Below are 57,671 nucleotides of genomic sequence, written 5' to 3' on the forward strand. Positions count from 1 at the left end.
TGTGCCGATGATCTCCTACCTCGACGCCACCATCGCCCCGCTGTCACCCGCCGTCGTCGCGGAGTGGAACGGGTTGAACGGCAAGATCTACAGCGAACTCGGCGCCGCCCATCAAGTCGGCATGTGGATCAACCGGTTCGGCAACGGCACGTCGGTGACGCTGGCGTTCCCGAACAATCCGATCGCGCGCGAGTCGGTCACCCGCTACGTCGACGCGATGAAGTCGGTGTTCGTCCGGGTCGCCGAGGGCCGTGGCGAGCTGGCGGCGTCGCCCGAACTGGTCGACGTCACCCAGAAGTTGTCCTGATCGCGCGGTAGGCGGACGGCTCGATGACTGAGGCGGTACAAGCGCGGCCGGACAACCGGCTCTCGTTCACCGACCAGCTGCTGTTTCTCGGCCAGTGCGCCACCGGCCAGGAACTCGTCATGCAGTGCGTGTGGATCTACGAGCACCCCATCGACATGGACGGGCTGCGGCGGTTCCACGAGAATTTCGGTTTCGGGTTGTACGGCCGACTGATCGAACGCTCGCCGCTGCCATTCGGCAGGCATCGGTGGGTGTCCTCGCCCGGACCCGCCGCCGACCTCGATATCGCCGAAACCCCGCGCCCCCGAGCCGAACTCAGCGACTGGATCGACGAACGCGCGCAGCTGCCCATCGATTCCGAGAACGGGCCCAGCTGGCATCTCGGGGTGCTGCCGATGACCGACGGTTCCACGGCGGTCTCCATGGTGGCCTCGCATCTGCTGGCCGACGGCCTCGGCGGGCTGCTGACGATCGTCGACGGGATCCAAGGAAATCGGCGCGATTTCGGCTATCCGCCGCCGCGGTCACGCACACCGTTGCGGGCCGCGGTCACCGATCTCAAAGAGACGGCACGCGGACTACCCGAGGTGGCGCGCACGTTGGCGAAGGCCGCTAAGCAAGCGGTGCGCCGGCGTCACGAGATCAGCGGATCGAACAAGGCGCCCGTCGCGACGAATCGCCCTGGCATGGACGAACACGTCGTCGTGCCTTCGGTCACCATCTACCTCGACCTCGCCGACTGGGACGCCCGTGCGCAGGCGCTCAACGGGTCGAGTCACTCGTTGATCGCCGGGTTCGCCGCGAAACTGGCCGAACGCCTTGAGCGGTACCGCGCCGACGGCGCCGTCACCCTGCATTTGCCGATCAGCACCCGAACCGAAAACGACACGCGGGCCAACGCGGCGGCCATCGCCACCGCCGTCATCGATCCCGCCTCGGTGACCACCGACCTGTCGGCGGCCCGACGCGAGATCAAACAGGCGCTCACGACGCTGCGCGAAGAGCCCGACGAGACCCTTGAGCTTCTTCCGCTGACCCCGTACATCCCCAAGCGCGCCGTCAAACGCGGCTCCGACGTGGTGTTCAGCTTCGCCGACATGCCCGTATCCTGTTCCATCCTCGGCGATGTCGATTCCATCGTCGCGCGCGCCGACGGTACCGAAGCCGAGTACGTCATGCTTCGCGGGGTGGACCGGCACGTGCCGCGCGGATACCTCGAGCACCGCGGCGGCCTGTTGACCGTGCTGGCCGGACGCATCTGCGGCAAGGTGTCGATCACCGTGGTCGCCTACCAGGCCGGTGAGGAGAACTCCAAGGCGCGACTGCGTGAGCTGGCCGCCAAGGTGCTGGCCGAGTTTGAGCTCACCGGCACGATCGAGTAACAACTGAGCATGGCCATCCAAGCTAATCCGAAGTGGCAACGGTTGAGACGTCGTGCCGCCGAAACCGAAGGTGCGCTGGATAATCAACTCACCTTCATGGATCAGGCCGGCTTTCAGCTGCTGCGCGCGACGGGCCGCGGTCAGCTCATGCAGATGCTGTGGATCTATGAGCACCCGGTCGACATGGACGGGTTGCGGCGCTTCCACCGCAACTTCGGCTACGGGGTGGCCGGCCGCCGGATCGAGCGCTCGACGCTGCCGTTCGGCAGGCACCGGTGGATCTCTGCACTGGGGCCCGCGGCGGCCCTCGACATCGACCAACCGCGCCCTCGTACCGAGGTCAGCGATTGGTTCGACGAACGTGCCCAACTGCCGGTCGATCCCGAATGGGGTCCCGGCTGGCACATGGGGGTGTTGCCGATGACCGACGGCTCCACCGCGGTCACCCTGGTGGGTTCGCACCATCTCGGCGACGGCGTCGCGGCGCTGCTGTCGGTGGTCGAGGCGGTCCACGGCGTGCGACGTGACTTCGGCTTTCCACCGCCACAGTCGCGCAAGCGTTTTCGCGGTGCCCTGGCTGATCTCGGCCAGACTGTCAAAGGCGTACCCGAGGCGGCCCGGACAACGGTGACCGCCGCGAAGCTCGGTCTGCAGAGCCGTGGCGAGGCGGCGGCGAAGGTGCCCACGCCACCGGTCGCCGGGACGTCCGATCCCGAGGCCCGCGTCGTGGTGCCCGCTGTCAGCGCGCTGGTGGATTTGGCGCAGTGGGACGCGCAAGCGGAGTTGCTCAACGGAACAAGCTATTCGCTGGTGGCCGGTTTCGCTGCCCGGTTGGGTGAACACATGGGGCGCAAGAGCTCCGACGGCGCCGTGACGTTGGTGATGGCCCTCAACGGACGTACCGGGCTGGAGGACACCCGGGCCAACGCGATGCTTTTCGCATCCGCCGACATCGACCCGGCCCCGGTGACGACGGATCTCTCCGCTGCGCGCAGCACCGTGCGACAGGCGCTGCAGGCGGCCAGAGATGAGCCCGACGCCGCGCTGCAGCTGCTTCCGTTGGTGCCGTTCGTGCCGCGACGCGCTCTCAGGCGAGTGGTCGAACAGTTTCTGGGATCCGGTGCGGACCTTCCGGTTTCATGTTCCAACCTCGGCGATGTGCACCCATCGGTGGCCTGTCCCGACGGCACCGAAGCGGAGTACACCATGCTCCGCGGTGCGGACCAGAACGTGCGTCGAGCCGATCTCGAGCGGGCCGGCGGTCAGCTCGTGGTGGTGGCCGGCCGCATCAGCGGCAGGATTTCCATCGACGTCATCGGCTATCGGGTCGGTGCCGAGAACTCCAAACAGAGGTTGCGTGAGTTGGTGGCGAGCACTCTGGCCGAGTTCGGGCTCAGCGGTGAAATCATCTAGTTCTTGACCAAGCAGTACAGCCGGTAAGACAGGTCGCCCCGTTCGACCTCTTCGTACAGCGGGGAGCCCTTGGTGACGGCGACGTCACGGCCGAACCTGCGCAACAGCTTCGGCGCATGCCGGTTGATCAGCTCCTGGTAGCGCGGCGAGTTCATTTCGAGCCCGCGCAGCACCTGCTTGTTGATCTCCTCTTCCGACACCAGCTGCAGCGACGAATCCCTAAGTGCGGCTTCCCATTCCGGAATACCGGCCCGATCACGGAGATCGGCGTAGAGGAAGTGCCCGCCTGGCGCGAGCACCCTGACGACTTCGGCCAAGAACCGACGGTAGTTGGGGTAGAGGTGCGCCGCTTCGACGTTGATGACCGCGTCGAAGCTCTCGTCGGGAAACGGCAGGTTCTCGGCATCGCCCTGCACGAACGACAATCCGGGCAGTTGGTGCCTGCGCTTACAGAACTCGATGCCCGCCGGGTTGAGATCCAGACCGGTGTAGGACGCCGGGCGCATGGTGCGCGTGATGTAGGAGGCGGCGCCGCCGTGACCGCAACTGACCTCCAGCACCCGTTTGCCTTCAAGATCGGTCTGCGCCGCCACCCGGTGGTAGAGCTGAATGCAGAGCCGGTCGGGCTCGTCCGAGGGGTCCAGCGGCAGATTCATCGGCGGATCTTCCTCATATCCCCAGTTGAGGAAGAGGACTTCGTCGGTACCGAGCCGCCGGGTCACCAGGCTGTACCCGTACTTACCGATGACCTTCCCGAGGTGTCGGTGCGAGAAGTTGACGACCTTGGTGACCACCGGTCGGTAAATTTGCTCAATCATCGGCTCCAGTATTTCAGGCGCACGACATAATGTCTGCGGCAGGTGCGAAGTGCGCACGGGTCGGAGAGAATCGGAGAGAAGAGGTGACGTGAGGTTCGGCGATGCCCAACCCGAGTCGAGATCCGGCCTCCCCGCCAGCGGTGACCCCACGGTCGACAACACGTTGGCCTACATGGACCAGGCGTCATATCTGTGGGTACGGGTCAGCGGCCACGTCCACGGTATCCAGTGCACGTGGGTGTATCCACGCGACGTCGACCTCGACGGATTGCGCCGGCTGCGCGACAACCTCGCCTACGGCCTGTTGGGACGCCGGGTCGAGCCGTCCCCGTTTCCGTTCGGACGACACCGCTGGGTGGCGTGCCACGAGGCGCCGGAGATCGACATCGCCGAACCGGCCCGCGCGCGTACCGCGGTCGCGGAGTGGGTCGACGAACGCGCACAGGTGCCAGTCGACCCGGAGTTCGGTCCGGGTTGGCACCTCGGGGTCCTTCCGATCGAGAACTATGGCGGGGCGGTCAGTTTGGTGGCCTCCCACACCGTGGTCGACGGGCTCGGCCTGTGTCTTGCGGTCGCGGACGCGGCCAAGGGGGTACGGCACGACTTCGGTTATCCACCGCCGGGTTCTCGCGCCAGAAGGCAAGCCTGGACGGAGGATGCCCGCCGGGCCGCACGCGACCTACCGCGAGTCGCCCGCGCGCTCGGCGCCACGGTGAAGCTGGGGGTTCGCGACCTGCCCGACCTCGTCAAGCAGAGGCCCGCGCGGCCCCGTCGCAGCCGCGAGCCCGACCGGCCGGCAGTGGTGCCCACCGCGACCGTCTACATCGATCTGGCCGACTGGGACGCCTGCGCCGAGCGGCTGCACGGCACGAGCAACGCGCTCATCGCCGGGTTCGCGGCGCAGCTGGGACGGCGATTCGGGCGGGTGCGCGCCGCAGACAACTTCGTCACCTTGTCGTATCCGGTCAACGACCGCACCGAAAACGACTTGCGCGCCAACGCGATCAAGGGCATCGACTTCGCCGTCGATCCCGGCCCGGTGACGTCGGACCTTCGCGACATGCGCAACACGATCAAGCAGGCGCTCGTCGAGGGGATGGGCAAGTTCAAGGACTTCGAGCGCGTCTTCCCGCTGGTTCCGATGGTCCCCACAGGGTTGGTGAAGAAGGTGCCGCTGGGCGCGATGAACTCCGCTGACCTGCAGGTCGGCTGCTCGAACCTCGGTGAACTCGACCCTGCGGTGGCCTATGCCGACGGCACCGAAGCCGAGACCGTCTCGTTTCGGATGGTGGAGCAGAACCTGACGACAAAAAGCCCCGAACTCGCCGGGGGCGAGCTCAATTTGGGAACCGGGAGAATCAACGGCAAGCTCTTCCTCAATATCCGCGCCTACCAGCCGGGCGGCGACAACTCGCGACAAAAACTGCGTGAACTCGTCGCTGCCACGCTTGCCGACTTCGACCTGACCGGCGTCATCGAATAGTGCGGGCTGCCTTTTCGAGCAGATCGGCTGCAGCGCAGACGCTCGCGGCGGGTTTGGTCATCTGAGTGGCCACGTCACGTGCGCGGGCGAGGTAGTTGGGCTTAAGGATGGTCCGGAGGGCGTCGAGCAGCGAATCGCGCGTTGTGCGCGAAAAGCGTAGTCCCGCACCGACTTCCAATCGCTTGACCTGAGCGGCCCACACCGGCTGATCGGCGCCCACCCACAGAATCAACGTGGGTACCCCCGCCCGCACCCCGGCGGCAGTGGTTCCCGAACCGCCGTGGTGGACGACCGCGCGACAAAGGGGAAACATCGCCGCGTGGTTGACGGCGTTCACGAGCTTGACGTGGTCACCCTGCGCGTTGAGCGTGGATTCGCTGAGCTCCCAGACGCCCGTGGCGATCAGCGCCCGCTCGCCGAGCTCGGCGCAGACGTCGGTGATCATCGCGATGGCGTCATCCGGAGACTGCACCGGCATGCTGCCGAACCCGAAATAGATCGGCGGCGTGCCCGCGGCGATCCAGGACGCCACCTCGTCGTCGGTGTCTGCCCCCAGCTCCACCGTCAACGAGCCGATCAACGGCCGGCGACCGCCCCATTCCTCGGACAGGCGTGGGAAGAACACCTCGTCGTAGGCCTGGATCTCCAGTGCCCCGCCCTCCACGATGCGTCGCGCCGCACGCACGGTCGACTTCGGCAGACCAAGATCGCGTCGTTGCGCGTCATCTGCCTCCTTCAGCGCGCGCCAGTGCGCCCACTCGGCCACCGCCCATACGGGTCGGACCAATTGGGACGGCAACGGCAGCGGAAGGGCTTGGCTGTTGGCGCGGGCCGGGAAATAATGGAAGGCCGCCAACGGGATGCCGTAATACTCGGCGACGTTGGCCGCGACCTCCTGGTACGTCGTGCCGGTGAGGATCAGATCAGCCCCCTCGGCAAGGGGCGTCAGCGTCGCGCTCATCTCGGCCCAGCCCTGGGTGATGTACTCCCTGAGCTCCCGCAGCGCGGTCAGCGGGTTCTGAATCTTCCAGTACTTGCGGAAGATGTCGGCGTCGAGCTGTTGTTGCGAGTCCACCCCGTAGGCAACCGCCGGCGGCAGGCCTGCCCTGGCGACAAACGAGACGAGGTTGGGCGGAACGGCCAGGCGCACGTCGTGTCCGCGGCGAAGCAGCTCCAGGCTGACAGCCGCGCAGGGCTCGATGTCGCCACGGGTCCCGTGGACCGCGACCACGAACCTCATCGGCGGGGCTTTCCCATGGCGGACACGCCCCGATTAGAGCACAGGGGCCGGCGGGCAGCGGCGTCCAGAGGCGCTCGAGACCGGCGTCGGCCGCCTGTGAGGCGCCCGTGCCCAGCGACTGGCGCACCAGCCACAACCGGTGATAGGAGCAGGTCAGCAGGCCCGTTGGGCAAACTTCATAGGCGGCGAACTTGGCGTCGTAGCCGTGTAGCCTTAACTAGTGTTTTCGCGCGCCAAATTCAGCGGTGCGTTGCAGGGAGGATTTTTTCCAGCCCTGGGCAAGCTGGTCGTCCGTCACCCCCTGCTGGTGATTGCTGCCTGGCTGGTCCTGGTGGGCACCCTGCTGTTGTCGGTGCCCCCGTTGCTGGAGGTGGCGGCCAGGAAGCCGCCCCCATTGTTGCCGGAGAGCTCCGAGGTGCTGGCCGCCGGCGACGCCATGCAGGACGCGTTCGACGAGGCAGGCGCGGGAAACGCCGCGATCGTCGTCCTGACGAACAAGAACGGGCTGACCAAACGAGACGAGCAGACCTACCGGACGCTGGTGGAACGGCTCAACGCCGACACCGAGCACGTGATCGGGACGCAGGACTTCATCAGCATTCCCGAACTGCGTCCGGTGATGACCAGCGAGGACAATAAGGCCTGGCAGCTGCCCGCCAGCCTGCACGGCACGATGGGCCTCGCTGACGGCCAGAAGGCCTACTCCGGGTTCCGCGAAATCGTCGACGAAGTCACCGCGGGCACCACGCTCACGCCGCACATGGTCGGCGGCGCCGCGACGCTGGAAGACCTCAACGAATACGGCGTCCGCGATCAACACGTCGTCGAGATCGCCACGGTGCTGATCGTGCTGACCATCCTGATCCTGGTCTACCGCAACGTCGTGGCGATGATCATGCCCTTGCTGATGATCGCCGTCTCGCTCGGGGTGGCCCAGGCCGCCGTGGCCGGCCTCGGTGACCTGGGACTGCTCGGGCTGGGGCCGCAGACGTTGGTGCTGATGACCGCGGTGATGATTGGCGCGGGTGTCGACTACGCCATCTTTCTGTTCACTCGCTATCACGAGTACATCCGCACCGGCTTGAGTTCAGACGAGGCGGTGATCTCCGCCCTCGGATCGATCGGAAAGGTGATCGCGGGATCCGCGGGAACCACCGCGCTCGCGTTCTACGGATTGGCCTTCACTCAGCTGGCCGTCTTCTCCACCGTCGGCCCCGCGCTGTCGGTCACCGTCATCGTGGGCTTTCTCGCGTCGATCACGCTGCTGCCCGCGATGGTCACGCTCGTCGGCCGTCGCGGCTGGGTCAAACCGCGCAAGGACCTGACCGGCCCGTGGTGGCGGCGATCCGGGCAGCACATCGTGCGCCGGCCGCTCACGCACCTGGCCGCCAGCTTGGTGATCCTGATCGCCCTGGCCGCCTGCGCGTCTTTGATCACCTACAACTACGACGACAGAAAGAACCTGCCCGCCGACGCCGAAAGCAACCTCGGCTACGACGCTTTGGCCGAGCACTTCCCGGTCAGCAGCACGGTCCCGCAGTTCCTCTTCATCCAGTCGTCCAAGAATCTGCGTAGCCCCAGGGCGCTGGCGATCATGGAGGAGATGGCGCACCGGATCAGCCAGCTGCCCGATATCGACATGGTGCGCGGCATCACCAGACCCACCGGCCAAGTCATCGAACAGGCCAAAGCCACCTATCAGGCCGGCGAAGTGGGAAGCAAACTGGGCCAGGCGTCTGATCTCATCACCGAGAACGATGCGAACCTGGACTTGCTGGCCGGCGGGTCGCACAAACTCGCCGACACGCTCGACCAACTCCGCGACAGCGTGGTCGGCGGGGTCATCACGGTGCGGCCGCTGGTGAACGCCCTGGCCGCGATGCAACAACAGTTCGGCGGATCGAAGACACTCGACGAAATCGACAAGACGGCGACGTTGGTCGAGAACATGCGTTCCCTCGGCGAGGCGATCGGCGTCAACACCACCCGGATCACCGATATCCACGCCTGGGCGACTCCCATGGTCAACGCCCTCAACGCCAACCCGGCCTGCGACGTCGATCCCGGTTGCGTCGCTTCGCGCCAGGATCTGCGCGAGCTCACCGCGCCGGAGAACGCCGCGACGGTACAACGAATCGCCGAACTCGGTCGCGAGCTCGAAGGCACCGAGGGCACCCAAACCCTTGACGAGACCCTGCGCTCCGTGAGCGAGAGCATGGAGACCGCGACCGACGCGGCCCGTCAGCTGGGGATGGACAAGCCGGGCAACGTGGCACAGCAGCTCGCCACCGTCGAACAGGGGGCGAACCTGCTCGCCGATTCGAGCCGTGCGCTCGCGATCGGCACTCAGCTTCTGGTCAACCAGACCAAGGTGATGGGCGGCGGATTGGATCAGGCTTCGGCGTTCCTGGAGGCCATGAGGCGCGATTCGGCCGACCCGCCGATGTCCGGGTTCCACATTCCGCCGCAGATTCTTACCCAGCCGGAATTCCAAAAGGCCGCATCGCTTTTCATTTCGCCGGACGGTCACTCGGCGCGTTTTCTGGTGCAGACGGCGCTGGACCCGTTCGGCACCGAAGCAATGGACCAGGTCGCGGAGGTCATCGACGCAGCCGAAAGTGCGCGACCCAACACGATTCTGGCCGACGCCGATATCTCGATGGTGGGATTCTCCTCCGTGCAGAACGAGATCCGCGGTTACTACAGCGGCGACGTCAAGCTGATCATGATCTTCACCCTCGTCGTCGTGTTCGTGGTCCTGATCCTGTTGCTGCGTTCCCTCATCGCGCCGCTCTACCTCGTCGGAACGGTCGTGTTGTCCTACCTGTCGGCACTTGGGATCGGGGTGGTGTTCTTCCAGTTCATCCTCGGACAGGACATGGCATGGAGCGTGCCGGGAATGACGTTCCTGGTCTTGGTGGCGGTCGGGGCCGACTACAACCTTCTGCTCATTTCTCGTATTCGCGACGAGGCGCATCTCGGTATGGGGCCCGCGGTCGTGCGCACCATCGGCGCGACCGGTGGCGTGATCACCTCGGCGGGCCTGATCTTCGCGGCGTCGATGTTCGGCCTGACCTTCAGCAGCCTCGCCGCTCTCGTGCAAGTCGGCTTCGTCATCGGGGTGGGCCTGCTGCTGGACACCTTCGTCGTGCGCACCGTCACCGTGCCCGCGATCGCCGTCCTGCTCGGAAACCTCAACTGGTGGCCGTCGAAACCACCAGCCCTCGTCAAGAAGGACGACCAACAGCCCCCGCAGCCCCCGGAGGAACCACCGACCGAGGTACTCAGCACGGTTCCGGCCGAGTCGATGGCGAGACGGAGCGTCGGCGCCCGGCGCCCGACAAGGACGACGGGCCGGTTCGCCAAGCCGCATCGATCACCCGCGCGGCCGGTGGGATCGGGTGTGACGTACTGACCGGTTAACGCCTACCGGGTCTAACCGGCCTCGGCGGCGAGGCGGTATCTGCGGACGGCCAGCGGTCCGAACACCGCGGCGAGCGCAAGGAACCAGACGACGGTCAATGTCAACGGTAAGACGGGTGAGGTCCCTTCGACGAAGGCCCGCATCGAGTCGATCGCCACCGACATCGGTTGGTATTGAATCAAGGGCTGCATCCACGATGGGTACATCCCGACCGGGGCCACGCCGGAGCTGGCGAACACCAGTCCGACGGATCCTGTTGCGAGATAGGTGAACACGGCGTTGACGTTGGGTCCCGCCGAGAGGGCGAATGTCAGGATGACGGTGGAGAACACGAGGACCACGAGAACCGGCACCAGCAGGAAAGGAATCACCGCGATCCAGCCGCTGGCGAATCGAAGGCCGAGCGCGACACCGACGGCGGTGATCAGTGCGGCGGCCACCAGTGTGCGCACGGCCTCGGCGATGAGCCTGCCGACGATCACGCTGGCCCGGTGCACCGGAAAGGTCCACCAGCGGCTGAGCAGGCCGCTGGCTCGTTCGAAGGGAACGGAAAAGCCCGCGCCGAGCGCACCGAACATTCCACCGGCCAATGCGCACATCGGCACCAACGCCTGGAGGTTGTCGGTGCCGGAAATCGCCACCATCGACTCGCCGACGAGCAGGTAGTAGACGAGCAGCAGCAGCGTCGGAAGCAACAGGCTCTGAATCGGAATCGCGGGCATGTTCCGCCAGTGGTTGGCGTGCCGGCCGGCGAACAACAGGCTCTCGGTGAGCAGCGAGGACCGAGGCGACGCGCTGGGGTTCACTGTGTCCGCCGTTGCATCCGCAGCGCGATCGCACCGAACACCACGAGCAGGCCCACAGACCATGCCAGGGTGGCCGCCAGGTTGATGCCCGAAACGTTGCCGAGGGCAAGCCCGCGCAGCGTCTCGGTCACGTGCGAGACAGGCTGGTGCCGCACGAAGGGCTCGATCCAGTCCGGGAACGCCGAAACCGGCGCCATACCCGTGGAAAGCAGGACCAGGAGCAGTTGCGGAATGAGAAGAAGCTGGCTCACCGCATCCAGCGTGTAGCCGTAGGACCCCATCGCGTCCGCGCCCAGGGACAAGGCGAGTGTCAGCAGCAGCGCAACCGCGACAAACGCCGCTGCGTAAAACGCGCCGCCCATCATCCGGAACCCGAACAGATAGGCGGTGGCGATGGCCGCCGCGATGGCGAGGGCGCCGCGGAACAGGCAGTACAGCATCCGGGCCATCAGCGGGGCGGCGGCGCTGATGGCCAGCGTGTGCAGCCGGACACCGATCCCGAGCCGACGGTCTTTCGCGGCTCGCTCGGTGGTGGTCAGCGCGCCGAAGAGCATCGACTGGACGACCACGGCAGGCACGATGTACTGGGGGTAGCTCATGCCGCCGGTGTTGATCACGTTCTGCAGGGCGAAGGTGAAGCCCAGGAAGGTGACGATCGGCGTCGCCACCCCGAACAGCAGGTCATGATCGCGCAGTGAGGAAAGCACCACGCGCTCGGTCAGCACGGTGACCGCGGTCATACCGTGACACTCGACGGGGTCAGGTGCAAGAACACCTCGTCCAACGACGGCTTGCGAAGCGATATGTCCAGCAGCTCGATTTCCAGCTGTTCGATCCGGCGCAGCACCATGACCAGCGTCGCCGCACCGTCGCGGGCCGGCACCGACACGGTGTTGGCGGCCGCGTCGATCTCGGCACCCTCGATGTCGGCGACCAAGCCGAACACCCGGTTCAGATCGGCCGGGTTGAGCGGGGTCACCTCGCAGTAGCCGAAACCCATGCGGCGCTTGAGGTCCTCGGCCGTCCCGCGGGCGACGACGCGCCCGCCGTCGAGAATGACGACGGAATCGCTGAGCACGTCGGCTTCGTCGAGATACTGCGTGGTCAGCAGGACGGTGATGTTCTGAGCTTTCAACGACGCCACCAACGCCCACACGTCGCGGCGGCTGCGCGGGTCCAAACCGGTGGTGGGTTCGTCGAGGAACAGCACCCGGGGTGGAACCACCAGGGCGGCCGCGATGTCGATGCGGCGCCGCATGCCCCCCGAATAGGTGAACACCGGGCGGTCGGCGGCCTGGCGCATGTCGAACCGCTCGATCAGCTCCTCGGCGCGCTGACGCGCCTCCTGGCGACGCAGCCCGCGCAGCCGCCCGAACAGCACGAGGTTCTCGCGGCCGGTGAGCACCTGGTCCAGGGCCGCATCTTGGGCGGTCAGCCCGATGCTCTCCCGTACCTGCCCGGGCTGCCGGACGACGTCGAAGCCCGAAACCACTGCTCGACCAGCGGTTGGGCGCAGCAAAGTCGCCAGAATCTTGACGAGCGTCGTCTTGCCGGCGCCGTTATGGCCAAGCAAAGCGCAGACCGACCCCGTGGGCACGAAAAAACTGACGTCCCGCAAAGCGGACACCGACCCGTCGAAGGTCTTGGCTACGCCATCTAGCTCGATCACAGATTCACGATACCGTTGATAGAAAGGTTCTCGAACCGGAACCGGTCGACGCCATCCTCTCATCGAGCAACCAGTGACGGGCGCCGGCCACTGCGCTGTCCAGCAACCAGACCAGGGTCGGAGCCCGGTACGGTGCATCCGTCGCACTCAAACGGCGTGGTGTGCCCACGAGGTGGTGAGAACGCGTCATGGGATTCGCACCGCGAACAGCCGTCCGCGCCCGGCCCGCTGAGATAGCCTACGGTGCGATCTATCAGGGCGAATAGGCGTATAGGATCGGCGCGCGGATTGTCGGGAGGAAGATGCGAGCAGCGGTCAAGTTCTATGTTTCGAAGCCGATAAAGGACACCTTTTTCCATTGGGCGTATGACCGTTGGCGGCTGCCGTTTCGGGACAAATATCTGCCGTTTGTCGACGGTAAATGCGGATTAGAGGTAGGCGGCCCGAGCCTCGTGTTCAGCAGCAAACTGCCGGTCTATAGGCATGTGCGCTCGCTGGACGGGGTCAACTTCGCGACAGACACGATCTGGGAAGGGCGACTAGAGGCGGGGGACACGTTCGAGTTCTTCGGCGATAAGGCCGGTCGGCAGTTCATCGCCGAGGCTACCGACCTGACCGAAATCGAAACCGATCAATACGATTTCTTGCTCTCCTCGAACTGTCTTGAGCACGTCGCCAACCCCATCAAGGCACTCATCGAATGGAAGCGGGTCATCCGGCCGGGCGGCGCTTTGGTGCTCGTTTTGCCGAACAAGGTGAGCAACTTCGATCACCGGCGGCCTGTTACGAGCTTCGACCACCTACTGGACGATTTCAACAACGACGTCGGGGAGGACGATCTCACCCATCTCGACGAGATTCTGCAGCTTCACGACCTGGCGTTGGACCCGCCCGCGGGGACCCCGGCGGAGTTCAGGCAGCGGAGCCTCGAGAACGCGTCCAACAGGACGCTGCATCACCACGTGTTCGATGCCCAACTCGTCGACGACCTGCTGCGCCACCTCGATCTCGAGATCGTCGACATCACTGCGGCGCATACCGACTTCTTCGCGCTCGCCAGAAAGAAGACGGCACCATCCTTGTGAGTCTGCGCGAGGCCATCCGTTACCGATTTGACGGTGACGCACTACGTTTCATCTGCGAGACGCATCAAGAATTGCCTTCTCAACCACCACACGACCGCAGGACCCTCGTTCTGTTCGCGCATTTCGATCCGCACGGCGTCGTGGATCCTTATGTCGTCTACTACTTGCAGGCACTGCATGCGCTCGGCGCGACGATTCTGTTCGTCTCCGGATCCCCTACGCTTGCACGGGATTCAGTCGACCCTATCCGCCCGCTGTGCGCCGGCATATACACCCGCCGTACCCTCACCCTCGATTTCGGTTCCTGGCATCTCGCATGGTGCATCCTTCACGAGCGTGGCTGGTCACTCGAGCAGTTCGACCGGTTTGTCTTGGCCAACGACAGCGTCTACGGCCCGCTGTTTCCACTCCGGGAGATGTGGGAGTCGTTCAGCGGAGCCGACATGTACGGTGCAATCGAGAGCCGTGAAAGGGGCCACCACCTTCAGTCCTTCTTTCTCGCCTGGGACCTCAACTCGCGCACCCGGCCGTTTCTCGACGATTTCTGGCGCAGATTCCAGTACATCGACGACAAGTGGTGGATCATCCGGCTATACGAGGTCGGCTTGTCCAAGCGGGCCCGGAGGGCGGGCCTGTCCATGAAGGCCTATGCCTCTCTCGCTGCCATCAGAGCGTCGTATGCACGCTCGCCGGCGCATCCGTGGGCTGAGAAGCTGTCCGGGCGGCCGACGAACGCCACCCTTTTCTTCTGGGACGGTCTCATCGAGCAGCTGCGTTTCCCGTTCCTCAAAACGGTCCTCCCGCGCCACAACGTTCCGTGGCACGACTCGATGGCACAGCTGCGGGACTTCATCGAGACACACACGAGCTATCCGTACGGGCTGATCCAATCGAACGTGGACCGCCTTGCCTGTGGGCCGCCGACTTGGCGCAGGCCACCTGCCGCGCCGCGGCGCAGCAGGTGATGCTTCAGCCGCCGACCATGACGGATGTCGGGCGTTCCACCTTGCGCTTCTCGAACACAATCATGCTGTCGTAGAAGTGAACTGCGGCGACTTGATCCTTGGCGAACGGCTGGGAAGCCGCCCGCCGGTGATACCAGTGGTGCATGTCGTCGACGAGGCCTTTGGCTGTCTCGATGAAACTGCGGCGCGAACGGTATCCGCCACCAAACGAGGGCCAGTAGGCCGTGTGGAGATCCTCTACGACGTACAGTCCGCCGTCGCTGAGGAGCGGAAACAGCGTTTCGAAACTGGCCTTTATGTGTTTCATCACGTGGCTGCCGTCATCGATCACGATGTCGATGCCGCCCATCTCCTGGACCACTCCCTGGAGGAAATCCGGATCGGCCTGGCTCCCGATCCGGACACTGCCGTAATCACCGTCGAACCGGGCGCATGCGGGATCGATATCGATACCGAAAACCTGGGATGCAGGGCCGAAGTACTCCCGCCAGAGTTTCAGCGACCCACCCCGATACACCCCGAGCTCCAAGAGCGATACCGATCCCACCTCTCGATACGGGGAAAAATGTCGTTCGTAAATCGGTAGGTAGTGAAGCCATTTGAGGAGTTGCGGCCCCTGATGGTTTGCGAAGAGTCGCTCCATCCGGGTATCGCCGATTTTGTCCCTTACATCGTCGAGCTCCGATTGGAACTTCTCGATGCTTTGCGCAGATGGCAAATAGGCCGTAAGCCTGCGGGCTCCGTTTTGCAACTGGTTCGCAATCCGGTTCCTTATCGCCACATAAACCCCTGTCGTTGTCGAGCACCGTTCATCGGCGGCTCCGCAGTCGATCTTCACCGCGATGACGTTCGCGCGCAAGACCGCGTCTCCTCCTTCGCCTCCCGCAAGATGACGTAAATCCGCGTGCCGCTAGAAGTTCGAGCCGCCGATGTGGAGCGCCGCGCCAGTGGGCACGATCACCAGCAGGGCGACGACCCAAACAAAGATTCGCGCCTCACTGCGAGACGCTGGTTTTGCTATCTCCGGCCTGCTAGCCGCGTACATGATGTAGACAACCGCGACGTCGAAGGTGATCAAGATCCACCAGCGAGTCCAGTCGACTGCGGTCATGAACACCGGCACCATCAACGCCAAGGCCAGCACGGCCAACACGTAGTTGCCCCGCAGTTCACGAAGAAATGTCGTGACCGGTACGCCGGAGAAGAACTGGATCGCCCAGGTGGTGCCGACGAAGTACAGCAACCCGACGATGAACGAAGCCAAGAGCGGCAGGACGCCGAATTGCGCCACCATCTGCACGCCGTCGCTGAAGTTGGATTCGAGAATGGGGGTCGCATAGCGACACATCCAGTCGTGGTAGTCCGACTTGCTCTCGACGCGGCCGAACATGTAATCCAATGTATTCTGCACGGAAGTTGATGCGGCGTAAGGGTTTTCGATCATCCTGTGCGGAATTTGTTCGCACAACAATGATCCGACCTGTTTGCGTCCCAGCCCGGCGGCCAGCAGCACCGCGACGATTCCCGGCACAACAGCCGACATCAAGCAGATGCGCTGCAGGGCAGGCGACATATCCTTCGGCAGAACGACTATCGCCAGAACCGCGCCGAGCGCGAGTTGCAGGGGAATCGCCTCGTGCACGAACGCGAGTGCGGCGATTGCGCTTCCATAGAGCGCACAAGCGATCAGTCTGGGCCGAGCCGTGCGGGTGTTGGTGAGAAAGAGGCCGAGAGCGACCAGCGCGGCCATCCCGAAGAGTTCCGGATGCGGAGAGTACAGTGCATAGGTCAACGAGAACGGCAATACCGGAACAAGCAGTGCCAGCATCACTCTGCGCTCGCGCCCGGGCTGCCCCGACAGGATCCGCCACATCAGCACGCCCAGTGCGATGAGCCAGACGACAACGGACGCTCCCAGCATCGTGTAAGCGGCTGTGAAGTAGTAGCCGTCGGGAAGCATCCGAATGATTTCGCCGCCGAGGCCGCGACGGACGAACCCGAACTCGTAATTGGGCACGTAATACGACAGCCAGTAGATCGCCGACGGATAGGCGACCAGCACGACGAACAGATGAATGATGGCGGCGATCACCAGCCAGACCGACACCAGCAGGTACGTCCGCGCACGTTTGTCGGCAAGACCTGCGTTTGTCATGTCGATTCCTCGGGTGTAAGCCGTCGCAACGGCTCCGTCGGCACCAGCCACTGTCTTCGGGGTTGGCGTTCGAAGGGCAAACTAGCGCAACGGGCGTGCGCCCCGAACTGTCGGGTAGACAGGAGCGACGGGGCAGCCGGTGACGGCGTCTCCCGCCCGCGCGCTCTGCGACCAGGACCCGTATCCGCCTCATCTAGGATGGGCGCGACGACAGTTGGGGGAGCGAATAGATGCTGCTCATCGGCATTCCGGCCTATGGTCAACATGACTACACCCACGCTGTCGTCAGCGATCTGCGACGCGAGCGAGCCGACTTCGTCATCGTCGACAACCGAGGCGATTACCCGCGACTCGAAGACGAAGAGGTCATCACGCCGGGGCGGAACCTCGGCTGGGCCGGTGGATCGAACTTCATCTTCCGCCACGCGTTCGCCAACGGTTACACCCACGCGATGACGCTCAACAACGACACGCGGCTATCCCCGGGATTCGTCGCCGGCATGCTTGACCCCCGCATCCCCAGCGACGCCGGAATCGTCGTCCCTGTCTATGACGACGTCAACGGTCACCTTCGGATTCTGTCCGACTACCGCGGCCCGGCCGGGAACTACGAACCCAAGCCGGTGCTCCGCAAGTTGCCCTTCACGGATGGCTGCGCGTTGATGATGACGAAGCAGGCCTGGTTGGCCATCGGCGATTTCGACGAGCGGGCATTCGGGAGGTTTGCCTGGGGCGCCGATGTGGACCTGTGTCTGCGCGCGAGAACGGCCGGCTTCGGGGTGTACGCGACAGAAATGGCATACATCAACCACTTCGGACGAAAATCAGCGACGGGTTTGAGCCGTCTGTACGGGGCTCGCGCTCAGTTTCGCTACCGGTACGGATTGCTGCGCTACTGGGGCAAAGAATGGCGGTTACTCACGACGCGGACGAGCACGATGCCCTTGGCGCCTCCCACGCGGGACGCGGTCACCGGCAGCGAAGGCGGCCCCACTCATGCCTGAACGACTACCGGTTATCGCGGCGGTCCCCAACTACAACATGGGCGATTATTTGCGCAGGCTGCTGCCGCAATTGCTGGATCGAGGCTACGACCGCATCTTCGTGCTGGATGATGCCTCCACCGACCACAGTGTCGATGTAGTCGCCGAATTCGGCGACGTGACGCTGGTGAGGGCGGCCGTAAACCGGGGCGCCAGCGCCAACCGCAACCAGATCATCGATCAGGTCGATGATGACGTCCTGATCCATTTCATCGATGCCGACATGGACCTCAAGACCCCCGACACCGCGGACGTCGCCAGGGAGCTGGCCGCGCGCTACGCCGCTCAAGGCGTGGGAGTGATCGGTGGCTTGGTGAGCCGCTCCGACGGCAGCCAGGAGCCACACAACTACGGGCCGTCATTCTCCTTCAGGGCCACCCTCACCTCGGGTTTACCCCTGCTGGTCGACCGCTTCAGACACCAGCCCCGGCTCGCGAGGACCGTCGGGCGTGTGGTCAAGCCCGCCATCAAACAGTGGCCTAATGTGCTCGAGGCGCCCGTTCCGAAGCAAACCTACTGGCTGCACGAGGGCAATATGCTCATCTATTCTCACGTGCTCAAATCGGTAGGTGGCTATGACGCCTCAATGCGGGAACACGAGGCGCAAGACCTCTCGATCCGTTTGGAAAAACTTGGCATCAAAAGACAATTCGATCCCACGATCGAAGTCGTTCATCACTACGTAGATGTCCGAGGTAAGACCCGTTTGAGGAATCAGTACTATGCCGCCCGCTATATCATCCGCAAGCACGGGCTCGCGCGTTATCTAACTGATCGCTGAATTACAGCCGCTGGCTGACACCTGCTTCTTGTGGGCGGTGGCAACGACACAGGAGTCCGTAATGACGCATCGGCCGATGCTCACGGCAGCACGCGGCTTCAAGGTCGAGTTGCTGCTCTGTGCGCTGCTGGTCGTAGTGGGCGCAGCGATTTATCTGCCAAAACTGGCCGCCGCCGTCCTCATCGACCACGACGATGTCATCAGCGTTATAGCGGCGACGTGCAATCAAGTGCGGTACAGCGAAGCTATCCCGACGGGGCGGTGGGTAAGCGCTGCCGAATGGCAGCAGTACTGGCAATTGGACACGTTTGGCTGCTTCGACCAAATTCAGCACGGTCTGACGTATTACGACATACACCCTCCTCTTTACTTTTGGCTCCTGCATATCTGGTTCAGCGTGTTCGGCGTATCCATTACCAGCGGGCTGGTGCTCAATCTGGTCATACTCCTGATTACGGCGGTCATAATCTATGCCTGCTGCCGAGTGCTGGACGTGTCGAACACGTTCAGCTTTATCGTGAGTGCGGCTTGGGTGCTGAGCCTGTACTCGCGAATGACAATCAGCGTCATTCGCCAATACGCTCTGTTCTCGATGCTGGCAGCGTTGCTGCTGCTCTTGACGGTCTTGTGGCTCAAGAAACGCCAGCCCGGATACCTCTTCGGGATCGCGATAGCGCTGGTAGCAGGGGTTTTGACCCACTACCAATTCGTCATCCCGGCCGTGATGACCTTCTTATGTGCCTGCGCCATCCTGGCGAGGCGTCGCCAGTACAAAGAGGTGACGCAGCTCGCGATAGTCAGTGGACTTGCCGCGCTTACTTTTTACCTATCCCATCCCAACTTCCTGGAAGCGATGGGGCGGGCGGACGCGCAGGCGCAGTCGTTCTCCCTGGTCGGGTTCGCGCAGCGGTTGGGTTCGGTGGGCGGAACCGTACTGCAGCTGTTCAATCCATTGGACTGGTCGCATCCGCTGCCATTCGGACTACTTGACTTCTCGGATCCCCTCTACGCTGCGATCAACTTGTTGAACGTCGCCGTTGGCGGGGCCGGCCTCTATTTTGCTGCACGGCTCGCGATCAGGGCGTACAGAAAACGTCCGGACACGTTGGATGCGATGGTGTCGGTCGATTCCTTGCCGTTCGTCGCGGGCGTCGCGTCATGGCTGGCGATCACTGCGCTCTACATATTCTTTGTCAGCCCGGTCCACGCTATCGGACTGCAGTATCTTCACTTCGTCACGCCGTTTCTGTTCGTGGCTTTGGGGCAAGCGGCTGAGGCCTGTAAGGACTCCATTCCGCGCAAGGTTGTCGTCGCGCTTCCACCCCTCTTGGTAATTGGTGCGGCACTCGCCACCGCCTTGTTCGTGGCACATCGCTCCGAGCTGTTGCGTATTGACGAGATCAAACAAGCAGATGCGCTGATCTTGGACTCCGACGAGATAGGAATCCTGCCCACGATCCTTTGGCATGCGAACCCGGCGACGAAGGTGTACGCCGCAGCAACACAAGATGATTTGTTGGCGAACCTTCCTGATCCCGCAACTGTTGCTGAAGGAAACCTCTTCTACGCCAGCTCGCTCGCCTACGGCAATACTCCCGAGAAGCGACAACAGATATTGGAGCGCCTGGCGGAAATGGGTTATCGAAACGAGGCCGGCCTGAGCGTCAGTGTGGTGTATCTCGTCCCGCTCGGCGGAGAAATATACGAGTTCGAGCACTGACCCGGCTTCGGCCGCGCGGAAAGCTGCTTGCGGTTCCAGTTACAGGCAAATGAAGGCTGGTGTAGGCAGCACCTATCCGGTATCCGGAGGCTCGGATCATTCGTGTCCGGTCGCATGTGCTAATCGGACGATTCGGGCGCCTCCGGAGCTCCCGGTGATAGGCTGAGGGGTCTCCGATTCTGGGGCTGCGAGTGCTGTCGCTCCGGGTCGCGAGCGAACAGGATTGTGAGGAGTTTCGTGGACACCGATGTGATGGAGCCTGCGACGGTCGCGGCGCCGGAGGGCAGCCGAAACCCGCGGACTCCGATGATGATCGCCTCCGCCGCACTGGGTGCGGTTCTGGCGACGATCATCGTGCTCGTGTGGTCGTTTTCGAACGGCCCGCAAAGCCCCAAATCGGAGGAACCGGCGTCGGCGCCGTCGTCGAGTGCGCCGGCCGAGTCCCCGGATGAACTTCTCCCGGATGCGTCCGACTCGGGCTTGCCGGGCCTGCCGGACGGCCTACCGGCCGGGCTCATCCCCGGCGCCGAGGCGGCCGAGGGCGCCAACCCGTTGGATATGGCCTCGATGTTCAGTAGTGGCTCGACCGGTTCGGGCGGCGGTGGCGTGGCCGCGGCCCCGCTGGCCCTGCCGCCGCCGCCGGACCTCCCGCCGCCTCCCGATCTGGCTACCGTGATGGACGCCCTGGCCCCCTACGTGGGGACGGCGTTGGTGCCGTCGATCATCAGCGGCGACGCGATCGCCGGCATCATCACCGCCGCGGGCGGATGGGTCACGGCCGCCGGGGTCGCGACGGCCAACAACGCCACGCTTTTGCTGAGCAACCTGATCCTGGCCAGCGCGATCAGCGGCGGGAACCCGTGGCCGTTCCTCGGCGGAATACCGGCCACCAACCCGCTGGACGTGCTGGCGGGCGCATTCCAGGGGGTGGCGTCGCTGGGCAACCTGCCCGCGATAGGGCTTCCGTCGCTTCCCGCGCCCGACCAGGCACTCGCTGGTCTGTCCTCGGCGCTCGCGGTGAGCGTGCCGGCCCTCGATGCGCTTGGGCAGCTGAACTTTCCGTCGTTCCCGCCCCCGCCGGCGGCCGGGTTGCCGCAGCTGCCGCCGCCACCCCCGGTCGGAATGCCGCAGCTGCCGCCGCCGCCTCCGGTGGGATTGCCGCAGCTGCCGCCGCCGCCGCAGATCGGTCTGCCTCCACCGCCGCCGCTCGGCCTGCTGACGATCGGCCTGCCGTCCTTCTGAGCCTCTGAACCGGCCGGACGGCGAGATGGCGGCGCACGCCGCCAACGTCGGTCCAACGTGCTCAATGACGAAAGCGCGGTGCCTAATTGGCGCCTATTTGGCGTCCAAACGCGCGAATCGGCCGTCGCGGTAGTACTCCACACAGGTCGACCGGCGGATCTTGCCGCTGGTCGTGATCGGCAGTGACCCCGGAGCCACCAGCACCAGATCGGCCACCCGCAAGCCGTGCGTGGCCGATATCGCCGAGGTGATATCGCGCTTGATGGTGTCGAACCGCGCTTTGATCTCTTCCGGGGAGCCGCCCTTCTCCTTGACCTCGACGAGGGTCACCAACTCTTCGGTTCCGTCGTCGGCGATGGAGATCGCGGCGCAGCGGCCCCCGGAGATCTCCTGGACCGTCGCCTCGATGTCCTCGGGGTAATGGTTGCGCCCGTAGACGATCAGGAGATCCTTGACGCGGCCCATGATGAACAGCTCGCCCTCGGAGATGAAGCCCAGATCTCCGGTGCGCAGCCACGGCTTTTCCGGGGTGCCCGGCGACGGCGCGACCAACGTCCCGCCAAACGTGCGCTCGGTTTCCTCGGGCTTGTTCCAGTAGCCCTTCGCGACGTTCTCCCCGTGCACCCATATCTCACCGGTGGTGCCCGCCGGGCACTCCCGGCAGGTTTCGGGGTCGACGATCCGCACGGTGTTCGACCCTGGCTTGCCATAGCTGACCAGCGGTGTACCCGCGTTCGAGCAGCGCTTGGCGTGCCCGATGGACAGCTTCTCGGATTCGAAATGCGCGACCTCCGGCGGATCACCCGGCCTGCGGGTGGCCACGTACACCACCGCTTCGGCCAGGCCGTAGGACGGCCGGATCGACGTGTCGCGGAACCCGTACTTGCTGAACTTGTCGGTGAATCGCCGCAGTGTCGCGGGATGCACGCGCTCACTTCCGCTCAGCAGGCCGAGCACGTTACCGAGGTCATAGCCCTGCATGTCCTCATCGGTGGTGCGGCGCACCGCCAACTCGAACGCGAAGTTGGGCGCCGAACTCATCACGTTGGTGTGGCTGGCCATCAGCTGAATCCACCGCGCCGGACGCTGCAGAAACGACATCGGGCTGATGAGCACGGAGTGCACTCCGCCCAGGATCGGAACGCACAGGCCCAGCAACAAGCCCATGTCGTGGTACAGCGGCAGCCAAGACACCACCGTGGTATCCGGCGGGGCGACCTTGCCGAAGTCGACGAAGAAATCCGCGTAGATCTGCTCGAAGTTCGCCGACAGGTTGCGGTTGGTGATCATGACGCCTGCAGGTTCCCGCGTGGAGCCCGAGGTGTACTGCAGGTAGGCGATGTCCTGGCCGGACTCGGACCGGCGCGGGGGGCGCTTGCGCGAGGTTTCGTCGAGCGCGTCGACCTCGATAACGGTCGGACCCGACGCGGTGGCCTGCACATACTCGGTGACGTCACCGGTCGCCGCGGAGGTGGTGAGGACGACAGCGGGGTCCGTGTCGCGCAGCACCGCGGTGACCCGCTCGTCGTGGGCACCGGGTTGGGGGACCGACAGCGGCACCGCGATGAAGCCGGCTTGCAACGACGCGACGAACGCCGCGATGTAGTCCAGGCCTTGCGGCGCCAGGATCACCGCACGGTCACCGGGCGACCCGCAGCCGCTCAACTGCGACGCGAGGTTTGCTGCCCGCCGGTTCAACTGGGCCCAGGTCAGGGTTTGGGGAACGGCCGCGCCGTCGTGGTCGTAGTCGACGTAGGTGAACGCGACGTCATTGGGTTGCAGACTGGCGCGTTCGCGCAGTACAGCAGGTATCGAGGACCCCAACATCAACGTACGTCGACCTTCCGGTTCGGCCCGCTATGCCGCGAGCAGGGCATTTGCTATTTGACCGCACGGACAATTGCTTAGAGCTTATGCAACATCCGCTTGGTATGCGTAATTACCTCCAAAGTTGCCAGTCTATCGAGGGCTGCGACCAGGTGAACTACGGCTCGAACGGCTAACATCGTGGCTTCGCAAGGGCATTTGCTATGAGCCTCGTCTCAAGCGGAAATAGGACCAATCCCGTAGCTTAGCAAACCCGCCGTGGCTAACTACTGGCCGGAAAACTTCCATTGCAGCGCAGTCGGGCGCGGCGCGGATGTGATTTTCGACCGATTTTTGCGCATCACCACGGCGGTTGCCGAGGTTAGCTTGCCAGCCGCCGGGCGGATATTTGCCCCGAGTGTCAATTCGGCTGCCGATGATGCGGTGCGCCCCGAGCCTCGGGTCTGGGAAAAATACGTGACACGCGGTCGGGCGAGTCGAGAAGCCACCGCCCGCGTCGATTCGGCCGTCGGCAGCGTAGCTGGGCGCGGCGGCCGGCGCGTTTCTTGCCCGCGTGAACCGGCCCACCGTAGCCTCGTGAGGTGGCCGGCCTGACTGGGGTCCGCGCCGACGAACTCGCCACCTTGGAGATCTTCGCCGGCTGCCCGACCGAGGCCCTGGTACCGCTCGCGGCGCAGCTGCGACCGCTCACCGCGGCGCCGGGGCAGGTGCTCATGCAACAGGGTGAGCTCGCGGTGTCCTTCCTGCTCATCGGTTCCGGCGAGGCGGAGGTGACCCACACCGGCGCCGACGGGCACGACACCGTGGCGCGTTTGACGCCCGGGATGATCGTCGGCGAGATCGCCCTGCTCCGCGACGCGCCGCGCACCGCGACGGTGGTCGCCACCGAAGCGCTTAATGGCTGGGTCGGCAACCGCGACGCCTTCGCCACGCTGCTCGAGATCCCGAGCATGCTGGAGAGGCTGCTCAACACGGCGCGCCAGCGGTTGGCCGCGTTCATCAAGCCGATCCCGGTGCGGCTGCGCGACGGCACCGAGCTGAACCTGCGGCCGGTGCTGCCCGGCGACAACGAACGCACGTCACGCGGACCGGTCGAGTTTTCCAGCGAGACGCTCTACCGGCGTTTCCAATCGGTGACCACGCCGAGCGAATCGCTGATGCGGTACCTGTTCGAGGTCGACTACGTCCACCATTTCGTCTGGGTGATGACCGACGGACCCGACGGACCCGTCGTCGCCGACGGCCGTTTCGTCGTCGACGCGGACGACCCCACGATCGCCGAGGTCGCCTTCATCGTCGCCGACGCATACCAGAACAAGGGGATCGGCACCTTGCTCATGGGCGCGGTCTCGATCGCGGCGGAATGCCACGGCGTCCAACGGTTCACCGCGCGGGTCTTGAGCGACAACCTGGCGATGCGGGCGATCCTCGACCACGCCGGCGCCCGCTGGCACCGTGAGGACCTTGGCGTCGTCACCACCGAGATCGACGTCCCACAGCCACGCAAGCCGCCGTTCTCAGCCGAGCTGATCAAACAGGTGCGTGACGTCACCCGCCAAGTCGTGCGGGCGGTGGGCTGAACGGCCGCCCCGTCACGGAGTGATCGTGGTCTGCTCGTCGATCACGTTCGTCGCATCCATCAGGACATCCAGCTGGTCCTCGAGGCCGTCGGCGTTGAGCTGCAGGACATACAGGCCGTCCGCGCCCGGAATCACCACGGTCTTCTGCGCGATCGCGCGACGCACACCGTCCCTGACGTAAAGACCGCCGAGTTGCACCGCGTCGAAACCACCGAGCTCGCTCGGCTCGCCTTTGTCCGCACCCTCGTACTCGGGCAGGTTCTGGATCTCGCCGGGAGCAAACTCCAAGATCTTGTCGGGGTCGACGTTGCCGGTCAACTTCGACATCAGCGCGACGATGGTCGGCGGATCGGAGGCCATCGCTGGATCAGTGAAAAGTATTGCACCGTAAGCCCATTCAGGTGCATTTGCGCCCGCATCGGCCCAACCGGGGGGCATCGGCAGGTTTATGGCCGGCGCTCCAGGGGCGCCGCGCTTGACCGGTTCCTCCGTGATTTCGTTGTCGCGGATGTAGTCGACGATCGTGTAATGGGGCCCCGCGGCCTGTGCCGACGTGGTGGGCGTGGCTTCCTCGGTGGTGGTGGTCGTCGTCTCGGCAGCGGTTTCCGTTGACTCCGTCTCGGTGTCCGATCCGCAGCCGGCCAGGCCGAGGCCCAGTGCGACGACCACGGCGGCGACCACACCGGTCCGCACAGAACTGCTCATCAGGTCTCCCATCGTGAAGGTTCGGGCGTAGCCTACGGTCGCCACCGGCCGTACGCAGGCGAAACCGCCTCGCCACCGGCGATCTTTGAAATGCTTTGCCCGGTCGCGCCCGCAATGCGATTTGCTCCGATCGTCTGCGATATTTCCCGATTGGTGCATCGAATCTGGTGCAATATGCTTTGAGCCGGTGCCGATGGGTCGTTGCTGAGGGGGTTCCGTTCGATGCGGAGATTGGGTCGCTCGTTCGTTGCTGTGGTGCTGGCGCTGTTCGGCACGGTGCTGCTCGCGGTGGGGTGGACGGCGGCCACGGCCGTGCAGTTGGCGGCGACCGCCCTGATCATGGGCGGAACCGGACATCCACTGAGCACCCCGGGCGACGACCCCGTTTTCTACGTCAACCCGTACATGAACAATGCGGTCAACGGGTTGATCAACCTGGCCGCCGCCCGGCCGACGGGCACCGGAAACGGACCCATCGCCGATGTGGACCCCGAGGACGACCGATACGCCGTCATCACCCCGGAGCAGTTCTTCCCGGTGGCCGGACTCATGACGTTCGACAACTCCGTAGCGATCGGGCGGGCCAACATGAACAGCTGCGTGCGCGGCACCGGCTGTCTTTACAACCAAAACAACCTCATCAACCCCACCGCACCCGTGGGCGCTCCGGTCGTCGGCGACGAGTTCGTCATCTTCGGCTATTCGCAGAGCGCGGTCATCGCGTCACTCGTCAAGCGCGATCTGATCGAAAACCCCGGCGACACACCACCTGTCACGTCGATCTTCCTGCTCGCCAACCCGATGCGCCCCAACGGCGGCATCCTGGCGCGCGGGCTCGGCGGTCTGACCATTCCGATCCTCGGCGTGACTTTCGAGGGCGCCACACCAACCAACAGCTGCGAAAGCGGCGACTGCATCCCCACCGTCGATGCGGTCGTCCAGTACGACCTGCTCGGCGGTGACGCCCCGGCCAGCATCACCAATGTGCTCGCGCTGCTCAACTCTCTCGTCAGCTACCTCAGGCTGCACGGACCGCTGCAGGACGCGAATTTCGGTGACGCCGTGTACCAAGGGTCCTACGGCGACACCGATTACTACCTCTATCCGACCAGGCGGCTGCCCCTGTTGATGCCGCTGGAGCCGATCGTTCCGTCGCCGATCCTCACCCTGCTGGATGCGCCGCTTCGGGCCGCGATCGAAGCCGGATACGCGCGCGGCGTCAACCCCGGCATCCCCACCGGAATGAGCCTGCTTCCGTTCCTCAACCCGGTGCAGGCCATCGTCAACATCATCACCGCAATCCCCGTCGGCATCGACGACGCACTGGCCGAAACCGTTGGCGACCCGACGTTTCGGCCGTTGGGGTCCCAACCGGTGACCAGCCCGTTCGGGGTGGGCGGACCGAATCTGCCTGAGCCACCGACGGAAACCGATGACGAAGGCGACGAGGTCGACGAGGCGCTGGCAGCCACGGCGTCCCAACGCCACAGCAAGGCGCCCGACGAGATCGTGGACCAGACGTCGGTGCCCGAGGAACAGGACGTCGCCGACAGCACCGAGGACGAACCCGACGAGATCCTCTTCGACGAAACCGAGGAGGAAACCCTCGCCGAGGACGCCGACGAACAAGCTGTCGAGGACACTTCCGAGCCGGACACCTCGCCCGTCGCGCTGGACCCGTCAAGCGCGAGCGGTGAGGACTCGGCAACCACGAACGACAGCGATACCGACACCGGTGGGCAGGCCGCGGCCTAGCGTCAAACGTCGCAGTTCAACGACACCGTGATCGACCTGCTGACCACCACGGTGACCAGCTCGCGATACTTGCCCTTGCCGACCACGAAGGTCTGGGTCACCTCTTGTGGATTGCGCACGCTGGTCACGATGCACTGATCGATCGGCGCGCTGCCGACGCGGTCGATGACGACGTCGTAGCCGGTGGCCTCCAACTCCCCGATGGTCTGTTGGGCGTTGCCGGGTGACACGGGCTGGGCGACGGCCACGGTTGCCGGGGCCAAGATGGTGCCCATGGCCGTTACCGTCGCTGCGACGCGCCATGAAGCCCGCATGACCGCCTCCGTCCGATGAGAATGAACCTTGCTACTAGTTGATCGCTGGGGGAGCCCGAAATGTTGCGTGCGATAGTCGCGGCGACAGTGGCGCTGGGCGCGGCGGCCTGCGGAGCTCCTCCCGCACCGCCGTCGGCGTCGACGGCGTCGGTTCGCGTTGACCCCGCCCGCATCGACCGGGTTCGCGGTGAGCTGCCGGCAGGGTACGAGTTCGGCGCCGTCGCCGACGGGACGTCGCCCGTCGACGTGTGGGGCTACGGCGCCGGGTGGGTGGCGGATCCGCCGCGGTGCCGAGCGTTGGCCGATCCGGTCTCCGATGCGACGACGACGTCGGGGTGGTCGGCCTCGGGCCCGGGCGGCATCGTGTACGCCGTCGTGCTCGGCTCACCGCAACCGGTGCACCTGGATTCCTCGGTGCTCGACGAGTGCGGGCGATGGACGTTGGCGGGAGGGCGCGGCCACGGCAGCGTCACGTTCACTCCGGCGCCGGCGATCGACGGCGCGGCGACGGTCGCGACGGTCACCGACTCGAGCACCGTCGTCGAGGGCGGCACCCAGACCCGTTCGCACGCCCGCACCGTCACCGCGTACCTGGGCTCCCACGTCGCGTTCGTCACCGTGGTAACCGATCCGGGATCGCCGAATCCGCAACTCGGACAGGAGTTCGCCGCCGGACTTCTTCGAGAATCGGTGTTGGCGTTGCGGGGCTGAGCTCGCGGGATCTGCGGCCCCGAGCGGGTAGCCTGTGCGGCGATGTTGAGCAGGGCGGCGGTTGCGATCGGATGTGTCGGTGCGCTGGCGGCGTGTACAAGCGGTGAACCCGACCTGTCGAACGCCGACATCGCACGGGTCAAGGACGTGCGGTCGAGCTTCGGCCCGGAGTTCACGGTGACCGACGTCGGGCCGAGCGGGATCGACCCGCGGCTGCTGGGGCCGCAGGCGCTGCCGCCCGGCATGACGTTCGACCCCGCCGACTGCGCCGAGCTGGCCGACCAGCAGATGGTGCCCGCCGGCGCCAAGGGCAACATGGCCGCGACCACCGCCGAGGGCGAGGGCAACCGGTTCATCGCGATCGCGATCGAGACGTCGGAGGCCGCGGCGGTCCATAGCCCGGCCGACAACTGTCAGAAGGTCGGGTTCGCCGGCCCCGGCGTGCGGGGGCTGGTCGAGACGACGGAGGTGCCCCAGATCGAGGGCGTGCAGACGGTGGGCACCCACCGCGTGCTGCAGACCACGGCCGACGGCCGCACCCGCACCGGCGAGCTGTACAACTACGTCGCGAGCTTCGGCAGCTTTCTGGTGATCGTCACCGCGAACCCGTTGGTGCTGCCCGACCAACCGGTCGCGCCGGTCGATACGCAGCGCGCCCGCGACCTGCTGACCGCGGCGGTGGCCGCGGTCAAGGGTTAGCGGACGTCGTGCGGGCGGAACTGGATGCTGATGCGCGGGCCGGTGGGCCTGCTGGTTTTCGGTATCGCGTGCTCCCAGGTGCGCTGACAGGAGCCGCCCATCACCAGCAGGTCACCGTGGGCGTGCTGGATGCGCAGGGACTTGCCGCCGCCGCGCGGGCGTAACGCGAAAGTCCTTGTGGCGCCGAGGCTGACGATGGCCACCATGGTGTCCTCGGTTCGGCTGCGGCCGATGTTGTCGCCGTGCCAGGCCACGCTGTCGTTGCCGTCGCGGTACAGGCACAGGCCCGCGGTGGTGAACGGCTCGCCGAGTTCACCGGCGTAGGCGTCGTTGAGCCGGCGCCGGATGTGCTTGAGCCGGGGGTGCGGGGGCGGCTCCTCGACGAGGTGGTGGAAGCTGACCAGCCGCGGCACGTCGACCACGCGGTCATACATCGGCCTGCGTTCGGCGCGCCAGGGGATGGACTGCTGCAGCTCCTCGAACAGCGCGTCGGCGTCCTCCAGCCAGCCCGACCGGAAGTCGATCCAGGCGCCGTTGCCCAGATGGCGTCGTTCGGCGTGCTCGAACAGCGAGCTCTGCAGAGCCAACTCCATGCCCGCGATCCTATCGCACACGCGTTCGAAAATTCAGAGCCGGACCGCTCCCGGGCCCTGCTCGGCGAGGACGTCGCCGGGATTGGTCAGCGCGCACGTCTTCAGGCTGAGGCACCCGCAGCCGATGCAGCCGCTCAGGTCGTCGCGAAGCCGCTGCAGGTGCAGGATCCGGTCGTCGAGGTCCTGGCGCCAGCCCGCGGAGAGCTTGGCCCAGTCCTTGCTGGTCGGAACCCGGTCGGTGGGCAGGCTGGCCAGCGCCTCACGGATGCGGGACAGCGGGATGCCCAACCGCTGCGACATTCTGATGAACGCCACGCGCCGCAGGGTTTCGCGGGCATAGCGGCGCTGGTTGCCCGCGGTGCGGCGGCTGGTGATCAGCCCTTCGCGTTCGTAGAAGTGCAGGGCCGAGACGGCAACGCCGCTGCGAACGGACATCTCGCCGGGAGTCAGTTCGGGGTTGCGCTCCATGACCTGAACAATAGTTGAGGTGACCGCTGGCGCTACGGTGCTAGATGTGACGGACGCTGCGCTGGGCTGCGACTCTGAGGTCGGCGTGCTGCGCGTGGTGATCCTGCACCGGCCCGGCGCCGAACTGAAGCGATTGACCCCCCGCAACACCGATGCGTTGCTGTTCGACGGCGTGCCCTGGGTCGCCAGGGCGCAGCGCGAGCACGACGCGTTCGCTGGATTGCTGAAGTCGCGTGGTGTCGAGGTGTTGCTGCTCGCCGACCTGTTGACCGAGGCGCTGGCGCACAGCGGCGCGGCCAGGATGCACGGCATCGCCGCGGCGGTCGATGCCCGCCGACTGGGAGTGCCTCTGGCGCAGGAGCTTTCGGAGCATCTGCGCGAGCTCGATCCGGCGCCGCTGGCGCGGGTGCTGACGTCGGGGATGACGTTCAACGAGCTGCCGTTCAGCGACAGCGAGTTGTCGCTGGTGCGCAAGATGCATCACAGCGCGGACTTCGTCATCGACCCGCTGCCCAACCTGGTGTTCACCCGCGACTCGTCGTTCTGGATCGGGCCGCGGGTGGCGATCACCTCGCTGGCGTTGCCCGCCCGCGCGCGCGAAACGTCGTTGACCGACGTGATCTACGCGCATCACCCGAGGTTCCTCGGCGTGCGGCGGGCCTACGAGTCACGGTCGGCGCCCGTCGAGGGTGGTGACGTGCTGCTGCTCGCGCCGGGTGTGGTGGCGGTCGGGGTGGGGGAGCGCACCACGCCCGCGGGCGCGGAAGCGTTGGCGCGCAGCCTGTTCGACGACGACCTCGCGCACACCGTGCTGGCGGTGCCGATCGCCCAGCAGCGGGCGCAAATGCACTTGGACACCGTGTGCACGATGGTCGACGTCGACGCGGTGGTGATGTATCCGGGTGTGGTGGACACGTTGTCGGCGTTCACAATTCATCGCAACGGCAGCGGCGGGGTACGCATCGACGACCCGGTTCCGTTTGTCGACGCCGCGGCCGAGGCGATGGGGATCGATCGGCTGCGGGTCATCGCGACGGGTTTGGATCCGGTGGTCGCCGAGCGTGAACAGTGGGACGACGGCAACAACACGTTGGCGCTCGCGCCGGGGGTGGTGGTCGCATACGAGCGCAACACCGAAACCAATGCGCGGCTTGCCGATGCGGGCATCGAGGTGTTGACGATCGAGGCGGCCGAGCTGGGTACCGGCCGCGGCGGCCCGCGGTGCATGTCGTGCCCGGCCGCCCGCGACCCGGTGCCCTCGGCCCGTTTACCCGCGAAATAGCATTCCAGGTTGCTATGCGGCGCTAATAGCAGCCATGGCTTCACGTTCGCGTTGGGTCCATGCTTCGCGCACCCAGCTGATGACCTGGTCGGGGTGATGTTCCTTGATCACTCGCAACGTGATCCACTTGCGCCGCTGCAGCATCCGGTGCTTAGCGATGTCCCTGGCATACCGACGCGGATCGGTCCGATGTTGGTCCCCGTCGTATTCGAGGCCGATGAGCAGATCTTCCCAGCCCATGTCGATGTATGCCCACCCGTACTCCGGGTCGTACACCGGAATCTGGGTCTGCGGGCGGGGAAATCCCGCGTCGATCAACAAGAGCCGCAACCATGTCTCCTTGGGAGACGCGCCGCCCGCATCCATGAGCTCGACCGCCTCCCGAAACCGGCGCACCCCGCGGGCACCTTTGTAGCGGTCCGCGAGCGGAAGAACGTCGCGCGCCGTAATACCAGTAGCACGAGCCAACGCATCAAGGTGTGCGACCGCAACACCGCGCGGCAGATACCGACCCAGGTCGAACGCGGTGCGCTGCCACCCCGCGACCGGCATACCGTCGACTCGGACGATCTCATCGTCACCGATGCGGTCGCGGCGGGTGATGATCCCCGGTGGCGGCCGGTTGTTGGCCCACAACAGTTCGACAGGGGTGTCATCGTCGACCCATATGGCACCATGCAGCGCGGCGGCGGCGCGTCCGGTGATCACCCCGCGTCGCCCGGACCATAGCCAAGCGCCGACGGTGGTGGCATACAGCGATTGTTCGGCTTCGCGCGGGATGTACACGTCGCGAAAAATGCTTCGGTATCTCGACCGCAATTGCCCTCGGGTCAATTCGCCGCGCTCTATCGCTTCGGTTCCCAAGATGATCCTCCCCATGCAAATGATCGTGCTGTACGTGATGGGCGATCAGTCGAGGTAGCAATCAGGGCTGTGGATAACCTCCCGCAACTGCCTGGAATGCTATTTCGGCGAACAAATGCAAGCTAGCGCCAGCTCGGCAGCCAGATCTGCATGTTCCACGTCTCCTGCGAAATCGGAAGCCCCGTCAGGATCGGGTACAGCCACGCGAAGTTCGTGAGCACAAGCGCGACATAGAAACTCACCGCGATCAAACCGAGCGTTCGGCGCTCGGCGTTCTGGTTCGGCTTGTACAGGATGTCGCCGAGGATCAACGCGATCGCCAGCACTAGGAACGGCGCCATGGTCGACGCGTAGAAGAAGTACATCTGCCGGTCGATGCCGACGAACCACGGCAGAAAGCCCGCCCCGTAGCCGACCAGCACCGCGGCATAACGCCAGTCCCGCTTGACGAATGCCCGCCACAACGCCCAGCCCAGCACCGGCACCGCGAGGAACCACATCGCAGGCGTGCCGACCAGCATCACGGCCTTCACACACGACTGCGCGCCACAGCCGGGCACGTCCTGGTTGTCGATCGCATACAGCACCGGGCGCAGCGACATCGGCCACGCCCACGGCTTGGACTCCCACGGGTGGTGGTTGCCGTCGGCGTTGGTCAGGCCCGCGTGAAACTTGTACACCCCGTATGTGTAATGCCACAGCGAACGCAGCGCGTCGGGGATCGGCAACACGCTGTGCTCGCCGATCGACTGGCCCACCTCGTGTCGGTTGATCGCCGTCTCGGAGGCGAACCACGGCGTGTAGGACGCCAGATACACCAGGAACGGAATCACCACGAGCGCATACAGCGACGGCCCCAGGTCACGACGGAACGCGCCCAGCCACGGCCGCGGCACCCGGTACTGGCGGCGTGCGGCGATGTCGAACGCCAGGGTCATCACGCCGAAGAACGCGACGAAGTACAGCCCGGACCACTTTGTGGCGCAGGCCAATCCGAGAAGCACCCCGGCGCCGAACCGCCACCAACGCACCCCCAGCCGTGGGCCCCAAGGCGTTTCGCCGATCCGGCCCTCGAACAGCGCGATGTGCATGCGTTCGCGCACCTGGTCGCGGTCGACCATCAGCGCGCCGAACGCCGCGACCACGAACACCGTCAGGAACCCGTCGAGCAGCGCGGTGCGGGCGGTGACGAAGCTGACGCCGTCGGCGATCACCAACAACCCCGCGATCCCGCCGACCAGGGTCGACCGGCTGATGCGCCGCGCGATGCGCGCCACCAGCAGCACCATGATCACGCCGCACACCGCGCCGGAGAACCGCCAGCCCAGCCCGGTGTAGCCGAACAGCGCCTCACCGAGCGCGATCAGCTGCTTGCCGACGGGCGGATGCACCACCAGGCCGTAGCCCGGGTTGTCCTCGACGCCGTGGTTGTGTAGCACCTGCCAGGCCTGCGGCGCGTAGTGCTTCTCGTCGAAGATGGGGGTGCCGGCGTCGGTCGGCGACCCGAGGTTCAAGAAGCGCGTCACCGCGGCCAGCGCCGTGATGACGACCGTCATCACCCAGCCCTGGAGCCGGTCGACGGGTCCGAAGTCGGCAACGGGCACCTGCGGCGCCGGGCTGATGGTCGGGACCGCGCGCGGCGCATCGGTGGCGGGGGCGGTCACGCCTGCGATCGTAGGCTGTCGGGCATGAGTGTCGGCCGGCTGTTGATCGCCGCCACGCCGTTGGGTCAGCCGTCGGACGCCTCGGCGCGGCTGGTCAGGGCGCTGGGCAGCGCCGACGTCGTCGCCGCCGAGGACACCCGCCGCGTGCGTACGCTCGCGGCCGCGCTGGAGGTCAAACTCATCGGCAAGGTCGTCAGCCTCTTCGACCAGAACGAGGCGACCCGGGTGCCGCGGCTGGTCGACGAGATCAGGGGCGGTGCCACCGTGCTGATGGTCAGCGACGCCGGCATGCCGCTGATCAGCGACCCGGGCTACCGGCTGGTGACGGCCTGCATCGACGCCGGTCTGCCGATCAGCTGCCTGCCGGGGCCGTCCGCGGTGACGACGGCGCTGGCGGTGTCGGGGCTGTCGGCCGACAAGTTCTGTTTCGAGGGGTTCGCGCCGCGCAAGCAGGCGGCCCGCAAGACCTGGCTGAAGACGTTGGCGACCGAGCCGCGCACCGCTGTGTTCTTCGAGTCGCCGCGCCGGCTCGCCGAGACGCTCGTCGACGCCGTCGACGTGCTGGGTCCGGACCGCCGCGCCGTGGTGTGCCGCGAGCTGACCAAGACCCACGAGGAGGTGGTGCGCGGCCCGCTGGCCGAGCTGGCCCACTGGGCGGCCGACGGGGTGCTCGGCGAGATCACCGTCGTGCTGGCCGGAGCGGTGGTGCAGGCCGACCTCGACGCCCTGGTGGTCGAGGTCAACAAGCTGGTCGATGACGGGGTGCGGGTCAAGGACGCGTGCGCGGAGGTCATCGCCGCGAACCCGGGCTCGCCGTCACGGCGCGAGCTGTACGACGCGGTCCTGCGGTCGCGCTCCTGAGCCGATGATCGGTGCCGCCTTGTGCAGGCACTCCTGCCATTCGCGGTCGGGATCGGAGTCGGCGGTGATGCCGCCGCCGACACCCAGCACGGCGTTGCCCGCGGCGTCGAACTCGACGGTGCGGATCGCGACGTTGAGCTCGGTGCCCGCCACTGGAGAAGCGAAACCAACAGTGCCGCAATAGATTCCGCGCCGACCGGGCTCCCAGCCGCGCAGCAGCTGCCGGGCCCGCGTCTTCGGTGTTCCCGTCACCGACGCGGGAGGAAACGTCGCGTCGAGCACGGCGGCCATCGGCACGTCGACACCGACCCTGGCCGTCACGGTCGACACCAGGTGCCACACTCCCGGCGCCGGCCGTACCGCGAGAAGTTCCGGTACCGTCACCGACCCGGTGCTCGCCACGCGGCCCAGATCGTTGCGCACCAGGTCGACGATCATGATGTTCTCGGCCACGTCCTTGACCGAGGCGCGCAGTTGGGCGGGGTCGGCATACCGGGGCAGCGTGCCCTTGATCGGGCTGGACGCGATCGCCTCACCGCGCCTGCGCAGGAACAGCTCCGGTGACAGTGACGCCACCGCACCCCAGTCACCGGCGACGTACGCCGCGCGGGCGGGGCGGGTGCGCTGCACCGCGTCGACGAAGAAGTCCGCCGGCGCACCGGCGATCCGGCCGCGAAACTGTGTGCACACGCATGCCTGGTAGACCTCGCCCGCCGCGATCGTGTCCAGGCACGCCGAGACCCCGCGTCGATGCGCGTCGCGGTCGGCCTCCTCCCATACGACCTCACACGGCGACGAGGCGACCGGCCCGGCGAGGGCGTCAGCCACCCACGCCGAAAGCGCTGTGCCGGAGAGCGATTCATACCACCACTGGCCGTCGCGGTCCTGACGCAGGACAGAGTCCGACCACCCGCCTGCGGCCTCGGGGATGCGCGGCCCGGCCCCGTCGGCGCCGGCGTCGGGATAGGACAGGTAGCCGAACCAGCCGCCGCCGACCGCCCCTGCCGATGCTCCCGGGGCGACGTCGAACACCGCCGTGACGTCGACGGGCGTGACAGCCACCGACGGCGCGATGACGGCGGTGGACTCGAACCAGTCGCCGATCAGTGCAGCGGGCGGCGGTATGCCGTGCCGGGCGGTCGCCGCCGCGACGGCGCCCAACACCGCAGGGGCGCTGCCCAGGTCGCCGAGCAGGTCGATGCGCACCGACTCAGCTTGTCAGATGCTCCGCGTGATCTCGCGGGGGATGTCGATGCCCGCCAGTTTCTCCGGGTTGCGCATCGCGTAGAAGTGCGAGATCCGCCCGTCGATGATCTCGACGGTGATGACGCCTTCGAAGCTGTCGCCCAGGTAGAGCTTGAGCGCCGGGGCGTTGTTGTACATCGCCGGCTCGACGCGGCCGCGTTCCCCGGCGCCGCGGACCAGCCCGACCAGCACCCTGGCGACTTTCTCGGCGCCGATCACCGGCCTGCGGGCGGCGCTGACCTTGCCGTCGCTGTCGGCGGTCCAGGTGACGTCGTCGGTGAGCATCTCCAGCAGCGCGTCCACGTCGCCGCTCGACGCCGCCGCGAAGAACCGGGCGGTGATCTCCTCCGACAGCTTCGGATCGACCGGCTCGAACCGCTTGCGCCGCGACTGCACGTGCGCGCGGGCCCGGTGCGCCATCTGGCGCACCGCGACCGTCGACTTGCCGATGGTGTCGGCGATCTCGTCGTGGCTGAAGCCGAACACCTCGCGCAGCACGAACACCGCGCGCTCGTCGGGGCTCAGCGTCTCCAGCACCACCAGCATCGCCATCGAAACCGACTCGGCGAGAACGACATCCGAGGACGCATCGGTAGGCTCGACCAGCAGCGGCTCGGGCAGCCACGGGCCGATGTACTCCTCGCGCCTGCGTGATTGCGCCCGCAGCGCGTTGAGGGCCTGCCGGGTGACGAGCTGGGCGAGGTAGGCCTTGGTGTCGTTCACGGTCGCCAGGTCCACCTCCGCCCAGCGCAAGTAGCTTTCCTGCAGCACGTCGTCGGATTCGGTTGCGCTGCCCAGGATCTCGTAGGCGATCGTGAACAGCAGCGGACGCAGCAGCGTGAACCGCTCGACGTGTTCGTCACCCGGCCCGGTGTTCATCGCACCGACGCTACCTCGACGGACGCCGCCGCCTGGGTCAATCGGCGCCGACGGTCGGGGTCCTTCTTGTAGGTGTAGGAGCCCGGCTTGTCGGCCTCACCGCGCAGCCACTTGAGCGTCCATCTGCACACCTGTTCCTTGATGACCGCGCCCGTGCGCCCACCGATGTAGAGCCGCCGCGGCGTGTCGTCAATGTTGTTGAACTGGAACGTGCCCGACTTGCGGCCCAAGCTGATGCACTGACCGGCCATCCCGTGGGCCACGTCGGCGGGCTCTTCACCGGCCAGCCGCGACAGCACCGTGTTCGCGGCCTGCGCACCCAGCGGCAGGGCCGCCTGGCAGCTCATCCGCCATGGCAGATTCGACGGCGACCCGGCGTCTCCCGCCGCCACGATGCGGCTGTCGTCGACGCTGGTGAGCGTTTCGTCGGTCAGCAGCCGGCCCAGCGCATCGGTGCGCAGGCCGCTTGCCGCCGCCAGGCCGGGCACGCCGAAGCCCGCGGTCCACACGGTCACCGCGCTCGGCAACCGGCGGCCGTCGTCGAGGACGACGTGGTCGGAGCCCGCCTGCGCAACGGTGGCGCCGTCGAGCACCGTCACCCCGAGGCGGGCCAGCCGTTTGGCCACTGACCGCCGGCCGGTAGCGGCCAGTGTGGGCCCCAGCGCGTCGGTCACCAGCGTGACCGGACGGCCGGCCTCGGCGAACTCGGCGGCCGCCTCGATACCGGTCAGCCCGCCGCCGACCACCACGATCGGCTCGGTCTGCGCGACCTCGGCCAGGCGTTCGGCCAGCCGCTGTGCCTGCTCGAATTCGCTTAGCGGGTAAGCATTCTCGGCTGCGCCCGGCACCGATGCGGGCACCTTGCCGGTGCTGCCGACGGCGTACACCAGGTAGTCGTAGCGCAGCGTGTCGCCGGACACCAGCTCGACGGTGCGGGCGGCCGCGTCGACCCGCGCGGCGCTGTCGACCACCACGCGCACGCCGTCGGCAAGCACCGCCGAGTAGTCGGCGACCGCGTCGTCGTTACCGGCGACCAGTTGGTGCAGCCGGATCCGCTCGACGAACTGCGGTCTGGGGTTCACCAGCGTCACATCGGCGGCGGCGCTGAGCCGGTTGGCGGCCATCACCCCGGCATACCCACCGCCGATCACGACGACGTGTGTGCTCTGTGTAGTCATTTCGGTCTCTCCTTGGAACATCCGGCTCCCCGTTGAGCCGGTCTGACCTCAAGACACCGTTGGCATCGGCGATGTGACCGTCGACGGGCCGGATGTGGTCGACGTCACGTTCGGTTCGGGCCGTGGGCCACCCTTGAACCAGAAGCTGGATCCGGGCTTGCGGGCCTCGCGGCGGATACCCCACACCGTGCCCTTGCAGACCGCCTCCTTGATCGCCGCACCGAGCCGACCCGGGATGTAGAACCGCACCGCGGTGTCGTCCTGACGCGCGAACTGGATGACGGCCGCGCGACGCCCGAGGCTGACGTTGGACCCCGCGAAGCCGTACTGCATCGCCGCGGGCTCGGTGCCCGCGATCCGGCTCAATACGGTGTTGGCCGCCTGCGGCCCCAGCTGGGAGGCGGACTGGCAGCTCATCCGCAGCGGCACTCCCGACGGGGAGGCGGAGTCACCCGCGGCGACGATGCGCGGATCGTCCACGCTGGTCAGGGTCTCGTCGGTGAGCAACCGGCCCAGCGCGTCGGTGCGCAGGCCGCTGCGCGCGGCCAGGGCGGGCACACCGAAGCCGGCCGTCCACACGGTCAGCGCGCTCGGGCGCACCGCACCGTCGGCGAACACCACCGCGTCCCGGCGCACCGCGATCACCGTGTCGCTCTCGAGGATCTTGACCCCGCGCTTGCGCAACCACTTGGCCGCCGAGCGCCGGCCCTGCGCCGAAAGACTCGGAAGCAGCCGACCGCCGCAGACCAGCGTGACATTGCGGCCCTGCTCGGCCAGCTCGGCGGCCGTCTCGGTACCGGTGAGCCCGGCGCCCACCACGGTGACGGGCGCGTCCGGGTGCAGTTCGTCCAGCGCCGCATGCAGCCGCTGCGCGTATTCCAATTCCGCGATGGGATAGGCGAATTCGGCTGCACCCGATACTTCATCGGGTACCGCGCCGGTGCTGCCGACGGCGTAGATCACATAGTCGTACGCCAGGGTGTCACCGGACGCCAGCGCCACGGTGCGCGATGCGGTGTCGATGCGGACGGCGGCGTCGACGACGAGGCGGATGCCCTCGCCGAGCAGCGTGCCGTAATCCACGGTGGCACTGCCGCTGTCGGCCACCAACTGGTGTAGCCGGATCCGTTCGACGAACTGCGGTCTGGGGTTCACCAGCGTGATGTCCACGTCGTCGCGCATCCGCAGGTGGTTGGCTGCCAGCGTTCCGGCGTAACCGCCGCCGATGACGACGACGCGCGCGCGCTTCTCGGTCATGATGCTCCTCTCGTGAAGGGGTGTTGCCCTCTAGACACCGCGCGTCGGCGCGGTGTGACAGGTCGGCTCGGGTTATCGGCGGATCGTGCGCGGTTGGGCGATCCCGGCCAGTTTCTCCGGATTGGCCATCGCGTAGAAGTTGGTGATCCTGCCGTCGAGAACCTCGACCAGAAACACGCCCAGCGCCTCGTCGCCGTCGTAGACGATCATGGCCGGGGCGTTGTTGCAGTTCACCGTCTCGAACCGGAGGTTGGGCACCCGCTCCGGGCCCCTGCGCAGGAACGAGACGAGCAGCGCCGCCACCTTCTTGGCGCCCACCACGGGCCTGCGGACGGCCGGGGCCTTGCCGCCGCTGTCGGCGGTCCAGGTGGCGTCGGGTGCCAGCATCGACAGCAGTTGGTCCATGTCCCCGTTGGCCGCGGTGGCCATGAACTGCTCGGCGATGCGCGCCGACGTGGCGAAGTCGACGGGTTTCATCCGGCGTCGCCGCGACTGCACATGTTCGCGAGCGCGGTACGCCATCTGGCGCACCGCGCTCGCGGATTTGTCGATGGTCGACGCGATCTCGTCGTGGCTGAACCCGAACACCTCGTGCAGCACGAACACCGCGCGTTCGTCGGGGGTGAGCGTCTCGAGCACCACCAGCATCGCCATCGAAACCGACTCGGCGAGAATGACATCCGAGGACGCATCGGTCGATTCGAGCAGCAGCGGCTCGGGCAGCCACGGGCCGACGTAGTCCTCCCTGCGCCTGGTCCGGGCCCGCAACGCGTTGAGCGCCTGCCGGGTCACCAACTGCGCCAGGTACGACTTGGTGTCACGCACCGTCGCCAGGTCCACATCTGCCCACCGCAAATAGCTGTCCTGCAGTACATCATCGGATTCGGTCGCGCTACCGAGGATCTCGTAGGCGATCGTGAACAGCAGCGGTCGCAGGTGGGTGAACCGTTCGGCGTGCTCGTCGCCGCGGGTGGCGGTCACGGGGCCGACACCTTCTCACCGTCGGCGAGCCGCTTGCCGCGCTTGGCGCTCTTGAGCCAGATCAGCGACCCCGGCTTGCGGGCTTCACGCGCGAGCAGTGTCACCGAGGCGTTCAGCGCGGCCTTCTTCAGCGCCGCGCCCGCCCTGCCGCCGACGTAGAGCGGGGTGGCCGTGTCGTCGGTGTGCGACAGCTGGAAGACACCGGCCTTGCTGCCCAGGCTGATGCACTGACCGGCCAGCGCCACGTTCAGCGGCGCCGGCGCGGTGCCCGCGATCCTGCTGCGCACCGTGTCGGCGGCCTGCGCGCCCAGCGGGGCCGCCGACGCGCAGCACATCCGCAGGGGCTGGTCCGACGGCGCGGCCGCGTCACCGGCGGCCACGATGCGGTCGTCGTCGACACTGGTCAACGTCTCATCGGTGATCAGCCTGCCGAGCGAATCGGTGCTCAGGCCGCTTTTGGCGGCCAGGTCCGGTACCCCGAACCCGGCGGTCCACACGGTGATCGGGCTGGGCACCTCGCGTCCGTCGGCGAGCGTGACGGCATGGCGCGTCACGGCGGTGACGGTGGCGGCGGGTCCGTCGAGCACGTTGACGCCCATCCTGGCCAGCCGTCGCGCCGCCGACCGTCGGGCGGCCGGGCTCAGGTACGGCCCGAGCACCCCACCGCAGACCAGCGTGATCGGGTGGCCCAGCTCGGCGAGTTCGGCCGCGGTCTCGATACCGGTCGAGCCGGCGCCGACGACGGTGATCGGGGTGGCGGGGCCGACGTCGTCCAGAGCCGCGCGCAGCCGGGTGGCGTACTCGAATTCGGCCATCGGATAGGCGAATTCGGCGGCACCGGGAACGGTCGGGGCGGCCACCCCGCTGCCCACCGCGTAGATCAGGTAGTCGTAGTCGAGCGTGTCGCCGGAATCGAGGACCACGATGCGCGCCGCGGCGTCGATGCGGCTGGCCCGGTCGGTGACCAGATCGATGCCCTCACCGAGCACCTCGCTGTAGTCGACGACGGCGTCGTCGGAGCCGGCGACGAGCTGGTGCAGCCTGATGCGTTCGACGAACTGCGGGCGCGGGTTGACCAGCGTGACGTCGACGTCGTCGGCCAGCCGCACTCGGTTGGCCGCGACCGTTCCGGCGTAACCGCCGCCGATGACGACGACGTGCGTGCGGGTGTCGACCATGATGTCTCCTTCTCTCCAGGGTGTCGTGTTCTCGAGACACCGTCGAGAGCCGGGACGTAACGGCCGGGCAGCCCGGTGTGGTCTACATCACTAAACGAGGCCGAGGGCCAGCATCGCGTCGGCGACCCGGATGAACCCGGCGATGTTGGCGCCCGCGACGTAGTTGCCGGGCTGGCCGTACTCCTCCGCGGTGGTCAGGCAGCGGTTGTGGATGCGGCGCATGATCTCTTCCAGCCGCTTCTCGGTCTCGACGAACGTCCACGAGTCGCGCGAGGCGTTCTGCTGCATCTCCAGCGCGCTGGTCGCGACGCCGCCGGCGTTGGCGGCCTTGCCGGGCGCGAACGTCACGCCCGCCTCGGCGAACTGCTTGATCGCCGCCGGTGAGCACGGCATGTTGGCGCCCTCGGCGACGATCCGGCAGCCGTTCTTGATCAGGTAGCCGGCCTCCTCGCCGTTGATCTCGTTCTGCGTCGCGCACGGCACCGCGATGTCACACGGCACCTCCCAGACCGAGCGGCCCTGCACCGAGTGGGCCGCACCGGCGCGAGCCTCGGCGTAGTCGACGATCCTGCCGCGCTTGACTTCCTTGATCTCTTTGAGCAGGCCGACGTCGATGCCCTTCTCGTCGACCACGTAGCCGCTGGAGTCCGAGCAGGCCACCACCGTGCCCCCGAGGTGGTGGATCTGCTCGATCGCATAGATCGCGACGTTGCCCGAACCCGAGACCGCCACCCGCTTGCCCTCGAACGAATCGTTGACCGCCTTGAGCATCTCCTTGATGAAGAACACCGTGCCGTAGCCGGTGGCCTCGGTGCGGACCTGCGACCCGCCCCACGTCAGTCCCTTGCCGGTGAGCACACCGGACTCGTAGCGGTTGGTGATCCGCTTGTATTGCCCGAACAGATAACCGATTTCGCGCATCCCGACGCCGACGTCACCGGCGGGCACGTCGGTGTACTCGCCGAGGTGGCGGTACAACTCGGTCATGAACGACTGGCAGAAGCGCATCACCTCGCCGTCGGAGCGGCCCTTGGGGTCGAAGTCCGAACCGCCCTTGCCGCCGCCGATCGGCATGCCGGTCAGCGAGTTCTTGAAGATCTGCTCGAAGCTGAGGAACTTGATGATGCCGAGGTACACCGTGGGGTGAAACCGCAAGCCGCCCTTGAACGGACCGAGCGCGGAGTTGAACTCGACGCGGAAGCCCCGGTTGATCTGCACGGTGCCGGTGTCATCGATCCAGGGCACCCGGAAGATGATCTGGCGCTCCGGCTCGCACAGCCGCCGGATCACCGCGGTGTCGACGTACTCCGGGTGCTTGGACACCACCGGCCCGAGGCTGTGCAGCACCTCGTAAACCGCTTGGTGGAACTCGGTTTCTCCGGGATTGCGCCGGGAGACTTCGTCGTAGATGTCGTGCAGCTTGTGGTGAAGGCCATTCATTTTCAGTCCATTTGGTAGCGCGGAAACACGCCGGTCGGTGCGGGCAGCGCCGTACCAGGCGCCAACCGCGTGCCGACCGACGCGAATGTGCGTTGCTCGTCAGTCTGCCCGAGCAAGTCGAGCAGCTTACCCGTTGATCCCGGCATCACCGGCTGGCTGAGCAGCGCTGCGATCCGCACGGTCTCTAACGTCGTGTAGAGGACGGTCCGGAAGCGTACCCCGTCCTGCGGTGACTCGGACTTCCGCAGCACCCAGGGCTCTTGGGCGGAGAAGTACTTGTTGGCCGCGCCGAGCACCGACCAGATCGCCTCCAGCGCCAGGTGCATCGCCGTCGCTTCGAAGTGCGCGCGCACCCGATCCAGCAGCCCGTCGGCGGCAGCTAGCAACTGGTTGTCGTCGTCGGTGAACTCGCCGGGTTCCGGAACGATGCCGTCGAGGTTCTTGGCGACCATGGACAGCGAACGCTGGGCGAGGTTGCCCAGCTCGTTGGCCAGATCGGCGTTAATCCGCCCGATGATCGCGTCTTCGCTGTAGCTGCCGTCCTGCCCGAACGGCACCTCGCGCAACAGGAAGTACCGCACTTGGTCCAGCCCGAAGGTGTCCACCAACGCGTTGGGGTCGACCACGTTGCCGACCGACTTGCTCATCTTCTCGCCGCGGTTGAGCAGGAAGCCGTGAACAAATATCTTGCGCGGTAGCTCGATTCCCGCCGACATCAGAAACGCCGGCCAGTACACCGCGTGGAACCGGGTGATGTCCTTGCCGATCATGTGCAGGTCGGCGGGCCAATACCGCTTGAACAACTCCGAGGAGGTGTCCGGAAAGCCCACGCCCGTCAGGTAATTGGTCAACGCATCGACCCAGACGTACATGACGTGGTCGGGGTGGCCCGGTACCGGCACACCCCAGTCGAATGTGGTGCGCGAGATCGAAAGATCCTTCAGCCCGCCGGAGACGAAGCTGACGACCTCGTTGCGCCGCACCTCGGGTTCGATGAACTCCGGATGCGCCTGATAGTGCGCCAGCAGCTTGTCGGTGTAGGCCGAGAGGCGAAAGAAGTAGGTCTGCTCCTCGGTCCAGGTCACCGGCGCGCCGGTCTCGGCGGCCACCCGGACACCGTCGGCCCCGACGGTGGTCTCGGCCTCGGTGAAGAAGCGTTCGTCGCGCACCGAGTACCAGCCCGCGTAGGTGTCCAGGTAGATGTCGCCGGCCTCGTTCATCCGGCGCCAGATCTCCTTGGATGCCTCGAAGTGGTCCGGGTCGGAGGTGCGGATGAACCGGTCGAAGGAGATGTTGAGCTTCTCCTGCATCCGCTGGAACACGTCGGAGTTGCGCCGGGCCAGCTCGGCGGTGGGGATGCCCTCGGCGGCCGCGGCCTCGGCCATCTTCAGCCCGTGCACATCGGTGCCGGTCAGATAGCGCACGTCGTACCCGTCCAGGCGGCGAAAGCGTGCGATCGAGTCGGTGGCGATGTACTCGTAGGCGTGGCCGATGTGCGGGTCGCCGTTGGGGTAGGCGATCGCGGTCGTGATGTAGTAGGGCTTCTTCATTTCTAGCTCAGCTTATGGTGTTGCCGTGAGTGACAAGCGCGCAGGCAGACGGGAGCGGCCGCCCGCACCGCAGCCGCTGACCCCGCTCATCGACGCGCACACCCATCTGGACGCGTGCGGCGCCACCGACGCCGCGAGCGTCACCGCGATCGTCGACCGCGCCGCCGACGTCGGCGTGCAGGCCGTGGTCACCATCGCCGACGACCTGGACTCCGCGCGCTGGGTGACCGGCGCCGCCGACGCCGACCCCCGCGTGTACGCCGCCGTCGCACTGCACCCGACCCGGGCCGACGCGCTGACCGAGGAGGCCAAGGCCGTCATCGAGCGGTTGGTCGGCCACCCGCGGGTGGTCGCGGTGGGGGAGACGGGCATGGACATGTACTGGCCGGGCAGGCTGGACGGCTGCGCGTCGCCCGCGCGGCAGCGTGAGGCCTTCGCCTGGCACATCGACCTCGCCAAGCGGACCGGAAAGCCGCTGATGATCCACAACCGCGATGCCGACGCCGAGGTGCTCGACGTGCTGCGCGCCGAAGGAGCGCCCGAGACGGTGATCTTTCACTGCTTTTCCTCGGACGCGCAGATGGCCCGCACCTGCGTCGAGGCGGGCTGGCTGCTGAGCCTGTCGGGCACCGTGAGCTTCCGCAACGCGAAAGCGCTGCACGAAGCGGCGTTGCTGATACCGGCGTCGCAAATGCTGGTCGAGACCGACGCGCCGTTTCTGACCCCGCATCCGTACCGGGGTGCCCCCAACGAGCCGTACTGTCTGCCCTATACCGTGCGGGCGCTGGCCGAGCTGCTCGGCAAACCCGCCGAAGTCGTTGCATCCGAAACGACTGAAACGGCCGCGCGGGCCTACGGGCTGCCGAGTTGTTGGACGTAGACCTTTTCGTTATCGTGCGGTGATCGAACAGCGCCCCTAATACGCCGTCCGAGTCGGGATAAAGCAGATTTTGAACGTTTTGAACAAGATTCATGAAGCGCGCTCGCCGTTGCTGCGACTTCTGGTCGGTGCGACGCTGCTCGCCTTGGTGTTCGCCGGCGGTGTCGCCGTCGCCGCGCACAAGACAGTGACGTTGACCGTGGACGGCACCTCCATGACGGTGGCCACCATGAAGTCGCGGGTGATCGACGTCGTCACCGAGAACGGATTCGACGTCGGCGAACGCGACGATCTTTACCCGGCCGCCGAGACGCCGGTGCACCAGTCCGAGGAGATCGTGTTGCGGCGCAGCCGGCCGCTGCAGATCTCGCTCGACGGCGAGGACAGCAGGCAGGTGTGGACGACGGCGTCCACCGTCGACGAGGCGTTGGCGCAGCTGCAGATGACCGACAAGGCTCCTGCCGCGGCGTCGCGCGGCAGCCGGGTTCCGCTGGCGGGCATGTCACTTCCGGTGGTGAGCGCCAAGACCGTGCACCTCGACGACGCCGGGCAGCAGCGCACCGTGCGCCTGGCGGCGCCCAATGTCGGCGCGCTGCTGGAGGCCGCCGGTGCGCCGCTGCAGCAGAAGGACGGCGTGAATCCCGCGCCGAGCGCACCCGTCGTCGAGGGCATGCAGATCCACGTGACCCGGGTGCGCGTCGACCACGTCACCGAGCGGGTCCCGCTGCCCGCGCACACCAAGCGCATCGAGGACCCGACGCTGAACCAGAGCCGAACCGTCGTCGAGGACCCCGGAACCCCGGGCACTCAGGACGTGACTTTTGCCGTCGCGAAGGTCAACGGTGTGGAGACCGGCAGACTGCCAGTAGCCAATGTCGTAATCGAGCCGGCCAGGGAAGGCGTGGTCCGCGTCGGCGCGAAGCCCGGCACCGAGGTTCCGCAGGTGAGCAACGGAGCCGTTTGGGATGCCCTGGCCCGCTGCGAAGCCGGAGGTAATTGGGCCATCAATACGGGCAACGGATATTACGGCGGCGTGCAATTTGATCAAAACACCTGGGAGCGCAACGGTGGTCTGAGGTATGCTGCGAGGGCCGATCTGGCGACAAGAGAAGAGCAAATTGCGATTGCTGAGGTCACTCGGGCGCGGCAAGGTTGGGGTGCGTGGCCGACGTGTAGCGGGAGGATTGGGGCGCGCTGACCATTCGACTACTCGGACGGACCGAGATACGACACCTGGCCAAAGAGATTGACTTTCGGCCACGCAAGTCGTTCGGCCAAAACTTCGTCCACGATGCCAACACCGTGCGCCGGATCGTGTCGGCGTCCGGCGTCAATCGCCACGACCACGTCCTCGAAGTCGGTCCTGGCCTCGGGTCCCTGACGCTGGGTCTGTTGGACCGCGGGGCTCGGGTGACCGCGGTCGAAATCGATCCGGTGCTCGCCCGCCAGCTGCCCACGACCATCGCCGATCATTCGCACAGCGAGATCAATCGGCTGACGGTGCTCAACCGCGACATCCTGACGTTCCGGCGGGCCGAGATGCCCGACGAGCCGACCGCGCTGGTGGCGAACCTGCCCTACAACGTCGCGGTGCCCGCGCTGCTGCATCTGCTGGCCGAGTTCCCGTCCATCCGCACCGTGATGGTGATGGTGCAGGCCGAGGTCGCCGAGCGGCTCGCGGCCGAACCGGGCGGCAAGGACTACGGCGTGCCCAGCGTCAAGGTGCGATTCTTCGGCAACGTGCGCCGGTTCGGCATGGTGTCGCCGACGGTGTTCTGGCCGATTCCGCGGGTCTACTCGGGCTTGGTGCGCATCGACCGCTACGAGGTCTCCCCGTGGCCCACCGACGAGGCGTTCCGCCAGCAGGTGTTCGAGCTGATCGACATCGCGTTCGCGCAGCGCCGCAAGACCTCGCGCAACGCGTTCGCCGAGTGGGCCGGTTCGGGCAACGAGTCGGCGAGCCGGTTGCTGGCCGCGAGCATCGACCCCTCGCGACGCGGCGAGACGCTGTCGATCGCGGACTTCGTGCGGCTGCTGCAACGGTCGGGTCAGGCCGCTACCCCCCCGGTCAAGCGCGACGCCGCCGCGCAGCGACAGATGAGCTCGGACGCTAGCGCAACGCGCGGGTGACCAGCGAGACGAACTCCCGGCACGACGGGTAGCGCTCCGCCGGGTCCTTGGCCATCGCTTTGGCCAATATCGAGTCGAATACCCTTGGCAGCCAAGTGAATTCGCGTGACCACCGCGGGGTGGGCCGGTGCAGATGCGCGCGTATCAATCCGATGCTGGAGTCGTCGGTGAACGGCGGCGCGCCGGTCAGCAGCTCCACGGTGGTGCAGGCCAGCGCGTATTCGTCGGTGGCCGACACGGGGGCGTGCCCGGTGATCAGCTCGGGTGCGGCGTACGGCAGCGACATTTCGGCCTGGGTGGGGCGACGGCCGATGTCGTCGGTCATCGAGTGGGCCACCCCGAAGTCGATGAGCACCGCGCGCAGCCCGTCGGCGGCCGAGCCGACCCGGATGTTGGCCGGTTTGACGTCACAGTGCACGACCGCGCGGTTGTGGGTGTAGTCCAAGGCGTCGGCGATCTGGCCGAGGGCGGTGAGCCGGGCGTCCCTGCCGGCCATGGTGGCCACGCCGGCGTCGATCACCTCCATCGTCAGCCACCCGGGCCCGCGCTCGAACACCTTCACGATGTGCGGATGATCCAACCGTCGGGCAAGCTCGAACTCCCGCCGCAGCCGGGCGACTTGGGCCTGGTGGCGGTGTTGCTCGTCGAGGATCTTCAGCGCCGCGACCCGGTCCGGGGCCGCCGCGTCGTGCACCCGGTACACCGTCGCGTACCCGCCGTGGCCGAGCACCGCGTCGACGACGTAGCGTTCGAACCGGTCACCGGGGGCAAGCACCGCCCCAGCCTAGGTTCAGCCCAGCCGCGCAGACGGCTGCTGGCGCCGCCGGACTCCGCTAGTGTCGTGCCGTGCCGACCTGGAACGGAAACACCGCCTCGGAGTGGGTGCCCACTGGGTCGGTCACCGTGCGGGTGCCGGGCAAGGTCAACCTCTACCTCGCCGTGGGAGATGTCCGCGACGACGGCTATCACGAGCTGACCACCGTTTTTCACGCGGTCTCGCTGCTCGACGAGGTCACCGTGCGCGACGCCGACGTGCTCTCGCTGGAGATGTCGGGCGAAGGGGTGGACTCGCTGCCCACCGACGAACGCAACCTGGCCTGGCAGGCGGCGGAATTGATGGCCGAGCACGTCGGGCGCGCCCCCGATGTGGCGATCGCGATCGAGAAGTCGATCCCGGTGGCCGGCGGGATGGCCGGCGGCAGCGCCGACGCGGCCGCGGTGCTGGTGGGCATGAACACGCTGTGGGAACTCGGGGTGCCCCGGCGCGACCTGCACGCCCTGGCCGCCCAGCTCGGCAGCGACGTCCCGTTCGCGCTGCATGGCGGCACGGCGCTGGGCACCGGCCGCGGCGAGGAGCTGGCGACGGTGCTGGCCCGCACCACCTTTCATTGGGTGCTGGCGTTCGCCGACGGTGAGCTGTCGACACCCGCGGTGTTCGCCGAGCTCGACCGGCTGCGCGAAACCGGGCCCAAAGGCGGCAGGCCGGCGCGGCTGCAGGACCCGGAGCCGGTGCTGGCCGCGCTGGCGTCAGGGGATCCGAAGGCGTTGGCGCCGATGCTCGGCAACGATCTGCAACCGGCGGCGCTGAGCCTGGACCCGTCGTTGGGCGCCACCCTGCAAGCCGGTACCGAAGCGGGCGCGTTGGCCGGCATCGTGTCCGGATCCGGGCCGACCTGCGCGTTTCTGTGCGCGTCGGCGACCGCGGCCGTCGACGTCGGCGCCCGGCTGGCCGACGCGGGAGTGTGCCGCGGCGTGCGGGTGGCCAGCGGCCCGGTGCAGGGGGCCCGCGTCGTCCCGACGCCGTCCACCCTGTAAGCGCCCGTAGGCGCTTTCCGTGCACAACCTCAGTTTCGCGGGCGAACGATGTGACACGTAACTCAATTATCGCGAGAGTTTGGCAGCTACTTAAGAGTTGCATAAGATGAGCGACGGTGAAAACTAGCGGTCAAGCATCGGACGCGAGACTTTCGCCCGCCGGTACCGTCGGTGGGCGGCTCGTCAGATGTAATCGCTGGTCCGGCCCATCACCGATTCGAGACATAACCGCCGCCGATTTGTGCGCGCGTATTCGCGATGGTGCGGCTGATCGGGCGGAGCATTACACCGGGGCCTACGCCTCGGAACCGAGGAGGTTGTCGTGAGCCGATTCACCGAGAAGATGTACCGCAATGCTCGCACGGCCACGACGGGCATGGTCACCGGTGAACCGCACGCACCTGTTCGGCACACCTGGGGCGAGGTCCACGAGCGGGCCCGTCGCATCGCCGGCGGGCTGGCCAAGGCCGGCATCGGGCTCGGTGACGCGGTCGGCGTGCTGGCCGGCTTCCCGGTCGAGATCGCCCCGACCGCGCAGGGGCTGTGGATGCGCGGCGCCAGTCTCACCATGCTGCACCAGCCCACACCGCGCACCGACCTGGCGATCTGGGCCGAGGACACGCTGACCGTCATCGGCATGATCGAGGCCAAGGCCGTCATCGTCTCGGAGCCTTTCCTGGTCGCCATCCCGGTGCTCGAGGAGAAGGGCGTCAAGGTCCTGACCGTCAGCGACCTGCTGGACTCCGACCCCATCGACCCGATCGACGTCGCCGAGGACGATCTGGCGCTGATGCAGCTGACGTCCGGCTCCACGGGATCGCCGAAAGCCGTGCAGATCACGCACCGCAACATCTACTCGAACGCCGAGGCGATGTTCATCGGCGCCGAGTACGACGTCGAAAAGGACGTCATGGTCAGCTGGCTGCCGTGCTTTCACGACATGGGCATGGTCGGCTTCCTCACCATTCCGATGTACTTCGGCGCCGAGCTGGTCAAGGTCACGCCGATGGATTTCCTGCGTGACACCCTGCTGTGGGCCAAGCTCATCGACAAGTACAAGGGCACCATGACCGCCGCACCGAACTTCGCCTACGCGCTGTTCGCCAAGCGGCTGCGCAGGCAGGCCAAGCCGGGTGAGTTCGACCTGTCCACGCTGCGGTTCGCGCTGTCGGGCGCCGAGCCGGTCGAGCCCGCCGACGTCGAGGACCTGCTCGATGCGGGGAAGCCGTTCGGCCTGCAGCCCGAGGCGATCCTGCCGGCCTACGGCATGGCCGAGACGACGCTGGCGGTGTCGTTCTCGCCGTGCGGCGCCGGCCTGGTGGTCGACGAGGTCGACGCGGATCTGCTGGCCGCGCTGCGCCGCGCCGTGCCGGCGACCAAGGGCAACACCCGCCGGCTGGCCACGCTGGGCCCGCTGCTGCAGGACCTGGAGGCCCGCGTCATCGACGAGCACGGCAACGTCATGCCCCCGCGCGGTGTCGGCGTGATCGAGCTGCGCGGCGAGTGCGTGACGCCGGGCTACATCACCATGGGCGGGTTCATTCCGGCGCAAGACGAGCACGGCTGGTATGACACCGGCGACCTCGGCTACATCACCGAGGAAGGCAACATCGTGGTGTGCGGCCGCGTCAAGGACGTGATCATCATGGCCGGCCGCAACATCTATCCCACCGACATCGAACGCGCCGCCTGCCGCGTCGACGGTGTGCGTCCCGGCTGCGCCGTCGCGGTGCGGCTGGACGCCGGGCACTCCCGCGAAACCTTCGCCGTCGCAGTGGAATCCAACGCGTGGCAGGACCCCAAAGAGGTGCGCCGCATCGAGCATCAGGTCGCGCACGAGGTGGTGGCCGAGGTCGATGTGCGACCCCGCAACGTCGTGGTGCTCGGCCCGGGCACGATCCCGAAGACGCCGTCGGGCAAGCTGCGCCGCTCGACCTCGGTCTCCCTGGTCACCTAACCCTCGTATCTTTTTGCGCGAGCGTGCGTGTCAGAGGGCGACACGCCGGGGTTCAGCGCGACTTTATGCACGCTCGCGGGTGGGCTCTAGGCGTCCCGCACGCTCTCGGGCACCGAAGCCGTTATCTTCGCGGAGACGATCGTCATCTCGTAATCGGCCACCTGCCAACCACTTGAGAACACCTCGATCGGCAGCCCTTGTCCCGTCCGACGTTCTGCCGTTGTCCGTCATCGAGTTCGGCGCGTGAGCGCCGATACAGCAAACTTTGTGTCTCTCCAGGAGTGTCGGCAGGGCTACAGTCGACTGGTTTCGACTCGGGAGTGCTTGTGCGGACGTTTCGGGAGAATTTGCGAAGGCACGAGGTCTGTGAACCTTCATCTGGACTTATGACAGGGAAGTCGGGTTGGCGCCCGCGATGACCAGTGAAACGTTGCGAGCCACTTACCGTCTCGAGGTCCGCGGAATCAGGAAAACCGCAGCTCAACAGGCTGCTTCGCGGGACGACTCAGTTGGCGGGAACGTCGTTGTTGGGTGTGGGTTCGGCGGGGACTTACGCGTGAAAAAGTCTCCTGGGCGCTGCCTTATTTCTTGCGGTAGCGCAACCTCAGCGTGTTAAGTTACTACGGCCACCTAAGTGACGGTGGCCGACGAACGCTCCCGGGGGGAGGGTGTCAATGGCATCAGGCAGGGGGTCCAGCGGCCGGCATCGTCGAGACGATGCAAGTTTCGCAAACTGCATCGGCCGAGTCGGTGCGCTTGCGGTGGCGCTTGGGGTCGGTGCAGCCGTGGCATCCAGCCCGGCGATAGCGTTCGCCGAACCAGACAAGAGCACCACGACCAAGGCCAACGATGCGTCGGTCGGTGCGGACTCCGACGCGCCGGAGTCGAACTCCACGGAGCCGACGTCGACGCCAGCGGGCGACGGTAGCTCAGACGCGACCGATGCGTCTTCGGCAGACCCGCGCGACGGCATCGTGCAGAGTTCGGGGGGAGCCCAAACCGGGACGTACGGCGGTGGCGACGCTGCGGCGGATGGCGAAGAAGAGGGCGAAGCGGACATCTCCGCGGAGAAAACCGTATCTGACACAACAAATTCCGGAGATCAAGAAAGTGACGATGGCTCACCGTCGAACGAGGAACACTTCGCGACACCCGATTCGGTAACCCAAGCCGACAAGGCGGATGGCGCAGACGACTCGGGGGCCACCGACCCCTTGTCGACCGCTCAGAACGCCACCGAGAACTCGGTGCCAAGCGGTGCGCTGGAACCATCGGTCTCCGCGCAACAAGCGCCCTCACCGGCCGCCGAGGATTCACTCGTCGATGACCTGGCGGATTCCCAGCCGTCGACTGTCTCCGCTTTCTCGACGCCACAAGAAGATTCGTCAGGGGCCACGTCGGTCCCCGTCGCACCGGCCGCGGCTGCATCGCCAATCAGCATCGTGACGGATCTGGTGTCAGGTTTCCTCGGGTTGATCGGTCTGGGGCCGGCAGCCACCAACGCCCCGGCAGCACCGGTGCAGTCGCCGACTTTGTGGACGTTGCTGGCTTGGGTGCGCCGCCAGATTGAGTACACGCTGTTCAACGGCACACCGACGATCGGCTACGACTCGGCACTCAACAGCCAGTCCGAGGACGGCATCATCACCGGTGATCTGGCTGCCCATGACAGTGACGGCGACCCGCTGGGGTTCTCGGTCGCCGAGGGCCCGGCCAACGGTTCCGTGGTCATTCATCCCGACGGGATCTTCACCTACACGCCCAACGAAGCCTTCGCGGCCAGCGGGGGCGAAGACACTTTCACCGTCATGGTCAGCGACGCCGGCGCGTTCCACATGCACGGCCTGTTCGGCCTCTTTCAGCCGGGCCAAGGCCACAGCAGTACGGCGCAGGTGACGGTAACGGTGACACCAGTTGATCAGAATCATGGACCCATTGCGGATCCGGAGAAGATCACGCGCACACCCGGCGATCCGAGCACGGGCGTGGTCACCGGGTCGCTGGGTATCAGCGATCCTGAGGGTGACGCGTTGAGGTACACCGTGGTGACCGGGCCCGCCAACGGCACGGTCACGATCGATTCCGCCACCGGCACGTACACCTACACGCCGTCGACGGCCGCTCGGCTTATCGCCGGCCTGCCGACTCCCTCTGCAAATGTGTTGTCCGTCAGCGCTGTTGAAACATCTGAGGCGCCCGGCGCGGCGTTCGACAGCTTTACCGTGTCGGTCACCGATGGGCTGAACGCACCCGTCACAATCGTGGTCGACAGCGTGCCGGTCTCACCGTTGGAAACCGACATCGGTATACCGGTCGCATACCAACCGTCACCGGCGTTCCCCGCCAGTATTGAGGCAGGACCGGATGGACGCGGTTACGTCCTCGACGGCTACGGGAAGGTTCATGCCGTCGCGCCCGACGGGAGCGTGCTGTGGTCGTCTCCGCTGTTCTCGGACGGGGATATGGTCGTGGTCGGGGCCTCACCGAGCGATTCGATGGCTGTCAGCCCCGACGGCAGCCGTCTGTATGTGGCGAAGAGCTCGCAGAGGATCGTCGGTACGGACGTCGTCGTCGACGGCTCGGTTCTCGTGATCGACACGTCGAGCGGCGCCCTCATCGACACCATCTCGGTTGGCCAATCGGCGTACGCGGTCACGGCCGCACCTGACGGCTCGTTGTATGTCACCGGTGCCGACGTCGAAATCGGTGACGAAGACCCCGTCTATACATGGCACATCCGGGTCTTCGACCCCGCCGAGGGCACTCCGATCGGTGATCCGATCCCGGTCGGGGGCATGGTTTTGGCGATCACTGTATCGCCGGACGGCAGGTACGTGTATTACGTTGGCGGCGAGGAAAGCTCACCGTCGGGTGTGACGGTCTTCGACACTGTCACCGGCGTCAAGACACCCATCGGCCCGTCGGGCGGAGTCGCGGCGGGCATTCCGTCGCTGCGGCCGGATGGCAAGCAGATGTACCTGATGGGCGGATCTGTCGTTGTCGACACCGATCCGACGAGCCCAACCTATCTCGACGTCGTCCATGTTGCCGGGCCGGAGCTTTTCGGCGGATACGTCCCGATCGGCGTCGCTGCCGGTTTCAGCGCGGACAGTAGCGTCGCGTACATACCGGTCGCGTCCTACGGCGAGGATAACCAACCCAACGGCTGGGCGATCGCCGCCGTGGACACCGTTGATTTCGGGCTCATCGAACTCTTGCCGGTCGGCGTCATGCCGACGGGAATTGCGATGAGCAGCAACGGCCAACAGGGCTACGTCATCAACTCTGGCGTCGACTTGACCGATGCCGGCGCGCCGCCCCACGGCACGGTGTCCGTCATCATTGTCGGTCCGGTCGGGAACTATGCGCCTACGGCCCGGATTCCGGCGTTCAAGACCGTCAACGTCGATTCCGCGACCGGCATCGTCACCGGAACCATGAACGTGAACGACGCCGACGGTGACCCACTCACCTATGAGCTGACCTCAGGTATCGACCCGGCGATCGGTACGGTCACCGTCGACAGCGCCACCGGTATGTACGTCTTCACGCCGACCAAGCAGGCCCGCCAAAACGCCTATAAGACAGCGGGTCCGGACACCGTCACGTTTACCGTGACCGCGTCCGACGGCCAAGCCAGTGTTGCCGTCGACGTTACCGCGGCGATCAGCGCGCTCGATCCGCCGCCCCCGCCGCCTCCGCCGATCGATGACCGGCTTACCTCAGGAGAACAGCTGAAGGCGGGCCAGTACATTGAATCGAAGAACGGCAGGTATCGCCTGTACATGCAAAAGGACGGGAACCTGGTTCTGTACGACGAGCAACGTTCCCATAAGGCGTTGTGGGCGAGTGCTACTGACGGTCAATCGGGGGCGCACGCCGTCATGCAGAGTGATGGCAATCTAGTCGTCTATCGTGGTTCGAAAGCGCTCTGGAGTAGCCACACAAATGGCCAGAAGGGTGCCGTGCTGGTCGTCCAGAACGATGGAAACCTGGTGATTTACAAGGGATCAACCGCGGCATGGGATCGCCACGCCGGAGTCTTGGTGCCACCGGCACCGCCACCGTCGACTGGAAAAATGGCACGCCCACTCACGTCGTATACGGTCACTAGCGAGTATGGAGCTGGACGAAATCACACCGGAATCGATCTCGCGGCCCCGGCCGGAAGAGAAGTGTACGCCGCAGCGGACGGGGTCATCTGGTTCGAAGGATGGGGAACATCCAATAGCCCAGGACAACGCTCGAACTGGATGGGGGATGCCGCCGGTATCAGCATCTTGATCCAGCATGACAGCCTCGGTGTTTACACCGGATACGCCCACCTCAGCCAGACCGTCATCGACATCGGCCAAGTGGTGAAAAAGGGACAGTTGATCGGAAAAGTGGGTTGCACGACGAGGGTGAGCGGCGGGTGCACAGGGCCCCATCTTCACTTCGAGGTACTTCCCATGCCTCTGAGCTCAAGTCGGGGCATCTACGGCCGAGTGAACCCAAGGAACTACTTATCGTTCTAGTGCGGAGGATCCGTGTCCCGGCGATGCCTCACGATCGTCGCATCGATTCTGATTGCGAAATCGGCTGACCTCAGTGTCGGCTATCCCACGGGCCGCGGGATCGTCGGGGCGGGTGAAGCTTCTTGGTGATCTCAGTAACAGCACGGTCCGAGATCAACGTTTGGTCGAGAACCACTCGCACCTTCCCGCCCAAACGTCTCTTTGGGCACCAAGACACGGAGAGGTGTCAGCTGATCGCGGCTAGCGCCCAGGCAGGCATGATCGGCGCCCTGGTCAGGAAATGATCGGATTGCCCTGTCAGGCGCAACAACACCTGCGTGCGCAGGATGCAGCAGCCCATGCGAACCATCGCGAAGATCTCGTACCAGTCGAGGTTCTCCAACGGCCTGCCGAGCATCTCCTCGTAGCGGCGGACCACGTGCTCCCGGGTGTCGAAGCCCTCGAGCTCGGGGTCGAGGTCGAGGCCGTGGACTTCCAGCATCTGCTTGCGGGTGGCCAGCCACCACGCGATGTCGGCCTCGGCCGGGCAGATGCACGCCTGCTCCCAGTCCAGCGCGCCGACGAGTTCGCCGGAATCGTCGAAGATGGCGTTCGACAACCGGGCATCACCCCAGCAGATACTCAGATCCGTTGTCGGGCCGGGCTGGTGACGGATCAGCCACTCGAACGCCTCGGCCATGACGTCGGGTACGCGACCGCCTGTTCCCCAATCGACGTAGTCTTGCCACCAGCTCACCTCGGCGGCGAGCCCGATGCCCTGCGGCCGGGCCAGCCAGGGTGCGTCGTCGACGGGCGCCCGGTGCAGCCGCACCAGCGTGTCGAGAAACGAATCGTGGACCCGCCGTTGCACGGCCGGCCCCGCGTCGTGAAGCCAGCCGCGGACCGCATACGTCGTATCCGACGGCGTGTGTCCGACAATACGCGGCATCACAAGGAATTTCGAACCGATCCACGCATCGTCGGGTTCGTACACGATGGGCGACGGTGTGGCGATCCCATGCTCGTGCAGCAATTCCTGCGTTCGACACTGCGCGTCGAGGTCGTACTCCGGGAAGATCCCGCCTCCCGACGGGGGTATCCGGATCACGTACTCGCCTGAACGCTCGCCGGCGTCGACGCCGAACACCAGGCTTTCGCTCGACCACCCTGCCGCGCGGTTGGCGGGGCGCAACTCCGACAGCACCGCCGGACCCCCGAACCGGTGCTCGAACCACGCCTGCATCTGCTCGCGGGTGGTGTTCAGGTCGCGCTGTGCCAGGGTGATGCCTGCCATGGAAGAAGAGTTACACAGCACCACCCTGATGTAAAGCGTCGGCGATGGCGTCAGCCGGCGGCAGCGCGCGGGCGTGGCTGGCGCCTCCTGGTGGGTTCCAGGCCCGCGGCGTGCCGGAGTTCGGCCAGGAACTGCTCGGAGCTGGCGCCGTCGATCATGTAGTGGCATACCGCGATCCGCACGACCGCCGCCGCGGCGACGTCGTTGTTGTCGCCGGGAATGATGCGCGCGATCCGTTCGTGCATGATCGGCAGAACCCGCTTCATCTGGTGCAGCACGTGTTCGGGCTCGACCTCGGCCAGCGAGCCCAGCGAGTAGGTGCGCTGAAACTCGACGATGAAGCGCAGCGCCGCGTCGAGCCGATCCGGGCCGGTCAGGCCCGCGATGGCCGCGGCGACGCCGGCGTCGAAATTGTCCTGCTCGTAGAGGCCGAACGCTTCGAGCAGGCCCTCCTTGGAGCCGAAGTGTCGATAGACCGTGGGTCTTGACACGTTGGCTTCGGCTGCCACGTCGGAAAGTTGAAGCTTTCGGCGTC

48 protein-coding genes (2 of these 48 cut by a window edge) are annotated in these 57,671 nt (G+C 66.3%); 23 read left to right on the forward strand and 25 right to left on the reverse strand.

Annotation, left to right across the window (positions count from 1 at the left end; translation table 11 throughout):
* The 3 genes in view from G6N28_RS16260 to G6N28_RS16270 are tightly spaced (at most 23 nt apart) and all read left to right on the forward strand, a layout consistent with a single transcriptional unit that may run on beyond the window.
* On the forward strand, positions 1–307 hold the end of the coding sequence (locus tag G6N28_RS16260) for a condensation domain-containing protein (protein WP_163901961.1). 1,139 nt of this gene lie to the left of the window's left edge; only the last 307 of its 1,446 coding nucleotides appear in the window; its start codon lies beyond the left edge, outside the window; its stop codon occupies positions 305–307.
* Positions 308–330: 23 nt separating this feature from the next.
* Positions 331–1,689 (forward strand): hypothetical protein, encoded by a 1,359-nt coding sequence (locus tag G6N28_RS16265; RefSeq protein ID WP_163901963.1) that lies wholly within the window; start codon positions 331–333, stop codon positions 1,687–1,689.
* A gap of 9 nt (positions 1,690–1,698) precedes the next feature.
* Positions 1,699–3,102 carry a hypothetical protein gene (locus G6N28_RS16270; RefSeq protein ID WP_235674594.1) on the forward strand — a complete coding sequence of 468 codons (1,404 nt, stop codon included), beginning with the start codon at positions 1,699–1,701 and terminating at the stop codon, positions 3,100–3,102.
* Here the strand turns inward: G6N28_RS16270 and G6N28_RS16275 are convergent.
* Positions 3,099–3,920 (reverse strand): phthiotriol/phenolphthiotriol dimycocerosates methyltransferase, encoded by an 822-nt coding sequence (locus G6N28_RS16275; protein ID WP_163901965.1) that lies wholly within the window; start codon positions 3,918–3,920, stop codon positions 3,099–3,101. The genes G6N28_RS16270 and G6N28_RS16275 overlap by 4 nt on opposite strands.
* 88 nt (positions 3,921–4,008) lie before the next feature.
* Between G6N28_RS16275 and G6N28_RS16280 the strand changes: the two genes are divergently transcribed.
* Entirely contained in the window at positions 4,009–5,403 is a 1,395-nt protein-coding gene (locus G6N28_RS16280) for a condensation domain-containing protein (protein ID WP_163901967.1), read from the forward strand.
* On the opposite strand, the gene G6N28_RS16285 is transcribed toward G6N28_RS16280, so the two are convergent.
* A complete protein-coding gene (locus tag G6N28_RS16285) occupies positions 5,393–6,643 on the reverse strand; it encodes a glycosyltransferase (RefSeq protein ID WP_163901970.1) in 1,251 nt (416 codons plus the stop codon). The two genes, G6N28_RS16280 and G6N28_RS16285, sit on opposite strands and share 11 nt — an antisense overlap.
* Before the next feature lie 307 nt (positions 6,644–6,950).
* On the opposite strand from G6N28_RS16285, the gene G6N28_RS16290 reads away from it, so the two are divergent.
* Positions 6,951–10,058, forward strand: a complete 3,108-nt coding sequence (locus G6N28_RS16290) for an MMPL/RND family transporter (protein ID WP_235674595.1) — start codon at positions 6,951–6,953, stop codon at positions 10,056–10,058.
* A 20-nt stretch (positions 10,059–10,078) separates the two neighbouring features.
* Here G6N28_RS16290 and G6N28_RS27110 read toward each other — a convergent pair whose 3' ends face one another.
* The 3 genes from G6N28_RS27110 to G6N28_RS16300 are packed head-to-tail and all read right to left on the reverse strand — an operon-like array spanning position 10,079 to position 12,542.
* Entirely contained in the window at positions 10,079–10,873 is a 795-nt protein-coding gene (locus tag G6N28_RS27110) for an ABC transporter permease (protein ID WP_235674596.1), read from the reverse strand.
* Positions 10,870–11,613 carry an ABC transporter permease gene (locus G6N28_RS27115; RefSeq protein WP_235674597.1) on the reverse strand — a complete coding sequence of 248 codons (744 nt, stop codon included), beginning with the start codon at positions 11,611–11,613 and terminating at the stop codon, positions 10,870–10,872. Before G6N28_RS27115 ends, G6N28_RS27110 begins: the two co-directional genes overlap by 4 nt.
* Positions 11,610–12,542 (reverse strand): efflux ABC transporter ATPase subunit, DrrA-related, encoded by a 933-nt coding sequence (locus G6N28_RS16300; RefSeq protein WP_163901972.1) that lies wholly within the window; start codon positions 12,540–12,542, stop codon positions 11,610–11,612. The genes G6N28_RS27115 and G6N28_RS16300 overlap by 4 nt, the downstream gene beginning before the upstream one ends.
* Positions 12,543–12,844: 302 nt before the next feature.
* Between G6N28_RS16300 and G6N28_RS16305 the strand changes: the two genes are divergently transcribed.
* Both G6N28_RS16305 and G6N28_RS16310 read left to right on the forward strand, forming a co-directional pair.
* Positions 12,845–13,627: a methyltransferase domain-containing protein gene (locus G6N28_RS16305; protein WP_163901975.1), complete on the forward strand. Its 783-nt coding sequence runs from the start codon at positions 12,845–12,847 to the stop codon at positions 13,625–13,627.
* Positions 13,624–14,592 (forward strand): rhamnan synthesis F family protein, encoded by a 969-nt coding sequence (locus tag G6N28_RS16310; RefSeq protein ID WP_163901977.1) that lies wholly within the window; start codon positions 13,624–13,626, stop codon positions 14,590–14,592. Before G6N28_RS16305 ends, G6N28_RS16310 begins: the two co-directional genes overlap by 4 nt.
* Positions 14,593–14,596: 4 nt before the next feature.
* Here G6N28_RS16310 and G6N28_RS16315 read toward each other — a convergent pair whose 3' ends face one another.
* Complete coding sequence (locus G6N28_RS16315; RefSeq protein WP_163901981.1) at positions 14,597–15,451, reverse strand: class I SAM-dependent methyltransferase; 855 nt, start codon at positions 15,449–15,451, stop codon at positions 14,597–14,599.
* A gap of 51 nt (positions 15,452–15,502) precedes the next feature.
* Positions 15,503–16,747, reverse strand: a complete 1,245-nt coding sequence (locus G6N28_RS16320; RefSeq protein WP_163901983.1) for an Rv1490 family membrane protein — start codon at positions 16,745–16,747, stop codon at positions 15,503–15,505.
* A 230-nt stretch (positions 16,748–16,977) separates the two neighbouring features.
* Between G6N28_RS16320 and G6N28_RS16325 the strand changes: the two genes are divergently transcribed.
* The 4 genes from G6N28_RS16325 to G6N28_RS26845 all read left to right on the forward strand — a co-directional run bounded on the left by G6N28_RS16325 (position 16,978) and on the right by G6N28_RS26845 (position 21,533).
* Positions 16,978–17,751: a glycosyltransferase family protein gene (locus G6N28_RS16325; protein ID WP_163901985.1), complete on the forward strand. Its 774-nt coding sequence runs from the start codon at positions 16,978–16,980 to the stop codon at positions 17,749–17,751.
* Positions 17,744–18,571, forward strand: a complete 828-nt coding sequence (locus G6N28_RS16330; RefSeq protein WP_235674598.1) for a glycosyltransferase family 2 protein — start codon at positions 17,744–17,746, stop codon at positions 18,569–18,571. Before G6N28_RS16325 ends, G6N28_RS16330 begins: the two co-directional genes overlap by 8 nt.
* A gap of 61 nt (positions 18,572–18,632) precedes the next feature.
* Positions 18,633–20,291, forward strand: coding sequence for a glycosyltransferase family 39 protein (locus G6N28_RS16335; protein WP_163901987.1), 1,659 nt, complete (start codon positions 18,633–18,635; stop codon positions 20,289–20,291).
* 237 nt (positions 20,292–20,528) lie between these two features.
* A complete protein-coding gene (locus tag G6N28_RS26845; protein WP_179962097.1) occupies positions 20,529–21,533 on the forward strand; it encodes a hypothetical protein in 1,005 nt (334 codons plus the stop codon).
* A gap of 93 nt (positions 21,534–21,626) precedes the next feature.
* Here the strand turns inward: G6N28_RS26845 and G6N28_RS16345 are convergent, their stop codons facing one another.
* Positions 21,627–23,360, reverse strand: coding sequence for an AMP-binding protein (locus tag G6N28_RS16345; protein WP_163901989.1), 1,734 nt, complete (start codon positions 23,358–23,360; stop codon positions 21,627–21,629).
* A gap of 581 nt (positions 23,361–23,941) precedes the next feature.
* Between G6N28_RS16345 and G6N28_RS16350 the strand changes: the two genes are divergently transcribed.
* A complete protein-coding gene (locus tag G6N28_RS16350) occupies positions 23,942–24,940 on the forward strand; it encodes an acetyltransferase Pat (RefSeq protein WP_163901991.1) in 999 nt (332 codons plus the stop codon).
* Between the two features lie 12 nt (positions 24,941–24,952).
* Here the strand turns inward: G6N28_RS16350 and G6N28_RS16355 are convergent, their stop codons facing one another.
* Positions 24,953–25,645: an envelope biogenesis lipoprotein LpqN gene (locus G6N28_RS16355; RefSeq protein WP_163901993.1), complete on the reverse strand. Its 693-nt coding sequence runs from the start codon at positions 25,643–25,645 to the stop codon at positions 24,953–24,955.
* 222 nt (positions 25,646–25,867) lie between these two features.
* Here G6N28_RS16355 and G6N28_RS16360 point away from each other — a divergent pair, with 222 nt between their 5' ends.
* Positions 25,868–27,400 carry a PE-PPE domain-containing protein gene (locus G6N28_RS16360; protein WP_163901995.1) on the forward strand — a complete coding sequence of 511 codons (1,533 nt, stop codon included), beginning with the start codon at positions 25,868–25,870 and terminating at the stop codon, positions 27,398–27,400.
* Between the two features lie 2 nt (positions 27,401–27,402).
* Here the strand turns inward: G6N28_RS16360 and G6N28_RS16365 are convergent, their stop codons facing one another.
* Entirely contained in the window at positions 27,403–27,714 is a 312-nt protein-coding gene (locus G6N28_RS16365) for a hypothetical protein (protein ID WP_163901997.1), read from the reverse strand.
* A gap of 60 nt (positions 27,715–27,774) precedes the next feature.
* Between G6N28_RS16365 and G6N28_RS16370 the strand changes: the two genes are divergently transcribed.
* Positions 27,775–28,425, forward strand: coding sequence for a DUF5642 family protein (locus tag G6N28_RS16370; protein ID WP_163901999.1), 651 nt, complete (start codon positions 27,775–27,777; stop codon positions 28,423–28,425).
* Between the two features lie 42 nt (positions 28,426–28,467).
* Complete coding sequence (locus G6N28_RS16375; protein WP_163902001.1) at positions 28,468–29,124, forward strand: DUF5642 family protein; 657 nt, start codon at positions 28,468–28,470, stop codon at positions 29,122–29,124.
* On the opposite strand, the gene G6N28_RS16380 is transcribed toward G6N28_RS16375, so the two are convergent.
* Together G6N28_RS16380 and soxR are read right to left on the reverse strand one after the other, a co-directional pair.
* A complete protein-coding gene (locus tag G6N28_RS16380; protein ID WP_163902003.1) occupies positions 29,121–29,717 on the reverse strand; it encodes an alpha-ketoglutarate-dependent dioxygenase AlkB family protein in 597 nt (198 codons plus the stop codon). The genes G6N28_RS16375 and G6N28_RS16380 overlap by 4 nt on opposite strands.
* Before the next feature lie 33 nt (positions 29,718–29,750).
* Positions 29,751–30,185 (reverse strand): redox-sensitive transcriptional activator SoxR, encoded by a 435-nt coding sequence (gene soxR, locus G6N28_RS16385; RefSeq protein WP_163902005.1) that lies wholly within the window; start codon positions 30,183–30,185, stop codon positions 29,751–29,753.
* Positions 30,186–30,231: 46 nt separating this feature from the next.
* Between soxR and arcA the strand changes: the two genes are divergently transcribed.
* Positions 30,232–31,467: an arginine deiminase gene (gene arcA, locus G6N28_RS16390; protein WP_163902007.1), complete on the forward strand. Its 1,236-nt coding sequence runs from the start codon at positions 30,232–30,234 to the stop codon at positions 31,465–31,467.
* Between the two features lie 12 nt (positions 31,468–31,479).
* Here arcA and G6N28_RS16395 read toward each other — a convergent pair whose 3' ends face one another.
* Together G6N28_RS16395 and G6N28_RS16400 are read right to left on the reverse strand one after the other, a co-directional pair.
* The gene (locus G6N28_RS16395) at positions 31,480–32,346 is read right to left on the reverse strand and encodes a hypothetical protein (RefSeq protein ID WP_163902010.1); all 867 of its coding nucleotides are present in this window, start codon (positions 32,344–32,346) and stop codon (positions 31,480–31,482) included.
* Between the two features lie 107 nt (positions 32,347–32,453).
* Positions 32,454–33,995, reverse strand: coding sequence for a dolichyl-phosphate-mannose--protein mannosyltransferase (locus tag G6N28_RS16400; RefSeq protein ID WP_163902020.1), 1,542 nt, complete (start codon positions 33,993–33,995; stop codon positions 32,454–32,456).
* A gap of 24 nt (positions 33,996–34,019) precedes the next feature.
* On the opposite strand from G6N28_RS16400, the gene rsmI reads away from it, so the two are divergent.
* Complete coding sequence (gene rsmI, locus G6N28_RS16405) at positions 34,020–34,856, forward strand: 16S rRNA (cytidine(1402)-2'-O)-methyltransferase (RefSeq protein ID WP_163902022.1); 837 nt, start codon at positions 34,020–34,022, stop codon at positions 34,854–34,856.
* On the opposite strand, the gene G6N28_RS16410 is transcribed toward rsmI, so the two are convergent.
* The 8 genes from G6N28_RS16410 to metG form a co-directional block, all read right to left on the reverse strand.
* Positions 34,812–36,062, reverse strand: a complete 1,251-nt coding sequence (locus G6N28_RS16410; RefSeq protein ID WP_163902024.1) for an aminodeoxychorismate synthase component I — start codon at positions 36,060–36,062, stop codon at positions 34,812–34,814. The genes rsmI and G6N28_RS16410 overlap by 45 nt on opposite strands.
* Positions 36,063–36,074: 12 nt before the next feature.
* The gene (locus G6N28_RS16415; protein ID WP_163902026.1) at positions 36,075–36,980 is read right to left on the reverse strand and encodes an RNA polymerase sigma-70 factor; all 906 of its coding nucleotides are present in this window, start codon (positions 36,978–36,980) and stop codon (positions 36,075–36,077) included.
* Positions 36,977–38,158: an NAD(P)/FAD-dependent oxidoreductase gene (locus tag G6N28_RS16420; protein ID WP_163902028.1), complete on the reverse strand. Its 1,182-nt coding sequence runs from the start codon at positions 38,156–38,158 to the stop codon at positions 36,977–36,979. The genes G6N28_RS16415 and G6N28_RS16420 overlap by 4 nt, the downstream gene beginning before the upstream one ends.
* Before the next feature lie 48 nt (positions 38,159–38,206).
* Positions 38,207–39,415, reverse strand: a complete 1,209-nt coding sequence (locus G6N28_RS16425; protein WP_163902030.1) for an NAD(P)/FAD-dependent oxidoreductase — start codon at positions 39,413–39,415, stop codon at positions 38,207–38,209.
* A gap of 72 nt (positions 39,416–39,487) precedes the next feature.
* Positions 39,488–40,396 carry an RNA polymerase sigma factor SigJ gene (gene sigJ, locus G6N28_RS16430; RefSeq protein ID WP_163902032.1) on the reverse strand — a complete coding sequence of 303 codons (909 nt, stop codon included), beginning with the start codon at positions 40,394–40,396 and terminating at the stop codon, positions 39,488–39,490.
* Positions 40,393–41,574: an NAD(P)/FAD-dependent oxidoreductase gene (locus G6N28_RS16435; RefSeq protein ID WP_163902034.1), complete on the reverse strand. Its 1,182-nt coding sequence runs from the start codon at positions 41,572–41,574 to the stop codon at positions 40,393–40,395. The genes sigJ and G6N28_RS16435 overlap by 4 nt, the downstream gene beginning before the upstream one ends.
* A gap of 90 nt (positions 41,575–41,664) precedes the next feature.
* Positions 41,665–43,014, reverse strand: a complete 1,350-nt coding sequence (gene gdhA / locus G6N28_RS16440) for an NADP-specific glutamate dehydrogenase (protein ID WP_163902036.1) — start codon at positions 43,012–43,014, stop codon at positions 41,665–41,667.
* 2 nt (positions 43,015–43,016) lie between these two features.
* Entirely contained in the window at positions 43,017–44,564 is a 1,548-nt protein-coding gene (gene metG, locus G6N28_RS16445; RefSeq protein ID WP_163902038.1) for a methionine--tRNA ligase, read from the reverse strand.
* A gap of 25 nt (positions 44,565–44,589) precedes the next feature.
* Here metG and G6N28_RS16450 point away from each other — a divergent pair, with 25 nt between their 5' ends.
* The 3 genes from G6N28_RS16450 to rsmA all read left to right on the forward strand — a co-directional run bounded on the left by G6N28_RS16450 (position 44,590) and on the right by rsmA (position 47,574).
* Positions 44,590–45,444: a TatD family hydrolase gene (locus tag G6N28_RS16450; protein WP_163902040.1), complete on the forward strand. Its 855-nt coding sequence runs from the start codon at positions 44,590–44,592 to the stop codon at positions 45,442–45,444.
* A 70-nt stretch (positions 45,445–45,514) separates the two neighbouring features.
* Positions 45,515–46,642 (forward strand): resuscitation-promoting factor, encoded by a 1,128-nt coding sequence (locus G6N28_RS16455; protein WP_163902042.1) that lies wholly within the window; start codon positions 45,515–45,517, stop codon positions 46,640–46,642.
* Positions 46,639–47,574 (forward strand): 16S rRNA (adenine(1518)-N(6)/adenine(1519)-N(6))-dimethyltransferase RsmA, encoded by a 936-nt coding sequence (gene rsmA, locus G6N28_RS16460; RefSeq protein WP_163906325.1) that lies wholly within the window; start codon positions 46,639–46,641, stop codon positions 47,572–47,574. The genes G6N28_RS16455 and rsmA overlap by 4 nt, the downstream gene beginning before the upstream one ends.
* Here rsmA and G6N28_RS16465 read toward each other — a convergent pair.
* Positions 47,555–48,349: a serine/threonine-protein kinase gene (locus tag G6N28_RS16465; protein ID WP_163902045.1), complete on the reverse strand. Its 795-nt coding sequence runs from the start codon at positions 48,347–48,349 to the stop codon at positions 47,555–47,557. The genes rsmA and G6N28_RS16465 overlap by 20 nt on opposite strands.
* 71 nt (positions 48,350–48,420) lie before the next feature.
* Here G6N28_RS16465 and G6N28_RS16470 point away from each other — a divergent pair, with 71 nt between their 5' ends.
* The 3 genes from G6N28_RS16470 (at position 48,421) to G6N28_RS16480 (ending at position 55,863) form a co-directional block, all read left to right on the forward strand.
* Positions 48,421–49,389: a 4-(cytidine 5'-diphospho)-2-C-methyl-D-erythritol kinase gene (locus tag G6N28_RS16470; RefSeq protein ID WP_163902047.1), complete on the forward strand. Its 969-nt coding sequence runs from the start codon at positions 48,421–48,423 to the stop codon at positions 49,387–49,389.
* Between the two features lie 322 nt (positions 49,390–49,711).
* Complete coding sequence (locus tag G6N28_RS16475) at positions 49,712–51,346, forward strand: fatty acyl-AMP ligase (RefSeq protein WP_163902049.1); 1,635 nt, start codon at positions 49,712–49,714, stop codon at positions 51,344–51,346.
* 785 nt (positions 51,347–52,131) lie between these two features.
* On the forward strand, positions 52,132–55,863 hold the full coding sequence (locus G6N28_RS16480) for a cadherin-like domain-containing protein (RefSeq protein ID WP_163902051.1): 3,732 nt from the start codon (positions 52,132–52,134) through the stop codon (positions 55,861–55,863).
* A 226-nt stretch (positions 55,864–56,089) separates the two neighbouring features.
* Here the strand turns inward: G6N28_RS16480 and G6N28_RS16485 are convergent, their stop codons facing one another.
* Both G6N28_RS16485 and G6N28_RS16490 read right to left on the reverse strand, forming a co-directional pair.
* A complete protein-coding gene (locus tag G6N28_RS16485) occupies positions 56,090–57,136 on the reverse strand; it encodes a phosphotransferase family protein (protein ID WP_163902053.1) in 1,047 nt (348 codons plus the stop codon).
* A gap of 50 nt (positions 57,137–57,186) precedes the next feature.
* A protein-coding gene (locus tag G6N28_RS16490; RefSeq protein WP_163902055.1) for a TetR/AcrR family transcriptional regulator crosses the window boundary here: on the reverse strand, positions 57,187–57,671 show its 3' portion. 82 nt of this gene lie beyond the right edge of the window; the window shows 485 of its 567 coding nt (coding positions 83–567); its start codon lies beyond the right edge, outside the window — the gene reads right to left on this strand; it ends in the stop codon at positions 57,187–57,189.

The sequence above is a fragment of the Mycolicibacterium pulveris genome (assembly GCF_010725725.1).
Lineage (GTDB): Bacteria > Actinomycetota > Actinomycetes > Mycobacteriales > Mycobacteriaceae > Mycobacterium > Mycobacterium pulveris.

Bases quoted from the DNA above. Each gene is read 5' to 3' on its own strand.
- G6N28_RS16370 (WP_163901999.1), top strand. From the start codon at position 27,775: ATGTTGCGTGCGATAGTCGCGGCGACAGTGGCGCTGGGCGCGGCGGCC.
- G6N28_RS16420 (WP_163902028.1), bottom strand. From the start codon at position 38,158: ATGACTACACAGAGCACACACGTCGTCGTGATCGGCGGTGGGTATGCC.
- G6N28_RS16335 (WP_163901987.1), top strand. From the start codon at position 18,633: ATGACGCATCGGCCGATGCTCACGGCAGCACGCGGCTTCAAGGTCGAG.
- rsmI (WP_163902022.1), top strand. From the start codon at position 34,020: ATGAGTGTCGGCCGGCTGTTGATCGCCGCCACGCCGTTGGGTCAGCCG.
- G6N28_RS27115 (WP_235674597.1), bottom strand. From the start codon at position 11,613: ATGACCGCGGTCACCGTGCTGACCGAGCGCGTGGTGCTTTCCTCACTG.
- G6N28_RS16425 (WP_163902030.1), bottom strand. From the start codon at position 39,415: ATGACCGAGAAGCGCGCGCGCGTCGTCGTCATCGGCGGCGGTTACGCC.
- G6N28_RS16285 (WP_163901970.1), bottom strand. From the start codon at position 6,643: ATGAGGTTCGTGGTCGCGGTCCACGGGACCCGTGGCGACATCGAGCCC.
- G6N28_RS16355 (WP_163901993.1), bottom strand. From the start codon at position 25,645: ATGAGCAGTTCTGTGCGGACCGGTGTGGTCGCCGCCGTGGTCGTCGCA.
- G6N28_RS16305 (WP_163901975.1), top strand. From the start codon at position 12,845: ATGCGAGCAGCGGTCAAGTTCTATGTTTCGAAGCCGATAAAGGACACC.
- soxR (WP_163902005.1), bottom strand. From the start codon at position 30,185: ATGGAGCGCAACCCCGAACTGACTCCCGGCGAGATGTCCGTTCGCAGC.
- G6N28_RS16395 (WP_163902010.1), bottom strand. From the start codon at position 32,346: ATGGGGAGGATCATCTTGGGAACCGAAGCGATAGAGCGCGGCGAATTG.
- G6N28_RS16320 (WP_163901983.1), bottom strand. From the start codon at position 16,747: ATGACAAACGCAGGTCTTGCCGACAAACGTGCGCGGACGTACCTGCTG.
- G6N28_RS16485 (WP_163902053.1), bottom strand. From the start codon at position 57,136: ATGGCAGGCATCACCCTGGCACAGCGCGACCTGAACACCACCCGCGAG.
- G6N28_RS16435 (WP_163902034.1), bottom strand. From the start codon at position 41,574: ATGGTCGACACCCGCACGCACGTCGTCGTCATCGGCGGCGGTTACGCC.
- G6N28_RS16365 (WP_163901997.1), bottom strand. From the start codon at position 27,714: ATGCGGGCTTCATGGCGCGTCGCAGCGACGGTAACGGCCATGGGCACC.
- G6N28_RS16380 (WP_163902003.1), bottom strand. From the start codon at position 29,717: ATGGAGTTGGCTCTGCAGAGCTCGCTGTTCGAGCACGCCGAACGACGC.
- G6N28_RS16275 (WP_163901965.1), bottom strand. From the start codon at position 3,920: ATGATTGAGCAAATTTACCGACCGGTGGTCACCAAGGTCGTCAACTTC.
- G6N28_RS16415 (WP_163902026.1), bottom strand. From the start codon at position 36,980: ATGAACACCGGGCCGGGTGACGAACACGTCGAGCGGTTCACGCTGCTG.
- G6N28_RS16325 (WP_163901985.1), top strand. From the start codon at position 16,978: ATGCTGCTCATCGGCATTCCGGCCTATGGTCAACATGACTACACCCAC.
- gdhA (WP_163902036.1), bottom strand. From the start codon at position 43,014: ATGAATGGCCTTCACCACAAGCTGCACGACATCTACGACGAAGTCTCC.
- metG (WP_163902038.1), bottom strand. From the start codon at position 44,564: ATGAAGAAGCCCTACTACATCACGACCGCGATCGCCTACCCCAACGGC.
- G6N28_RS16270 (WP_235674594.1), top strand. From the start codon at position 1,699: ATGGCCATCCAAGCTAATCCGAAGTGGCAACGGTTGAGACGTCGTGCC.
- G6N28_RS16345 (WP_163901989.1), bottom strand. From the start codon at position 23,360: ATGTTGGGGTCCTCGATACCTGCTGTACTGCGCGAACGCGCCAGTCTG.
- G6N28_RS16265 (WP_163901963.1), top strand. From the start codon at position 331: ATGACTGAGGCGGTACAAGCGCGGCCGGACAACCGGCTCTCGTTCACC.
- G6N28_RS16360 (WP_163901995.1), top strand. From the start codon at position 25,868: ATGCGGAGATTGGGTCGCTCGTTCGTTGCTGTGGTGCTGGCGCTGTTC.
- G6N28_RS16330 (WP_235674598.1), top strand. From the start codon at position 17,744: ATGCCTGAACGACTACCGGTTATCGCGGCGGTCCCCAACTACAACATG.
- G6N28_RS16375 (WP_163902001.1), top strand. From the start codon at position 28,468: ATGTTGAGCAGGGCGGCGGTTGCGATCGGATGTGTCGGTGCGCTGGCG.